Source organism: Nocardia sp. NBC_01499 (genome assembly GCF_045040275.1).
Lineage (GTDB): Bacteria > Actinomycetota > Actinomycetes > Mycobacteriales > Mycobacteriaceae > Nocardia.
This window is the reverse complement of sequence record NZ_CP109426.1, coordinates 4,024,715-4,080,683: the sequence shown is the minus strand read 5'-3', so window position 1 is coordinate 4,080,683 and position 55,969 is coordinate 4,024,715. Positions and strand designations below refer to the sequence as shown.

Below are 55,969 nucleotides of genomic sequence, written 5' to 3'. Positions count from 1 at the left end.
CCACGCGCCAGGTGAAATACGTGTAGGACTGGCTGAAGCCGCGGCGCGCGAGACCGTACAGCCTGGCCGGCCGGGTGAACGCCTCGGAAAGGAAGAGCACGTCCGGGTCGGTGCGGCGCACCGTGCCGATCAGCCACTCCCAGAAGTCGGCTGGCTTGGTGTGCGGGTTGTCCACTCGGAAGATCTTGACGCCCAACGCGATCCAATGCCGGACCACGCGCAGAACCTCGGCGTAGAGGCCGTCGGGGTCGTTGTCGAAGTTGACCGGGTAGATGTCCTGGTACTTCTTCGGCGGGTTCTCGGCGAAGGCGATGGTGCCGTCGGGCAGGGTGGTGAACCATTCCGGGTGCGCGGCGACCCACGGGTGGTCCGGCGCGCATTGCAGTGCCAGATCGAGTGCGACCTCGAGGCCGAGTTGTGCTGCGGTGTCGACGAATTCGGCGAAGTCGGCCTCGGTGCCGAGCAGCGGGTGCACGGCGTCGTGGCCGCCGTCCTTCGACCCGATGGCCCACGGCGACCCGACCTCGCCGGGCTCGGCGACCAGGGTGTTGTTGCGGCCCTTGCGATTTACCTCACCGACCGGGTGGATCGGGGGTAGGTAGACCACGTCGAAGCCCATCGCGGCGATGCGCGGCAATTCCTTTGCCGCAGTGGCGAACGTGCCGTGGATCGGCTTGCCGGTCTTGTCCCTGCCGCCGGTGGAACGCGGGAAGAACTCGTACCAGGACCCGTACAGCGCCCGCTGTCGTTCCACCAGCACGGTGTGCTGCTGGCCGCGAGTCACCATGTCGCGCAACGGTGTCGCGCGCAGGATCTCGGCGATTTCCTCGGCGAAGGCGGGGGCGACCCGCGCGGGCAACTGTTCGTCGCTGCGCAATGCGGCGGCCGCGGCTCGCAACCGCTCGAACTGCTTCTTCGGCACCGCCTGCGCGGCCCGATCGAACAGCCTGGCCCCGATCTCCAGGTCGTTGTCAAGGTCGGCGGCGTTCTGCCCGACCGCGAGCTTCGCCTCCACCGCCGACCGCCAGGTCGCGATCGGATCGCTCCACCCCTCGATGCGGTAGGTCCACGCGCCGGGCAGGTTCGGGGTGAAGGTGGCGTTGAATACGTCCGGCTCGAGATCGGGCGACATCCGGATGCGGATCGGGCGCGAGCCGTTCGGCCCGCGCACGGTCAGCGTCGCCGCGACCGCGTCGTGCCCTTCCCGCCACACCACGGTGCGCACCGGGAATACCTCCCCGACGACGGCCTTGGCAGGCCGACCGCCTGCGATGGACGGGGCAGTGTCATCGATTGCGATGCGGCCGGTCACGGGACCAACCTACCGGCAGCGTCGCGGATGCACGGGATCAGCGCGGGAACCGCCGGGCAGTGCGTCAGCGGGCGTCGGCCGCGAGACCGAGGCCGAGCGCGACGAGGATCGCGCCGAGTGCGCGTTCGATCCGCTGCCTGATGCCGGTTCGTCGCAGCCAGGAGCCCGCGCGGTCGGCGGCGAGCACGAGGCCGACGCACCACGCGGTGTCGACGACCAGCTGGATCAGCACGAGCGCGACAACCGTTGGCAGCACCGGTCCGCTGGACGGCAGGAACTGCGGCAGGATCGTCAACCCGAACACCGCCGCCTTCGGATTCGCGGCGATCGACACCAGCGACGCGCGGAACGCCGCACCTGGCGTCCGTCCCGACGGCAGCATCTTCGTCATGGAGCTGCCGAACTCGTCGTCACCGCGCGCGCCACGCCACGCCTGCACGCCGAGCCAGATCAGCACCACCGCGCCGACCACATGCATCGCGGTGTTCAGGTAGTGGTTGGCGACCAGCAGCACGGACAGCCCGGCGCCACCCGCGATATTCCAGCCGAGCACGCCGATCTCGTTTCCGGTGACCGCGGCGAGCCCCGCCTTGCGGCCATCCCGGACCGCGCGTTGCAGTAGCAGCGCGGTCGCCGGTCCCGGCAGCGCGGCCAGGATCAACGAGGCGAGCAGGAATTGGGGGAGAACGGCGACCCAGTGCGGCATCCGTCGATGCTGACACGGCGATCGCCATCCCTGCCACTGGATTTGGGGGCACCGACGCTGGTTAACAGATCTTGGTTGCCGCTCGAAAAACCGGACATGAGACTGAAAAGCAAACAGGTTCAACGGTTCTCGGCCCGGGCTTTGGCGGTCGCCACGGTGGCCGGTGCCGCCTTGGCCGGGCTCGCTGGAACAGCCACCGCCATCCCTACCGACCCGGCCATCCCGTTCAGCCCGACCTTGACCCGCGTTCCGGGTGGTAACTGCGCGGCGATCATCAACGCCGAGACCGTGCCGCAACCGGAATCCGGTGTGTTCGGCGTCCGGGTGAAGGTCACCACGACCGGACAGTTCTGCGGGGCCTACCGCGTCGAGGTGCGCTGGAAGAACCTGGATACCGGCCGCACCAACGGACAGTCGCAACGCATCGACGAGAACGGCGTCATCGACGCGCCGGGCGGCGTGATCACCGGTTTCGGCATGGGGCCTGGCCCGGGCCGGGTGGAGGCGCAGATTGTCACCACCTACGAAGACCACCGGGAGATGGAGTACATCCCGGGCCGGTTGACCTGGACCCTCGGCTGAGCACAGCGCCGGGGGGCACTGCCGAGGGCGGGCAGCCGCCCGCTCTCGGCCACCGTCGAAATATGGGCTGGATACCGGTCCGCGCGCGTGGCTGAAGCCCCTGTCACCATGCGTCGGGCTCCGCGTTCAGATCCTCATCGCGCAGTGCAATCGCGTCGACTCGGGCCTGCGCCAGCCATTCCTCGTGGTCGAGTGATCGCAGTGCGCGACGGATGACGTCGGTGGCGCTCTCGCCGTCCCCGCGAGCACGGTCGATGATCTTTTCATCGTGAGCGGTCGGACGGAAGGTAATCGTCGCCATGCGACGAGCGTATGACCCAGGCAAGACGGCTGTCGTGTGGATTATCGCTTCGCCGTACGCAGCGGAAGCACGCGGCGATCATGGGTCACGCCCGGCAGCCGGTCGGCTGTTGTGAGCCGCACCGCCGGGGCGGCCGGAATCGGCGCGGTTCGGTAGGGTTCGCGGGGTGAAGGCATTGCGTCGATTCACCGTCCGTGCCCATTTGCCTGAGCGGCTGGCCGCGCTCGGCGAGCTCGCTACGAATCTGCGGTGGTCGTGGCATCCGGCTACCCAGGATTTGTTCGCTGAGATGGATCCGCGGCGGTGGTTGGAGATGGGGCACGACCCGGTGCGGATGCTGGGGGAGGTGCCTGCGGCTCGGGTGGATGAGTTGGCGGCGGATCCGGAGTATGTGCGGCGGGTGGATGCCGCGGCGGCGGATCTGCGGGACTATCTGGCGGCGCCGAGTTGGTTCGAGCGGCGCGCGGGGGAGGAGGGTGTTCGCGGGATCGCCTACTTCTCCATGGAGTTCGGTGTTACCGAGGTGCTGCCGAACTACTCGGGTGGCCTCGGGATTCTGGCGGGGGATCATCTGAAGGCCGCTTCCGATCTGGGGCTGCCGCTGATCGGTGTCGGATTGCTGTATCGCTCCGGCTATTTCAGGCAAACGCTGTCGGCGGATGGTTGGCAGACCGAGCATTACCCGGACCTGGATCCGCAGGGTCTGCCGTTGCGGCTGCTCACCTCCGACAACGGGGGTTCGGAGACGGCGCCGGTGCTCGTTCACGTGGCGATGCCCGATCAGCGGGTGCTGCGGGCGCGGGTATGGATCGCGCAGGTCGGGCGGGTGCCGCTGCTGTTGCTGGATTCCGATATCGCGGAAAACGATCCGGAACTGCGTGCGGTCACCGACCGGCTCTACGGCGGCGATCAAGAGCATCGGATCCGGCAGGAGATCCTGGCGGGTATCGGTGGCGTCCGCGCGGTGCGTGCCTACACCAACGCGAACGGCCTGCCCGATCCTGATGTGTTCCACATGAACGAGGGCCACGCCGGTTTCCTCGGCGTCGAGCGGATTCGCGAATTCGTCTCTGCCGGACAGGATTTCGACACCGCTCTGGCCGCGGTGCGGGCCGGCACGGTGTTCACCACGCACACCCCGGTCCCCGCGGGCATCGACCGGTTCCCGATGCCGATGGTGCGCCGCTACTTCGGTGGCGCGCACGGCGAATCCGAATCCGCCATGCTCCCAGGGCTTTCCGTGGACCGGATCGTCGCACTGGGCCGCGAGGCCGATCCCTCGGTCTTCAACATGGCGCACATGGGCTTGCGACTTGCCCAGCGCGCCAACGGTGTATCGAAACTGCACGGCGAGGTCAGCCGCGAGATGTTCGCCGCGCTGTGGCCGGGATTCGACGCGGCCGAGGTGCCGATCGGTTCGGTCACCAACGGCGTGCACGCGCCGACCTGGGCCGCCCGCGAGTGGTTCGACAAGGCGCGCAAGCACATCGGCGCGGAACTCGTCGAGGAGTCGCGCGGCTGGGAGCGGCTGCGCGATGTCGACCTCGGCGAGCTGTGGTCGACGCGAAACGCGTTGCGCGCCATCCTGGTTGCCGAGGTGCGCCGCCGGGTACGCGCGTCCTGGCTTGACCGCGGTGCCGCGGAGGCCGAATTGGGTTGGGTCGACAGCGTTTTCGACCCGGACGTGCTGACCGTCGGCTTCGCCCGCCGCGTCCCGACCTACAAGCGGCTCACCCTGATGCTGCGCGACCCGCAACGGTTGCGCGCCAGACTGCTCGACCCCGAGCGACCCATGCAGCTGGTGGTCGCGGGCAAGAGCCATCCCGCCGACGACGGCGGCAAGGCGCTCATCCAGCAGGTGGTCCGCTTCGCCGACGATCCCGAGGTACGCCACCGCATCGTCTTCCTGCCCGACTACGACATGTCGATGGCCCGCTACCTGTACTGGGGCTGCGACGTCTGGCTGAACAATCCGCTGCGCCCGCTCGAGGCGTGCGGCACCTCCGGCATGAAGTCCGCGCTCAACGGCGGCCTCAACCTGTCCATCCGGGACGGCTGGTGGGACGAGATGTTCGACGGCGAGAACGGCTGGGCCATCCCGACCGCCGACGGTGTCAGCGACGAGCACCGCCGCGACGACCTCGAGGCCGCGGCGCTCTACGACCTGTTCGAGCGCACCGTCGCGCCCCGCTTCTACGACCGCGACGCCGCCGGAATGCCGGTGCGCTGGGTCGAGATGGTGCGCCACACCCTGCAGACCCTCGGCCCGAAGGTGCTCGCCTCCCGCATGGTCCGCGACTACGCCGTCGAGTACTACGCGCCCGCCGCCAACGCCTACCAGCGGGCGACCGCCGACGAGTTCGCCGTCGCCCGCGCCATCGCCGACTACCGGCGTCGCGTCGAAGGGGCGTGGCCGTCGGTAAAGGTGATCCAGGTGGACAGCGCCGGCCTGCCGGACACGCCGATCATCGGGGCCAAGCTGTCGCTGACCGCGCGCATCGACCTCGGCGGATTGCGGGTCGACGATGTCGTCGTGCAGGCGGTACTCGGCCGGGTGTCGACCGCCGACGACCTGTCCGATGTCAGCACCGTCGCGATGACGCACGCCGGATCCGATTCCGGCGTCGAGCTTTTCACCGTCGACACGCCGGTCCCGCTGTCCGGTGCCGTCGGATACACGGTGCGGGTGCTGCCACACAACGAGTTGCTCGCGGGCGACGCGGAGCTCGGATTGGTCGCCGCACCCAACGCCTGAAACGGCCGCACCAGCCCTTTCGGGTCCGCGACGGTCGGCGCGGCCATGGGTCGGCCGAATTCTCCGATTCAGTGAATCGTCGGCTAACGTGCCTGGGCACGCCCGTACCACTCCCTGACTGGAGACCGCCCATGGCCACCGCCGTACCGACCGAGCCCCGAGGTCGCATCGACGCGTTCTTCGGCATCAGCGCGACTGGTTCGACCATGAAACGCGAGCTGATGGCGGGCACGGTGACGTTCCTCGCCATGTCCTACGTGCTCGCCGTGAATCCGTCGGTGCTCGGCGACGAGGGCGCGTTGGGCGCCAAGGGCATTCCGATGCAGGCGGTATTCACCGCGACCGCCGTCGCCGCGGTGTTCGGCACGCTGGTCATGGGGCTGTGGGCCAAGTATCCGATCGCGCTCGCGCCAGGCATGGGACTCAACGCGTTCTTCGCCTACTCGGTGGTGCTCGGCATGGGCATTCCGTGGCAGGTCGCGTTGTCCGGGACCTTGCTGTCCGGCATCATCTTCTTCCTGCTCGCGGTCACCAAGGTGCGCGAGCGGATTCTCAACGCGATTCCGATGCAGATGAAGCTGGCCGTCGGCGCTGGTATCGGGTTGTTCGTGGCGTTTCTGGGGTTGAAGAACGCGGGCATCGTGGTGAACAGCGATGCCACCCTGGTCACGCTGGGCGACTTCACCAAGGGCACCACCTTGCTCGCGCTGTTCGGGCTCGTGGTGACCGTGGTCTTCCTCGTCATCGGCTGGCACGGTGCGGTGCTGTACGGGATCGTGCTCACCGCGGGCGTCGGCATCGTCAGCGGACTGGTCGATCTGCCGCATGGTGTGGTCGCGGCGCCGAAGGGGCTGGAGCACACCTTCGGTCAGGCGATCATCCACTTACCCGACGCGTTCACCGGGCAGATGGCCGTTGTCATCCTGACCATGCTGTTCGTCGACTTCTTCGACGCCTCAGGCACCCTGATCGGCGTCGCCAACCAGGCGGGCCTGCTCGACAAGGACGGCAAACTCCCGCGTGCTTCCAGCGCGCTGGCCGCCGATTCCGTCGGCACCATGGCGGGCGCCATCATCGGCACCTCCACCACCACCGCCTACGTCGAGTCCACCGCTGGCGTTTCCGCGGGCGGGCGCACCGGGTTGACCGCCGTCACCACCGCGGGCTGGTTCCTGATCGCCATGTTCTGCTACCCGATCTTCGCCGTCATCGCGGGTTCCGGTGAGGTGACCGCGCCCGCGCTGATCGTGGTCGGCGTGTTGATGGCGCGTGCGCTCGGCGAGATCGACTGGAATCGGCTCGAATACTCGATACCCGCGTTCATCACCATCGTGATGATGCCGCTGACGTATTCGATCGCGAACGGCCTGGCCATGGGAATGCTGTTCTACCCGATCGTGATGGTCGCCAAGGGCCGGATCAAGGAAGTTCATCCGGCAATGTGGGCGCTGCTGGTGATATTCCTCGGCTACTTCTTCTTCCTGGCGGAATGAACCTGGCAAGGTATGCAAACGTAGATCAAGAAGACCTGGGTCTGGAAAGTTGTGATGCCGCGTGCGAGGATCGGACCGCAGTCCGCTTCATCGCCGAGGCCATTGACCAGTTATTTGGAATCTGACTTGCAGGGACGAGGATCAGCATGACTACGAAATCTGTACTCGAACGCGCCACTGCCAACACCGAACTGGACGGCGTTTCCGCCGACATCGGACTCCTGATCGTCCGCGTAATCTTCGGCGCATTACTCGCCGCCCACGGCACCCAGAAACTATTCGGCTGGTTCTGGGGTTACGGCTGGCACGCCAATGCCGCCATGTTCGACAACATGGGCTACAACCCGGGCAAATTCTTCGGCACCCTCGCAGGGCTGAGCGAAATCACCGGCGGTGTACTCCTCGCGGTCGGCCTGTTCACTCCGCTCGCCGGTGCCATCGTGCTCGGCACCATGATCAACGCGATCAACGTGACGTGGGGACCCGGGCTTTTCGGTCAGGGTGGTTGGGAGACCCCGCTGCTGTACGCCGTCGTCGGTACGGGCGTGGCCTTCACCGGTGCCGGGCGGTACTCGCTGGACAACGGGCGGCCGTGGCAGCGACAGGGATTCGTGGTCGGGGTGGCCGCGGTGGTGCTCGGTGTGGTGGCCGCGGTGGTCACGCTTATCTTCAAGTGGGTTCTCTGAGTTACTGACGCGTCCGCGGCGCGGTGGCCCACCGGGGTCATCGCGCCGCGTCACGGGCGGGGCGGTGCGTTTCCGCACGCGACCGGACTGGAACGATCCGTTTGGATTGCTCTAGTTTGGAATGGAACCAGGGGGAGATCTTGTGCGTCTTATCCTGTGTCGGGGTGTTGGGGCCGAAGTCAGGAGAGATATGCGAACCGCGATCGTGGCGCCGAAGCTTGTTATGCGGACGGTGCTGGCCGGGATGACGGTAGCCGGGCTGGTCGCGGGGTGCTCGCCTACGAAGGACGGGAGTCCGACGACCGATGAGGTCAGTGGGAAGCCGACCAGCGGTGAGGCCACGGTCGAGTACAACCCGTGTTCAGACCTGTCTGATGAAGCGTTGCGCGCGACACAGGTGGATCCTGCCTCGAAAAGCGTCGTGACGGACGCGCCGACGGGCCCGGTTACATGGCGTATGTGCACGTGGAGATCGACCGAAGGACCCTATTCGGTGACCATTGGCTCGAGCACCCACACTCTGGACGAAACTCGAAAGAACGACACTGTCACGGGATTTCGCGACGTCAAGGTCGGTCCGCGAGCAGGCCTGATGTATCAGGACAAGAACGACGAGGACAAGCTCGGGTGCTACGTAAGTCTGCCGTCTACTCGAGGCATGTTCGTAGTGAGCGTTGGCTGGAATTACAGCCAGCGTGCCTCGCTTCCGCAGGCCCCACCGTGTGACCTCGCTTTGCGCCACGCATCCCAGCTCGAGACTTACCTGCCGAAATAGTTGGCTGCGTTACACGCGCTGATCAGTCAGCAGCAGAGTCCCGGATGCTACGGCCGGGTGCAGAGGATTTGATGTATAGGAGGGACGATGTCGGAGACCGATCAGAGCGAAATGCAGGGGATGCTGACGCGGTGGCAGACATTGAAGAAGCAGGCCGAAGACGGCGAGCTCCGGATGGACACCGATATCGGCACCGCTTTGGCAGCCCACGCCACGCGAATGCGGGACCAACTCGACACCATGGTTACCAATGCGACGAGGCTGGCGTTCCTGTCCGGCTTCGGCGAGTTGGAGTCAGCGAAAGCGCTGCAGGGCAAGTTCGCTCAGAAGGCCAATAACGGGGAAGATTCAGCGGTCAAACGACTCAAGCAGAGCATCGATATTGTCAGCCTGATGAAGGACACCTACGAACTCGCCATCGGCAAGATCGCCGAATCCGATCAATCTGCCGCCGACAAGCTCGCCGGATTGAGAATGGGGGACTCCTGATGGCCTCGTTCAACGACTGGCTCGTAGCGATCGGCGCGGGGAGTATCACCGGCTCCTCGCGGGAGGCCGATAAGAACAAGCACGACGACCAGCAGCGGGCTGCCGACGAGAAGTCGAAGTGGGATCAAGACCGCACCTACGTCAACAATGAGTGGTCGGGATTGTTGTCGGAGTACGGCAGCGGCACGTTCGACGGGCCTGCCATCAAGGCTCAGGACCCCTTCGAAACCATGTCTCATCAGGCGATTTTCAGCGCCCTAGAGGGAGTGCAAGAAGGCGAGATCAACGCGAAGGCCGATGGCTGGCGCAATCTTTCCGCCGACGCGCGAAACGCGGTCGATGAGTTCAAAAAGGGTGTCGAGCAGGACATTACGGAGCATTGGAACGGTAAATCGGGGCAGAGTGCGATCGATGCGACTCGCGAATTCTCGACGTCGTTTTCGAAGCTGGCCGCCACATTCCAGATGGTCGGGCACGGTCTTGACCTGACCCAGGGACACCTGGCGCAGGCGAAATCCAGTGTCGGGAAACCGGATAGCTACACCCTCGGCGACAAGTTCCTCGATGCGCTGCCATTGCAGAACGTCCTCAAGGGCCCCACGCACCGTGCGCAAGAGGCGGAGAGTGAGGCGCGGTATGTGATGACGGAGTACTACCGCCCGGGCGTCAACGGCGTCGACAAGATCACTCCGATCCTTCCCGAGCCCACCAGTTCGGTGGACAAGAACAATCCGGTTGGTCCGGGAAGCAATCCGGGTCCGAGCCAACCGGGTAACCCCACCAGCGACAACCCAACGGGCTCACACAATCCGACGGACCAGAAGTCCCAGGACGATTCGAAGAAGCCGGACGGCACCGACCCGCAGTCGACGCAGCCGGCGAGCACGGACCAGAGCACCTCGACGGATAAGAACCCGACGAGCACAACACCGGCCTCGACCACCTCGGCGACCACCACCGACGACCCGACCAAATCGCGCACACCGTCAACACCGTCGACCCCGACGCACACTCCGTCCACGACGTTCCCCGGCACACCGTCGCGCACTACCGGCACGCCGACCTCCGCCCCTTCCCCGGGAAAGAGCATCCCAGGCAAGGCGACAACCCCCACCACCGCCGCGGCGAACGCCGCCCGCACCGCCGCGTCCGGTAAACCGGGCATGTCCGGCGCGCCCGGTATGGGCGCTGGCGGAGCCAAGGGCAAGGGTGACGAGGATGGCGAGCACAAGATCCCGGATTACCTGATCTATGACCGTGGTTCGGAGTTGCTTGGTACGCAGCCGCCCGCGCTACCACCGGGCGGAGTTATCGGCGGATGAGTGAATCCCGCTGGCGCCTGGACGGTTTGATGTTCGAGCTGGCGCTGGAGGCGCTCGGTCGTGACCGGCTGCCGTATCCGTTGCGCTACACCCTCGACGGCGTGGAAGCCTACGAGGACTATCAGCGTCTGCGCGCGAACGCCGCGCGGCAGTTATCGGGTTTCGCGAGTCCGGACTTGTTCAACGCTCTGAATGTGTTGCTTGAACCCAGAGTTCGTGTCGAGGTGCACGGCCTTTTCGGACGTGAATTCAAACAGGTGGTACGCGTTCACGCGGGCATGACGGACCGCGAAGCGACCATCGCCGTCCAATTGCCGGGCCCGACACAGGAATACGGCCGCGATATCCTGCTCTCCCGCTGCCCGCCACAGGCTTTGCCCGCGCAGATCGCCGCGCATCTGCCGAATTGTGTCGGCGGCAAATACCCGACGATCAGCGGCCGCCGCTCGGATTTGCACACGGTCGAATACACCAAGCACCCGACGCGTCTTTCGCACACCGAGCAGCTCAACCGCATCGTCCGCCGCCCCCGCTCCGGGCTCGGCGAGGTCGGCGTCTTCGCGGGCGCCGCGATCGACAGCAGGCCGACCACCGACGGTCGCGGCTTCCACTGGATGGATTACCTACCCGCCGACGGCCGCTACCTGCTGCACAACCACGGCGCCGACGAGTTCACTCTGGCCCCTGGCCCGGTCGAGGAGATCCAGCGCCACCTGCACACGCTCATCCAAACCACCTACCGCGCGGTGGCCCACAGTCGGTAGCTGGGGCGTATCAACCGGCTCGGCTACAGACCGACCGGGGCGATCTTGCCGACGGTCGGAGCGTTCAGGATTTGGTAGCTGAGCAGGACCGCGGTGTTTTCCGCGGTCGTCGCGGCGTTGGACAGCGGGATATCGGTCCCGGCACCGCTGGCGGCCGTCGATGCGGCCGCGGCGGCCGCGCGAACCGAAGGGCCGAGGTCGCTGCCCCGCTTCCAGGAGCCGAGCGCCTCGAGCACCGCACCGGCGGCTGCGGCGGCGCTTTTCGCGGCCGCGGCGGGAGTCGTGGCGTGATCGGCGTCTTGGGCGAACTGCTCGGCCGCTGCGGCGCCCTTCTGGGGGCAGTTCGAGTGGGGCGGAACGGGATACCCGGGCCGGTGGCATCCGCTGGCGGCAATGGGCTGGCCGTCGCTGCTCGCGGCTGTCTCGATGGCCGTGGCACGTTCCGCGGCACTGTGCGCGCGCAGCTGCGTTTGCTCGAGCAGGGCGGCCGCGTTGGTTGACAAGGAGACGGCAGGGGCGGCTTGGGCTGGGATCACCATGCCGAGCGGGGCCAAAAGCACGGTGCAAGAGGCAGCGAAAATGAAGGTGGAACGGACGGCGCGCATGCGTGTTCTCCAAAGGTTGGATGGGGTCGAGCTCGTGGCCTTGCCGTGTTCGGCACTGCACAGCAGGCCAAGGCGAATCGGCCAGGCCAGATATCAACCTCGGATCAACGCTCGACCCGTACCGTCGGTGCGGGACGTCACTAGGTCTTCGGAGCCGACGCCGCTGTGGATGGGAGACATTTCAACGCCGCGCGGCTGGTAATCAGGGGCGCAGCACGAGCACGGTGTGCGCGCCGTGGTGGAATTCGTAACTTATCTCCACGAGATAGGTTCGAATGCCTTTGTCTTCCAATTCTTTTCGGAGATGGGCGACTAGTTCGTCCAGGTGATTGCCGAGATGGTCGACCAAAGGGTAGGCCCGGATCTCGCCTGCGCAGACTCGAGCCAGCTCGAGCAGGGCGGCGAGGTGGAAGTCTGGGTCGAGGCGGTCAGCGTAGGTGAACAGCAGGTGCGAGCTGAGGACCAGGTCGAAGCTGTCGTCGGGGAAGGGGAGCGACGGCAGTTCGGCGGTGATGTATCGGCCGGGGTTGGCGATCAGATCCGCGCCGAATCGGCGGGCGGCGGCGTGGCGCATCTCGCGCTGCTGGCGCGGGCTGCCGTACCAGTCCCACCGATACCTTTCCGAATGCGCGGTGGCCCAATCGCTTCCGCGATCGGTCTCGCTGAGTGCGAGACCGCACAGGTCATCGGGTGGGCGAGCGTAGATCGGATCGGTGGCGGTGACATCGGCACCGAGTGCATTCGCCTCGGCCGTGAAACTCGCTGCGCCGCCGGGGCAGTCGAGAATTCGGCCGTGTAAATCGGCGTCGGAGAGTGTGAATATCGCGCGATACTCGGCCAATGATCTTGCGCTGACCAGGAATTCGCCTAGGACATCACTGTCGGAAGGGTGCTTCATCTGGAAACGGTCTCATGCGCCGACCGGGCGCGAGGCAAGAATTGTGGTGTCCCCGCGCCGCGTGCAGGGCTTGGCGCGGGGACCGCCGATACATTCGGTGTGGGAATTGGGGTTCACCGAAGTACCACCTTTAATTTACTTCTGTTCGGAAGTAAGCGCGCCTGAATGTGTCCTATATCACAGTGCATTTTCGGTGAGTCGTTTGAGCGCTTTGAGAACAACGTCCGGGTTGGAGGTCTCCCAGTACGGCGGCAGCGAGGCGCGCAGGTATCCGCCGTAGCGGGCGGTGGCCAGTCGGGAGTCGAGAATCGCGACGACACCGCGGTCATCGACGCTGCGTAACAACCGGCCGGTGCCCTGCGCGAGCAGCAATGCCGCGTGGTTCGCCGCGATCGCCATGAACCCGTTGCCGCCGCGCGATTCGACCGCGCGCTGCCGCGCGGTGAGCAGCGGATCATCGGGGCGGGGGAACGGAATTCGATCCAGGATCACCAGACTCAGCGACGGGCCGGGCACGTCGACGCCCTGCCACAGCGACAGCGTGCCGAACAGCGAGGTCTCCGGATCGTCGGCGAACTTGCGGACCAGCGCGCCGGTCGAATCGTCGCCCTGGCACAGCACGGGTGTGTCCAGTCGCTCGCGCAATGCCTCGGTCGCCGCCTTGGCCGCGCGCATCGAGGAGAACAGCCCGAGCGTGCGACCGCCAGCGGCCTTGATGAGCCGCTCGATCTCGTCGAGGTAGGCGGGCGCGAGGCCGTCGCGGCCCGGCGCGGGCAGGTGCTTGGCGACGTACAGGATGCCCGACTTGGCATGGTCGAACGGCGAGCCGACATCGAGCGAACTCCAGCGCACCTTGTCGGCGTCGGCGGGCGCCTCGGCGCCGTTGGCCATGCCGGGATCGGCCTGGTTCGATGATTGCGCGGGCAGTCCCCAGGTGATCGCGAGCCCGTCGAACGAGCCGCCGATCTGCAGCGTCGCCGAGGTGAGCACCACGGTCGCGGTGCCGAACAGCCTGCTGCGCAACAACCCGCCCACCGAAAGCGGCGCCATCCGCAGCGAACGCCGGGTGGTGCCGCGCATCTCCTCGGCGGACAACCAGATGACGTCGTGCCGTTTCGCCGGATCGGGTTCGTCGAACGCGGTGAGCGCGCGCACCGCGCTGTCGTGCACCTCGTCGATCGCGGCCAGCGCCTGGGTGCGCGCGGCGGCGGTCTCGACGTCGCCCTGCTGGGTGGTGCCGCCCTGCGGTGCGAGTGCGGTGCGTGCGTTCCACGCGGCGTCGCGGACGAGGGCGAGGACCGAGGGGACGCCGTCGGGCAGTCGTTCCCAGCGGGCGGCGGGCAGTTCTTCCAGCACGTCGTGCCAGGCCTCGGCGGCGCCTTCGAGGCGATCCACCTCTTTTTCATCGATGAGCTTGGTGCACCGGCGCGCGGCCGCGCTGATCGCCGAGGAGGCCAGCTCGGCGGTGGCAACGCCGGTGACCCGGTCGACCAGCTCGTGCGCCTCGTCGATGACAACCACGTCGTGTTCGGGTAGCACCTGGATGCCGCTGATCGCGTCGATCGCCAGCAGCGCGTGGTTGGTGACCACCACATCGGCCTGCGCGGATTCGGCCCGTGCCTTCTCGGCGAAGCAGTCCTGACCGAACGGGCAGCGCGACTTGCCGAGGCATTCGCGCGAGGACACGCTCACCTGTTTCCAGGCGCGGTCGGTCACGCCGGGCACGATCTCGTCCCGGTCGCCGGCCTCGGTATCGGAGACCCACTCGTTGAGCCGCTTCACCTCGCGGCCGAGCCGGGAAATGGCGAACGCGTCGAACAGCTCGGCCTCGCCCGGCTCCTCCGGAATCACGCTATTGATCTTGTTCAGGCACAGATAGTTGTTGCGGCCCTTGAGGATCGCGAACTTCGCCGCACGCCCGAGTGGCTTGCTCAGCGCCTCGGACAGGCGCGGCAGATCGCGATCGACGAGCTGGCGCTGCAGCGCGATCGTCGCGGTCGACACCACCACCGTGCGCCCGGTCCGCACCGCGTGCCGCAGGCTCGGCACCAGGTACGCCAGCGACTTGCCGGTGCCCGTTCCGGCCTGCACGGCTAGGTGCTCCTTGGTGTCGATGGCGTGGTCGACCGCGGTCGCCATCGTCACCTGCCCGACGCGCTCTTTCCCGCCGAGCGCCTGCACGGCAGTGGCCAAAAGGTCGGGGACGGCGGGGAGTTCGGGCACGCGAGCAGCCTACTGCCCGGCACCGACACCAGATACGGCCGTCGTGATGATCGTTCTAAGCGGGAACGCTTCCTTCGAGGTCGACGCCCGCGGCGCGCATGCGGGCCACGGCGGCGTCGGTGGTATCGCGGGAAACCCCGGCGGTCAGGTCGAGGAGAACGCGGGTGTCGAAGCCTTCGATCCTCGCGTCCAATGCCGTGGCGCGGACGCAATGGTCGGTGGCGATGCCGACGACGTCGACCGCCTCGACGCCACGCCCGCGCAGCCAGTCGGCCAGGGTGGTGCCGTCCTCGGCGGTGCCTTCGAAGCCGGAGTAGGCGGCGGAATACGCGCCCTTGGCGAAGATCTCCTGAACGGGTGCGGTGTCCAGGTTCGGGTGGAAGTCCGCGCCCGGCGTGCCGACGCGACAGTGCGGCGGCCAGGAGTCGACGTAATCCGGATGCGCGGAGAAGTGATCGCCGGGGTCGATGTGATAGTCACGGGTCGCGACGATCACGGGGTAATCCGCGGCCGCGAGCAGCTCACTGATCCGCGCCGCGACCGCCGCGCCGCCGGTGACGGCGAGCGACCCGCCCTCGCAGAAATCGTTCTGGACATCGACGATGATCAGGGCTCGGGTCATGGTGACTTCCATCCGCGGTGTGAACTGAATACCCGTACTGCATTGTGCCGCTCGGCACGCCGGCCGACACAGCGGCCGTGCGGAAATCCCTTGCCCGCACGGCACACCGCGATCAGCTGAGGAATGTGGTCGGCACGGCGGGCTCGCCGGCGGACAGCTTCAGCCCCTCCCACGGCAGGCTGATCAGTCCGTTCGCCACATGGTCGCGGCTGTCCGCCAGGGTCGGCAGATCGTCGACGAGCTTGCCGTCGCGCACCAGCGGGACGAGCAGTTCCCGCGCCTCGAACCCGTTCACCTCGGGTGCGGGCCCGGTCGCCTGGTAGACGATCTCCTCGACGATGGTCCCGGTCGGCCGGAACAGCCGCACCGCCTTCTTCGTGCCGCCGCGCGATTCCTTGTGACTGCTGCGCTTGGCCACCGGCACCCCCTCGACCTCGACCAGCTTGTAGACCATGCCGGCGGTCGGCGCGCCGGACCCGGTGACCAGCGAGGTGCCGACGCCGTACACGTCGACCGGTTCCGCGCGCAACGCGGCGATGGCGTATTCGTCGAGGTCACCGGACACCACGATGCGAGTCTTGGTCGCGCCGAGCCCGTCCAACTGATCGCGCACCTGCCTGGCGAGCACGCCGAGATCGCCGGAATCGATGCGCACCCCACCCAGCTCCGGACCGGCCACGTCGATCGCGGTCGCCACGCCGCGGGTGATGTCGTAGGTGTCGACCAGCAGCGTGGTGCCGATGCCGAGCGCCGCGATCTGGCTGCGGAACGCCGCCGCCTCGTGCTCGCCGTCGGACCCGCTGTGCTCACCTATCCCGCCGGCCGCCAACCCGGTGTGCAGCAATGTGAACGCGTGCGCGCTGGTGCCCGCGCCAGGCACGCCATAGCGACGCACCGCCTCCAGGTTCGAGGTGGCGTCGAAGCCAGCAAGGTAGGCCGCGCGCGAGCTGTCCGGCGCGGCGAGTTCGTGGGTGCGCCGCGATCCCATCTCGATCATCCGGCGCCCGCCCGACGCGCTGACCATCCGCGCGGCGGCCGAGGCGATCGCGCTGTCGTGGTTGAGGATCGACAGGGCCAGCGTCTCCAGCACGACGCATTCGGCGAAGCTGCCGCGCACCGAAAGGATGGGGGAGCCTGGGAAATACAGCTCGCCCTCGGCGTAGCCGTCGATATCGCCGGTGAAGCGGTAGTCGCGCAGCCAGTCCACCGTCTTCGCGGGCAGGAAAGCCGCGATCACGGCGAGTTCCGGTTCGCCGAACTGGAAGCGCTCCAATGCGTCGAGCAGCCGCCCGGTGCCCGCGACCACGCCGTAGCGACGGCCGTGCGGCAGGCGGCGGGCGAACACCTCGAAGGTGCAGCGGCGATGCGCGGAGTCGTCGGCCAGCGCGGCGGCCAGCATGGTCAGTTCGTACTGGTCCGTCAGCAGTGCGGTGCTGGTGACGCCGTCGCGGTTGTCCACGCAGCCAACTGTAAGGAGCGCTTGCGAGTGCGCATGCACGAGGCCGCACTGACCGGTCGTTTTGGAGTGTTTACGCGGGGGTGCGCATCATAGGCGGGTGCCCGCCCAGCGAGCCGTGAAATGCTCGAATCGGAGCTCAGCGGGGTGTTGCTCATTCGGAGTCGAGTCGTACCCTTGACGTTATGGCCTTGTGCAACATAGTCCGAGGCGGCGTCGTGGTTGACGCTGTGGACGCGACACTGTCAGCGGCACAGGCGACCCCCGAGGCGGTCGAATACACCGAGATCTTGGAGGCAGAAGATCGCCCGTGGGTCACTGTGGTCTGGGACGACCCGGTCAACCTCATGCACTACGTCGCCTACATATTCCAGAAGCTGTTCGGCTACAGCAAGGCGAAGGCGACCGAGCTGATGCTCTGCGTGCACAACGAGGGCAAAGCGGTGGTCTCGTCGGGTTCGCGGGACAAGATGGAACATGACGTCCAGCGGCTACACGCCGCGGGACTCTGGGCGACCATGCAGCGGGACGACTGACCAGGACGACTACCCTGACGCCGTGCGGAAGTGGAGCAGGAAGAACTCGCTGAGCGGTCTCAAACTGCGATCCGAGATGGACGCACGAGAGGCCAACGTGCTGCGCTCGCTGGTCGGTGCGGTCTCCGGGCTGCTCACCGAACGCGCTGAGTCGGCGCCGGAGGACGACCTCGCCGCGCTGACCGGATTGCGCACCGGAAACACTGTGGCGCCCGACGATCCGCGGCTGCACCGCCTGCTGCCGGACTTCCATCGCAGCGAGCCCGGTTCCCCCGACGCCGATCGCGCCGACCTCAACAGCGCGCTGCGCGGGCTGCACGAACCGGAGATCATCGACGCCAAGCTCGCCGCGGGCAGCGTCATCCTGAACACCGTGCCAACCTCCGGCGGCAAGATCGTGCTCACTCCCGAACAAGCCGACGCCTGGCTGACCGCCCTCACCGATGTGCGACTGGCCTTGGGCACGGTGCTCGGCATCGACGCCGACACTCCCGACCATCTCGGCTCGGACGACCCGCGCGCACCGCACCTCGACGTGTACCACTGGCTCACCTGGATGCAGGACTCGCTGCTGCAGGCGCTCGCCCCCTGAGCATCGCGTCGGAAGCGGCGGGCAGCACAGAACCAGACCATCACCGCGACCGAAAGTCAGGAGCGTAACCGTGAAGACGCAAGCCGGACAACGCAATTCGCTCACCGATGTATCCGGCCTACTCGTCGGACACCACCACGAACTCGACGCGGACGCGACACTCGGCGCCGGCGCGGCGACGGGATCCACCGTCATCTACGCCCCGGACGGCGCGATCGCCGCGGTCGATGTGCGCGGCGGCGGGCCTGGCACCAGGGAAACCGACGTCCTCGATCTGGCCAACACCATGCGCCAGATCAACGCGATCCTGCTCACCGGCGGCAGCGCCTACGGCCTCGCGGCCGCCGACGGTGTCATGCGCTGGCTCGAGGAGAAGCGCGCGGGCATCCCGATGGACCCGGCCGACGCGAGCCGGGTCGTGCCGATCGTGCCCGCCGCGGTGATCTTCGATCTTCCGGTGGGCGCGTGGCACATTCGGCCCACCGCCGACTTCGGCTACCGGGCCGCGGCCGCCGCGTCGGTCGACTTCGCGCGCGGCGTGGTCGGCGCGGGTGTCGGCGCGCGGGCCGGTGCGATCAAGGGCGGCATCGGCACCGCGAGCGTGGTGCTCACCGAGGGACCAGCCGCCGGGGCCACCGTGTCCGCGTTGATCGTGGCCAATCCCGCCGGCTCGGTGTTCGATCCGCGCACCGGGCTGCTGTGGGGTGTCGGCACCGACGGGCCGGAACACTTCGGCTTGCGGACCGCGACCGTCGAACAGCTGACGCACGCGAACGCCCTGCCGGCGAAAGGCATGGCACTCAATACGACCATCGGCGTGGTCGCCACCGACGCGCCGCTTGACCCGGCGGGCTGTCAGCGGCTGGCGATGACAGCCCACGACGGCCTCGCCCGCGCGATCCGGCCGGCGCACTCGCCCTTCGACGGCGACACGTTGTTCGCACTGTCGACCGGCTCCTGGCAGCCACCGGCGAGCTTTCCGCTGCCGCCCGCGTTCCCGCCGGACGTGCTGCTACTCGACGAACTCTGCACCGCAGGGGCGCTCTGCGTGGAACGCGCGATCGTCGATGCGATCTTGTCCGCGCGTTCAGTCGCGGAAGTCCCTGCGTACACGGACTTATTTCCCGGCTGACCGCGGAGAATCCGGGACCAGGCGAACACACTCGGGGAATAGCCGAATATTCTGGCTCGTTGTCGACGGAAACAGGTCGGCATTTTCGGAAGGGTTTGACTGGTGCTGGTGATCAGGGCCGACCTCGTCGAGGCGATGGTGGCGCATGCGCGCGCCGACCACCCGGACGAGGCGTGCGGCGTCATCGCCGGACCGGAGGATTCGGATCGCCCCGAGCGCTTCATCGCCATGGTCAATGCCGAGCGCTCGCCGACCTTCTACCGTTTCGATTCCGGTGAACAGCTCGAGGTCTGGCGCGCCATGGACGACGCCGACGAGACTCCGGTGGTGATCTACCACTCGCACACCGCCACCGAGGCGTACCCGAGCCGCACCGACGTCTCCTACGCCTCCGAGCCGTTCGCGCACTACGTGCTGATCTCCACCCGCGACCCGGAAAAGCACGAATTGCGCAGCTACCGGATCGTCGACGGCGAGGTCACCGAGGAACCGGTGCAGATCGTCGACACGTACGAAACCGCCTGAACCGATGCTTGTTCGTGAAACCGAGGAGTTCTCATGCCGGTAACCGTGTCCATCCCGACCATCATGCGTGGCCTCACCGGAGGGGAGAAGCGTGTGCAGGCGCAGGGCGCAACGCTGAGCGCGCTGATCGATGACCTCGACGCGAACCACCCCGGCCTGGCCGAGCGGCTGCTCAAGGACGGCAAGCTGAACCGCTACGTCAACATCTACGTCGACGACGAGGACGTGCGTTTCGCCGGCGGCCTCGCGGCCGAGGTGCCCGCCGACGCGAGCGTGACCATCCTGCCCGCCGTCGCCGGCGGCTGACCGACTCGTGGCGCGTTATGAATCGCTGATCGCGACCCTCGGCAACACGCCGCTGGTCGGCCTGCGCACGCTGTCCCCGCAGTGGGACGGCGACGATCACGTGCGGCTATGGGCCAAGCTGGAGGATCGCAACCCGACCGGTTCCATCAAGGACCGTCCTGCGCTGCGGATGATCGAACAGGCCGAGGCCGATGGCCTGCTGACTCCCGGCTGCACGATCCTGGAACCCACCAGCGGCAACACCGGCATCTCGCTGGCCATGGCCGCCAAGCTCAAGGGCTACCGGCTGGTCTGTGTGATGCCGGAGAACACCTCGGTGGAGCGGCGTCAGCTGCTCACCATGTTCGGCGCGCGGATCATCGATTCCCCGGCCGCGGGCGGCTCCAATCAGGCGGTCGCGCTGGCCAAGCGGATCGCCGCCGAGAACCCGGACTGGGTGATGCTGTACCAGTACGGCAACCCCGCCAACGCGCTGGCGCATTACGAGACCACCGGCCCGGAAATCCTGGCCGACCTGCCGGAGATCACGCATTTCGTCGCTGGCCTCGGTACTACCGGAACGCTCATGGGCACCGGGCGTTTTCTGCGCGAGAAGGTGCCCGATATCGAGATCGTCGCCGCCGAGCCGCGCTATGGCGAGCTGGTCTACGGATTGCGCAATATCGATGAGGGCTTCATTCCCGAGTTGTACGACGAGTCGGTGCTGACCACCCGTTTCTCGGTCGGCCCGTTCGACGCGGTCAAACGCACCCGCGAACTGGTTTCCGAAGAGGGCATTTTCGCGGGCATTTCGACCGGCGCGATCCTGCACGCCGCGCTCGGCGTGGCCCGCAAGGTCGCGAAGGCGGGCAAGCGCGGCGACATCGCGTTCGTGGTCGCCGACGGCGGCTGGAAGTACCTGTCGACCGGCGCGTACGACGGCACCCTCGAAGAAGCCGAGGAACGCCTCGACGGCCAGCTCTGGGCATAGCGCTCGAACGCGTCCGCGCCGGTACGCTCGGAATAGCGGGATGACGGCTCGTCCCTGAACTAGCGAACCGTCGTTACCCCTGCTCGACGAGGAGGCTGCGATGACCGGCGGTTCGGGAATCGGTTCGTCATTCGACCCTGATCGGATCGCGGCGATCCGTGCCCAATTGGACAAGCCTGGCGCGTCGGCGCCGCGGCCGGCGGCGAGTGTTCCGGCGAAGACGAACAACTTCGCCGCCGTCAAACAATTGTGGTTGCGCGCCGGTGTGCTCATCGCCGGTTTCGTCGTGCTGCTCTACGGCATCGAAGGCGTCGACGTCCTCGACCACAATCAACTCGACAACGCGGGCATCCATCCGCGCGAGGCCGACGGGCTCCCCGGCATTCTGTTCGCCCCGGTCCTGCACGCGGGCTGGCCCCATCTGATCGGCAACACCCTTCCCGTCCTGGTACTCGGCTTCCTCGCGCTGCTGGCGGGTATCGGCCGTGGCCTGGCCGCCACCGCGATCGTCTGGATCGTGGCCGGTGTCGGCACCTGGCTGACCGGCGGTTCCGGCAGCGTGCACCTCGGCGCGTCGGTCCTGGTATTCGGCTGGTTGACGTTCCTGATCTCGCGCGGCTGGTTCACTCGCAACATCGGGCAGATCGTGCTCGGATTGGTGGTTTTGGCCATCTACGGGTCTGTGCTGTGGGGTGTATTACCCGGCCAACCTGGAATCTCTTGGCAGGGCCATCTTTTCGGGGCGATGGGTGGACTCCTCGCAGGCTGGGTACTCTCTGGTGATGCACGCCGAAATCGTCGCGGGGATCAGGCCGGGGTCATTGCGTCGCCACGGTGATTCTGCGGCCCGTCGAGAAATGTGGGGGACAGTTTCTTGAGCGCAAATTCGTCGTGGCAGCATGGGGGAATGCGCCTCACCGTCCTCGGGTGCTCGGGCAGCGTGTCCGGCCCGGACTCCCCAGCGTCGGGCTATCTGCTGACCGGGCCGGATATGACGCCCGTGGTCATCGATTTCGGGCCCGGCGTGCTCGGCGCGCTGCAGCGCTACGCCGATCCCGGCGAGGTCGACATCTTCCTCACCCACCTGCACGCCGATCACTGCCTCGATCTGCCCGGCCTGCTGGTCTGGCGGCGCTACCACCCGACCCCGCCGACCGGCCGGGCCATCGTGCGCGGGCCGTCGGACAGCGCGCTGCGCATCGGTAATGCCTCGGCCGAGATCGGCGGCGAATGCGACGACTGGTCCGACGTGATCGACCACCGGCCGTGGACCGTCGGCGAACAGATCGAATTCGGGCCCGGCCACACCGTGTCGGCGCGCCGGATGTTCCACCCGCCCGAGTCCTACGGCCTGCGGATCGTCACCGCCGCCGGACGAACTTTCGTCTACACCGGCGACACCGCGATGTGCGACTCGGTCCACGAACTCGCCCGGGGCGCCGACATCCTGATGGCCGAGGCGTCCTGGACCCACGATCCGGCGAATCGTCCACCGGGCATTCATCTTTCGGGCACCGAGGCGGGCATGATCGCCGCCGAGGCAGGCGCCAAGGAACTGCTGCTCACCCACATTCCGCCGTGGACCTCCCGCGAGGACGTCATCGCCGAGGCCAAGGCGCAATTCTCCGGACCCGTACACGCGGTCGCCCCTGGCGAGACCTTCGATCTCTGACCGGCACTGCTGTTCCACACCCCACCAGCCATCACGCGCGAGTTTTGCGAGCCGCGAACACGCGGCACCGCAGGTGCCGCAAATCCAACGCAGCGCGGCAGTTAAGCTCTGCGCGTGTCTAGACGAGCCGATGGCAGGGCGGACGACGAACTCCGCGAGGTAAAGATCACCCGTGGATTCACCACGCATCCAGCCGGTTCGGTGCTGGTCGAGTTCGGTCAGACGCGGGTGATGTGCACCGCGAGCGTGACCGAGGGCGTGCCGCCGTGGCGTCGCGACTCCGGACTCGGCTGGGTCACCGCCGAATACGCGATGCTGCCCGCGGCAACGCACACCCGCAGCGGACGCGAGTCGGTGAAGGGCAAGGTCGGCGGCCGCACCCAGGAGATCAGCCGGCTGATCGGCCGATCGCTGCGTGCCTGCATCGACCTGGCCGCCATCGGCGAGAACACCATCGCGATCGACTGCGACGTGCTGCAGGCCGACGGCGGCACCAGGACCGCCGCCATCACCGGCGCCTACGTAGCCCTCGTCGACGCGGTCACCTACCTGGCCGCCAAGGGCGTGCTCGCCGACCCGCAGCCGATCTCCTGCGCGATCGCCGCGGTGAGTGTCGGCGTCGTCGACGGCCGGGTGCGCCTCGACCTGCCCTACGAAGAGGATTCGCGCGCCGAGGTCGACATGAACGTGGTCGCCACCGATACCGGCACCCTGGTCGAGATCCAGGGCACCGGCGAGGGCGCCACCTTCCCGCGCTCCACCCTGGACAAGATGCTCGACTCCGCGCTGGCCGGCTGCGAGCAGATCTTCGCGATCCAGAAGGAGGCGCTGGCGCTGCCGTATCCCGGTGTGCTTCCGGAGCCGTCCGAGTCGAAGAAGAAGTAGCCGATGGCGCGTCGGGTGCTGGTGGCAAGCCGCAATGCCAAGAAGTTGAACGAGTTGCGGCGCATCCTGGCCGAGGCGGGTATCGCCGGCGTCGAGATCGTCGGGCTCGACGACGTGCCCGCCTACGACGAGGCGCCGGAGACCGGCGCGACGTTCGAGGAGAACGCGCTCGCCAAGGCCCGTGACGGTGCTGTCGCCACCGGATTGGCCTGTGTCGCAGACGATTCCGGCATCGAGGTGGACGCGCTCAACGGCATGCCCGGTGTGCTGTCCGCGCGCTGGTCTGGTCGGCACGGCGACGACGCGGCCAACAACGCGCTGCTGCTCGCGCAGCTCGGCGATGTGCCGGACGAGCGGCGCGGTGCGCGGTTCGTCTCGACCTGCGCGTTGGTCGTGCCCGATGGCGCGGAAATCGTTGTGCGGGGCGAATGGCCGGGCGCGGTCGGCCGGAAACCGTTGGGGGACGGCGGTTTCGGTTACGATCCGCTGTTCATCCCCGAGGGCGGCGACACCTCCGCCGCACAGCTGACTCCCGCCGAGAAGGACGCGGTCTCGCACCGAGGCCGCGCGCTCACTCAGCTGCTCCCAGCGCTCTCGGAGCTTGCCGAAAGCTGACCTGGCCCGCGCGTTGACCCCAGCTGTTCCTAAAAAGCAGAGCCGCACCATTTCTGATGTCCCGCACCGGGAATCGCAGGCAATTCCGGGTGCAGGAAATCAAAAATGGTGCGGCGCTTGGGACTAGACGCCGAAGTCTTCCTTGACCTTCTTCGCGTTGACGTGCTCGACGAAGAACGACAGCAGCGGGATGGTGCCTGCGAGCAGGGTGCCGACGGTGCGCAGCACCGGCCAGCGCACCTTCACCGCGAGATCGGCGGTGACCAGCAGGTACACGAAGTACACCCAGCCGTGCACGACCGCGATCCAGTTCGGGGTGTGCACGCCGAAGCCGTATTTGGCGATCATCTCGGCGGTGAGCAGCAGCAGCCAGAGGCCGGTGACCCAGGCAAGCGTGCGGTAGCGCAGCAGCGCGGATTTGATCTTGGCGGTGCTGGTTCCGCTGGTCGGCGCCGGTGCCAGGGTGCTCTCGGTGGCCGGTGCCGCAGTGCTCTCGGTGGAATTCTCGCTGGCGGTCAACCGGCGCTCCTCTCGGTGTCGCGGGCGTGCAGGCCCGCTTCGCGGACCTGATCATCAATATCTTTGGCGTGCAGTGCGGCCAGATACTGGTTGTATTCGGTGAGCGCCGGGTCTTCCTCGCGCACCGCCTTCGGCCGCTCGGGCAGCAGCCCGGCCGGAATCTCGCGCGGCGCAACAGCTTTCGGCGCGGGACGGGGCTTATCGCCGGGCTGCTCGCTGTCCTCGGCCTCTTGTTCCAGCCGGACGAACCGGAAATAGGCGAACACCGCGAACGCCGCGAACAACGGCCACTGCAGCGCGTATCCCAGATTCTGTCCGGTGCCGCTCGACGATTCGAACCGCTCCCACTGCCACCACGCCAGCGCCAGGCAGCCGAGCGCAGCGACGATCACCAGCGCGATGAGGGCCGGGCGATTGTGTGCCGAGCGGCGGGGTGAAGCGGACACGGCTACTACGGTACCCGTCTACTACACGGTCCGTAGGAGCAGGTCGACGGTCTGAACACGGCTGTGCGCGCGCTGAGTAGGGCGCGCGACGACCCGCCCGCATCGCGCGGGCGGGTCGGCAGGCTCAGAACTTGTAGGTGACGCCGGTCAGCCGCTCGGATTCCTCCCAGAGCCGCTTCCACAGTTCCTTGTTCTTGGACAGCCGGCTCGACGGCGACGACTCCACCGGACCCTGGGTCTGGAAGAACCGGCGCGGGCCCCAGTAGACCTCGGGATCGGCATCGGGCATGGTGGCGGCGAACAGCGAGGAGTGCGCGGCCTTCTTCGGCGGATGGCCGATGATCGCGACGAACGGCTTGATGATCCGGTCGATCGGTGTCTCGGTCCTGGCGAACAGATCGGTGGCCGAGACGCCGGGGTGCACCCCGTAAGACCGCTTGCTCGAACCGGATTCGGCAAGTCGGCGCTGGAGTTCCCGCGCGAACATCAGGTTCGACAGCTTGGCCTGCGCGTAGGCGAGATTGCGCTGGTAGCGACGGTTCTCGTAGTTGAGATCGTCGATCCACAGCTTCGGGGTCTGCTTGTGCGCGATGCTGGCCAGCGTCACCACCCGGTCGCGGATGCGGTCGAGCAGCAGCCCGGTCAGCGCGTAGTGGGCGAGGTGGTCGACGCCCCACTGGGTCTCGAAGCCGTCCTTGGTTCGCGAGAACGGGACGTTCATCAGCCCGGCATTGTTGATCAGCACGTCGAACTCGGCCTGCTCGTCGGCGAACTTGCGGACCGACGCAAGATCGGACAGGTCCAGCTCGGCCACGCGGACGTCGCCGCTGATGCCGTCGGCGACCGCCTTGGCCTTGGCCGCGTTGCGGCAGGCCATGATGACGGTCGCGCCGTTGGCCGCGAGGACCTCGGTGGTCACCGCGCCTAACCCGCCGTTCGCTCCGGTGATCACGAAGGTGCGTCCGGTCTGATCCGGGATTTCAGTAGGTTTCCACGCCATGAATTAACCTTACTCTGGAGTAAGTTTCTGGGGAAGCGTTTCCCCTCGGTCTGCTGACGAGTGTCTCAGACGGAGGTGATTCCTGTCACTCGGCGTCGCTGGAGATCACAACCGCGAGAGACCACAGTCGGTAGAGATCACAACAGTGCACCACGGGGAACGCTATCTGCCCGCCGCAGATCACACCGCGCGCACGCACAGTTCACTCGGCGTCCGCTGCCAGTTGGTTGCTGGAACGCGGCGAACGCCTGGTCACGGCGGCTATGGCGGCGGCGATGACCGCGATGGTCTCGGCCTATCTCGGCTCGATCGGCGCCGACCCGTATCGCGCCAAGGTCGCCTTCATCGAGGTGGTCGGCGTCAGCGACCGGATGGAGCGACACCGCCGCGAGCGACGGCACGCGTGGGCCGCGATGCTGGACACCGCGCTGGTGCCGACGGTGGCGCCAGGCGCCCGGATTCGCGGCGGAAGTGCTTGGGGCGCAAGCGCTCTCATCGGCGCGATCAACGGACTCGCCCACGAATGGGTGCTCGCCGATCCGCGCCCCCCGGTCGGCGAACTGGTGGACCTGCTGGTGCCGATCGCACTGTCGCTGGTGGAAGTTCCCGATCCGCACACGGTGTAGCCGACCAGCCGCGGCCCGGTACCCGTCCGCATAGTCGACCGGGTCGCTGCCGTGTCGCTGGACGGACAGTTCGGCGGATCAAGACCATACTGAATCAATGACCGGTGCAGTCGCTGTCGCCGAGAAAGCCCCCGAGCCGATGAGCCGGGCGAAGATCAACATAGTGTTCGCCACGATCGTGCTCGGTATGTTGCTCGCGGCACTCGATCAGACGATCGTGTCCACCGCGCTGCCGACGATCGTCGCCGATCTGGGCGAGGCCGGGCATATGGCCTGGGTGGTCACGGCCTATCTGCTCGCCGAGGCGGTGGCCACCGCGCTGGCAGGCAAGCTCGGCGATCTGTTCGGCCGCAAGCTGATCTTCCAGCTCAGCGCGTTGATCTTCATCGTCGGCTCGATGATCGCCGGCCTGGCGAACGGCATGACGCTGCTGATCGCCGCCCGCGCCATCCAGGGCTTCGGCGGCGGCGGGCTGATGGTCACCGCGATGGCGCTCATCGCCGACACCATCCCGCTGCGTCAGCGCGGTAAGTATCAGGGCGCGCTCGGCGCGGTTTTCGGCGTCACCACGGTGATCGGGCCGACGCTCGGCGGATTGTTCACCGACCACGCGAGCTGGCGCTGGTGCTTCTACGTCAACGTGCCCATCGCGATCCTGATGATCGTGATGTCGGCCCGCACCATTCCCCGGGTGCGCGCGGTGATCAAGCCGGTCATCGACTACGCGGGCATCGGGCTTGTCGCCGTCGCGGTTTCTACCCTCATCCTTGGGCTCGAGTGGGGCGGGCAGGAGTATCCGTGGGGCTCGTCGATGATCCTCGGCCTGTTCGCGGCGTCGATAGTGCTGTTCGCGGCGTTCGTGGTGATCGAGCTGCGGGCCGAGGAACCCATGCTGCCGATGGGGTTGTTCCGCAGCAGGGTGTTCACGGTCTGCTCGATCCTCAGCTTCATCTGCGGCTTCGCCATGCTCGGATCGATCACCTATCTGCCCGCGTATCTGCAATACGTGGACGGAGTTTCGGCGACCATGTCCGGCGTGCGGTCGCTGCCGCTGGTGGTCGGGCTGCTGGTCACCTCGATCCTGTCCGGCCAGGTGGTCGGCAAGACCGGCCACTACCGGTACTTCCCGATCGTCGGCACGCTGGTGATGGCGCTCGGGCTGTACCTGATGTCGACCATGGGCCGCGACACCGGCTTCTGGGAAGAATCGCTGTACATGATGGTGCTCGGCCTCGGCATCGGCCTGACCATGCAGGTGCTCACCATCGTCGTGCAGAACACCGTGCCGTACGCGCAACTCGGCACCGCGACCTCCGGCGTCACCTTCTTCCGCACCCTCGGAAGTACCTTCGGCACAGCGATTTTCGGCACGTTGTACAGCAACGAGATCGGCCCGAACCTACGCGAGGCGCTGGTTCAGGTGAAGGTGGTGCCCCCGGAGGTCGCGGCGAATCCGCAGGCCTTGCAGGCGGTGCCCGAGGAGGTGTCCGCGCCCATCGTCGACGCCTATGCCAACACCATCGACCACGTCTTCGTGTGGGTGGTGCCGGTGGCGCTCGTCGGTTTCGTGGTCGCCTGGTTCCTCAAAGAAGTGCCGCTGCGCGACAGTGCCCGAACGGGTGCGGGTGATGTGGGCGAGGGCTTTTCGGTGCCCGACTCCGCGGACCGGGTGGTGCATCTGGAGCGGGCCATCGCCGGAAGCCTGCGCAAGGAGCACGCCGAGGGCCCGATCGGTCCGCGCATCCTCGCGGACGCGGGCAGCACGCTGAGTCGCGGCGAGGCATGGGCGCTCGGTCAGGTCTACCTGCGCGACCGCGTCAAGGGCGGGGCCACGCTCGACGCGGTCGCCAGGGCGCACAAGCTGCCCGACGACGTGCTCGCGCCGATCTACCGCCGGGTGGCCGACAAGGGCTACCTCATCGACGACGGCCGTGGGCTGCGACTGACCGACCAGGGCCAGGCCGAGTTGGACCGGGTCAAGGCCGCCTGGCGCCGGTGGCTCGACAGCAGGCTCGACGACTGGAACAACGACGATCCCGCCGATCGCGCGCTGTTCGACCAGGCCTTGGACAGCCTCGCCGCCAAGCTGCTCGAGGAAGAGGCCGGCGAGCACGAACCCGCCCGCGCCTGAATCCACCCGCACTACAGTCGCGCAACACCCTTGCGCTACGAATACTCGTGCACGTATATTCGTAGACGAGTAAGGAGGTGTGATGGCGACCAAGCGCAAGGTGAACAACCTGCTCGCGCTCGCGGTGCTCTCCGCGATGATCGACCGGCCGAAGCATCGTTACGAGATCGCGCAGGCGCTGCGTCAGCGCGGCAAAGAGCACGACATGGACATCAAGTGGGGCTCGCTCTACACCGTCGTGCAGAACCTCGAGAAGGTCGGCTACCTGGAGATCGTCGGCAGCGAGCGGGACGGCGCGCGGCCGGAGCGGGTGATCTATCAGCTGACCGAAGCGGGACGAGCCGAACTCATCGACTGGACAAGGGAATTGGTCGCCGTGCCGGAACCGGAGCAACACCGGTTCATCGCGGGGCTTTCCATTGTCTCGGTGCTGCCTCCTGACGACGTCGTCGAGCTGCTCGACAAGCGCATCGACGCGTTGCGTCACATCATCGACGGTGCGCGCGCGGAAGTCGACAAGGTCACCGCCATGGGGCTACCTCGGCTGTTCATCGTCGAATCCGAATTCACGCTGGCGATGCTGAACGCCGAAGCGGCATGGGCACGTTCGTTCCGCGACGAAATCGCCGACGGCACGTTCCCGGAGGTGGACTGGTGGCGGCGGGTACACGCCGAGAACCTGTCGATCGCCGAAGTCATCGACACCGTGGAAAGGGGGATGGCCGAACCGGAACCGTCCTGATAGCGAGACCAGGCTCGGCGGGGTGCGGCAACACCGCCGCCGAGCCCGATTGAACAGTCTCGAACCGCGCCCGCATGCGCGCACCCGGCTACAAGGCTGGCAACCACAGGATAACTGGGTGCGTACTGCATGGGTTGGTTCGGGGATTCGAAAACACCCGCAACACACAAACCTGGAGACACCCATGTCACAAGTAAGAACCGCACTGGTCATCGGCGGCGGCATCGCCGGACCGGTCGCCGCGACCGCCCTGCGCAAGGCAGGCATCGACGCCAGCGTCTACGAGGCGTACCCCGGCTCGTCCTACAACATCGGCAGCGGGCTCGCGCTCGCACCGAATGGCCTTGCCGCCCTTGACGTTATCGGCGCGGGCGACGCGGTCCGCGATATCGCGCTGCCGATTCACACGATGGGCATGTCCATCAACGGCAAGCACCTGTCCCTGCCCGGCCTGCCCGGTCTGCCGCCGCTGCAACTGGTCGATCGTGGCGAGCTGCATCAGGTACTGCACGATCACGCGGTCGCCGCCGGTGTGCCGTTCGAATACAACAAGCGACTGGTCGACGTGGTCGAGGACGAATCAGGCATCACCGCCCGGTTCACCGACGGCAGCACGGCCACCGCCGACGTGCTGGTCGGCGCCGACGGCATCCGTTCGACGGTGCGTGACCTGATCGACCCGAACGCGCCGGGCCCCGACTACACCGGCATGCTCGGCTTCGGCGCGCTCATCGACTACGACGGCGACATCGAGCCGGGAACCATGACCTTCGCCTTCGGCAAGCAGGCCTACTACCTCTACGGCCAGTACGGCGCGGGCCGGGTGCTGTGGGGCGCCAACCTGCCGCACAAGGAGTACCTGTCGCTCACCGCGGCGAGGGCCGTCCCGAAGGCGCACTGGCTCGGCATCCTGCGCGAGGTCTACGCCGAGGACACGCCCGGCGGTGAATTCGCCAGGCGCACCACCGAGGCGCAGCTGGAAGTGACCGGGGCGCTGCACATCATGCCGCCGGTGCCGCACTGGTTCCGCGGCCGCATGGTGCTGGTGGGTGACTCGGTGCACGCGCCGTCCAACAGTTCGGGTCAGGGCGCCTCGCTCGCCATCGAGAGCGCCGTTCAGCTGGCCCGCTGCCTGCGCGATATGCCGTCGCCGACAGCGTCGTTCGAGACCTATGAGCGGCTGCGGCGCGGCCGGGTGGAGGCTGTCGCGGCCCGTGCCGCGAAGACCAATCACAGCAAAACGCTCGGCCCGGTGGCCCGCAAAATGATGCAGCTGCTCGCCCCGGTCGCGATGAAGATGATGAATCCGGAGAAAACCATGGGCCCCGAGCAGCGCTACCTGATCGACTGGGAATCACAGGTGCAGCGGGAACTCGCCGTGTCGGTCTGATTCCGCTCGAACCGCGCGGGCTGGTGGTCCGTACCCTTGGAGAACATTCGACGCGAAAGGACTTCGGGGGACAATGCAACCTGACCACCAGCCCGCCCTGCACCTGACCGGTCTGTGTAAACGTTTCGACGGACCGTGGGTCGTCGACAACGTGAGCCTGGCGGTACTGCCCGGCTCCTTTTTCGGCCTGGTCGGCCCCAACGGCGCGGGCAAGACGACGACGCTGTCGATGGCCTGCGGCCTGCTGCGACCCGACAGTGGCAGGGCCGAGATCTTCGGCGCCGACGTGTGGGCCGATCCGGTCCGCGCGAAGACACTCGTCGGCGTGCTGCCGGACGGTCTCGCGCTACCGGAACGCCTCACCGGCCGCGAATTGCTCACCTACACCGGTCTTTTGCGCGGTATGCCGGAGAGCACGGTCGCCGAGCGCGCCGATGAGCTGCTCGCGGTCTTCGAATTGACCAGTGCCGAAAGCACTTTGGTCGTCGACTACTCCGCGGGCATGCGCAAGAAGATCGGCCTGGCGACCGCGCTGCTGCACGGGCCGAAACTGCTCGTCCTCGACGAGCCGTTCGAGGCGGTGGATCCGGTGTCGGGCAGCACGATTCGCACCATCCTGCAGCGCTTCGTCGCGGCCGGTGGCGCGGTGGTGCTGTCGAGTCATGTGATGGCGCTGGTGGAAAACCTGTGCGACCGGGTCGCGGTGATCACCGGCGGTCGGGTGGTGGCGGCGGGCACGCTGGACGAGGTGCGCGCCGGAACCACGTTGGAGGAGGCCTTCGTTCGGCTCGTCGGTGGCCGCGTCGGTGGCGAGGAGGGGCTGTCGTGGTTGGCACCCTGATCCGGTTGCGGCTGCTGCTCACCAAGCGTTCGTTGACGGGCTGGTCGGGCGTCAGCTTCGTGATCGGCATCTTCGTCGGCGCGGTCGCCGCGGTTGTCACGGCGGCGCTGATCGGGTTCGCGGTGCGCGACGGTGACGTCGCGCAGGGAATCACCGTCGCCGCAACGATTTTCGGGATCTGGACGCTCGGCTGGCTGTCCGGCCCGGTGCTGATCGGCAGCAGTGACGAGACCATTCAACCGGAGCATCTTCGGCTGCTTCCGCTCAGCAATCGGCAGCTGGCCAGCGGGCTGCTCGCCGCCGCGTTCGCCGGGCCAGCGCCGGTGATCAACCTGATCGCCTTCGGTGGGCTGATCGTGCTCGCCGCGCAATTGGGTTGGGCGGCAACGGTGGTCGCGGTGATCGGGGTGGTGCTGCAGCTGGTGTTCGTTGTGCTGTTGTCCCGGGTGGTGCTCGCCTGGGTCGGGGCCGCGATGCGGTCTCGGCGCGGTAAAGACATCGGCGTCCTGCTGGCCGGACTGCTCGGCCTCGCCTACTACCCGATCACGTGGCTGGTGTCGCATGTGAGTGTGCTGCGCGACCTGCCGCCCGGCGTGGCATCGACACTGCGCTGGCTGCCGTCCGGTTGGGCACCTGCCGCCGTACAGGCTGCGGCCCAGGGGAATTGGCTGCTCGCGGTGCTTGCGCTGGTCGCACTCGCCGCGCTCTCGCTCGGGCTGTGGCAAGCGTGGTCGGTGCTGCTCGCTCGACGGCTTGCCGCGCCGATGAATTCGGTGGCGGGCAGCTCCGGCGGCGGACTGCTCGGCCGGGTGCGCCAGAGCGGCCCGGTCGGCGCCGTGCTGATCAAGGAGTTGCGCACCTGGTCGCGGGACAGCCGCCGCCGGGCCGCGCTGCTGCCGGTGCTGCTGGTCGGCATCCTGATGCCGGTGTTTCCCGCGTTCCAGGGCTCGGGAACAGGTGCCGTGCCGTTCGCGGGTGTCACCGCCGCCTCGTTCGCCATGCTCGCCGGTGCCAACCTCTACGGCTATGACGGCACCGCGGTGTGGCAGACCCTGGTCATCCCCGGCGCGGCGCGCGCGGACGTCCGAGGCCGCCAGCTGGCCCTGATGATCGTGATCGGGGTGCCGACCCTGCTGCTGACGCTGATCCTGCCGGGCGCGCTCGGCCGGTGGAGCCTGTACCCGATCATGCTCTCGCTCTGGCCCGCCGCGATCGGCGTCGGTGCCGGTGCGGCCATGCTGGTGTCGGTGCTCGCGCCGTATCCGGTGCCGCAGCGCACCGGGAATCCGTTCTCCGGTTCGGGAAGCAACCCGGGCTGTGCGAAGGTGCTGCTCCAGTTCACGGTGCTCCTCGGCCAGCTGTTCGCGGCGATTCCGGTGCTGATCATCCTGTTGGTGGCTCGACTGACCGACCTGACGGCACTCGAATGGCTTGCGGTCCCGGTCGGTATCGGCACCGGCATCGTCGCGGCCATGGTCGGCGCTCGCATCGCCGAACAGCGCCTGACGACCCAGGGGCCGGAATTGCTCGCCGCGGTCCGGACCAAGTGAGGCAAGGCCGGGGCGGACACGGTGTCCGCCCCGGGTCGCTGCCGAACTCAGGCCGCGATCGTTGAGACAATCCACCGGGCGGCGCGACTGTTATCGCAACCGGCGGAGTTGTCCCGCTTGAGGTCTCCGTTTTGCTGCGGATTGCCCGACAGGAAGAACTGTTCGGTTTTGCCGCCGGACTTGTCCGGGTCCTTGAAGCACACGGAGTCGTACTTCTTCTCGCCGGTGAATTCCACCGCCGCGGTGCATTCGCCGAGGGTGTAGACGGTGTCCTGGCCTGCCCCCTCGGGCGAGTAGGACATGCACTGCTTGGCTTTCACGTGGCGGAGGGTGAATCGGTCGCCACCGAGCTTCTTGCCACTCCAGCTCTGCTCGACGTTGTTGGGGTCGCAGTCCTGCAACCGCAGGGTGGCGGTGCGGGTTTTCTTGTCGACGACCCGGGTGATGCACCCGTGTTCTTCCGAATTGCGGATCGAGAACGAGCCCTTCGGGATCAGGTCCTGGTCGGCGGCACCGGCCTGTCCGACTGCGCACAATCCCATGACTCCGGCAACGGCGCCAACGGCCGCTATCCCGCGTGCGGCGATTCGAGCGCGATCAATGCGCAAAGCGTTTCCCTTCGATAGCGGGGATAGACCGGCAGTTCCGGTCACCGTATGTATTCGAAGCCGCAGGGCGCATAGATGGCGCAGCCGAGCTGCCCCATTGGTGGAGCAATAGAATGTCGTCGTGAGCGAGCGTCAGCGAGCGAACCAAAGACACAGCGCGCATCGCGCACGATGGAGTCGAGCGCCAGCGAGGCGGAGTCGTGAGCGAGCGTCAGCGAGCGAACCAAAGACACAGCGCGCATCGCGCACGACGGAGTCGAGCGCCAGTGAGGCGGAGTCGTGAGCGATAGAGATTCTGATGGCAGTCTCGATCTGAATCAGTTGCGCACTTTCTTGGCCGTGCACCGGGCCGGGTCCATCACCGGCGGGGCGCGGCTGGTCGGGCTGTCGCAACCGACCGTGACCGCGCAGCTGCAGGCGTTGGAGAAGAAGCTGGGGCAGCGGTTGTTCGAGCGGCTGCCGCGCGGGGTAGCGCCGACCGCGGCCGCCGCCGAACTCGCCGCGCGGGTCGCCGAACCGTTGGACGCGTTGAATGTGGTTGCCGGACGGTCGGTTGCCGCCGAGTTCGAACCGCAGCCGCCCGTCCGATTGGCCGGTCCGGCGGAAATGCTTGCGGTGCAAGCGCTTCCGGCCTTGGCGCCGTTGATCGCGCACGGTGTCCGGCTGACCGTGAGTGCCGGACTTTCCGAGGATCTGCTGGCCGGGCTGCGCGCGGGGCATTACGACCTGGTGGTGTCGACCGTGCGCCCGCGTGGCCGGACCGTGGTCGCCGAGGCGTTGTCCGATGAGGAATTCGTCCTGGTCGCCGCGCCCGCCGTGGCCGCACGGATCGACGCGGTGCGGCTGCGCGCCGAGGGCCCGGCTGCGCTGGTCGCGGAGCCGCTGGTCAGTTACGCCCCGGACCTGCCGATTCTGCGCCGGTACTGGCGGCACGTCTTCGGGATCCGGTTGACCGGCGAGGCGGCGGTTATCGTCTCGGATCTGCGTGCGGTCGCCGCAGCGGTCGTCGCGGGCGCGGGCATCAGCGTGCTGCCACGTTATCTCGTTGCGGCTCAACTGGATTCGGGTGCGCTGGTCACCTTGCTCGACCCGCCGGATCCGCCGATCAACACCGGATTCCTGGTCCGGCGCCCCGGCACCGTCACCCAACCCCACGTCGACCTGGTGCACGCCCACCTGCGCGCCGCCGCGCGCACCTGGTAGTCGATTTCCCGCACCCGCACCCGAAGTCGCGAGGCGCGGGAAACCACAAGGCGTGCCTCAGATGCCGATGCGGAACTTCGGACCGGGGGAGAGGCCGCGCAGCACCGCGCTGATCCAGGTTTCGGCGACGGGCACCGCGGTCACATCGCCCACCACGTGTTCCGGCAGCGGGTTGGTGAAGTAGCGCAGGTCGACGCCGTTGGCCCAGTAGGAATCCACGGTGGACTTGATCGCGGACGGGAAGGTCAGCAGCTCGTCCCAGATGGCATGCCACATCAGCACCGGCATATCGGGCAGGTGCTGCGGCTGGCCGAGGCTCTGTCCGACCAGGATCTGGTGGATACCGGGATCATCGAGGCCCTTGCCCGGCTTCAGGTAGTCGGCCACCGGGCGGTAGGCGCCCGTCAGCGCGGCCGTGTAGACACACCTGCCCGCGACATTCGACAACAGCGCCTGACCTTCCTCGGTCAGGAATTCCTTCGGGTCGAAGGACTCGGGGTAGGTCGAGGCCAGGTTCGAAAGGGCAAGCCACATAGTGAAATTCGCCGGTCCGCTGAAGTTGGCGAAGCCCTGGTCGTGGGTGATGTTCTGGCGGGCGATCGACACCATGTCGCCGGGCACGCCGCCCTGTGCCGAGCCGAGGACGAGCACATCCGGCGCATATGAGCGGTGCATCTCGGCGGCGCGCGCCGTGCCGCTGCCACCGCCGGAATAGCCGTACAGGCCCGCCGCGGAATCGGCGAGACCGAGCGAGGGTTCGTTCTTCGCGGCCCTGATCCCGTCCAGCACCATCTTTCCCTCGCCGAAGGTGAGGAATTCGTGTCCGTCGAAACCATCGAAATCGGTGACCACCACCGCGAATCCCTGCGCCAGGAATCCCGCGAGCAGGGTGATCTCCTTGAAGACGCCCGCGCGCAAGGTATACGAGGGATTGCACAGCGCCGAATTACCGTCGATCGCTTCCTGATACGACAAAATCGGGCGCGGACTACCCGTCCACGGAATTCCCGGGATCAGCACGGTGGTCGTGGTGGTCGCGGGCCGATCGCGAGAGTCGGTGGTGCGGAACAGAATCTGGCGCGTGGTCAGCGGCATCGGGATGCCGAGCACCCAGGTGCCGACGTCGCGGGTCCGGATGATCTGCCCGTTGGCCAGCGACTCCAGGTCCGCGGGCGGTTGGTACCAGGCGTCGCCCGCCGGGTCGGGCACCGGAAGCATCCGATAGATATCGGGTTCCTTGGGCAGGTCGGGTAGCTGATTCTGATCGGGCGGCATCGGTGGCAGTGGCTCGGCGGCGGCCTGCCCGAAACCGATGGTCAGCACGGCGGCAAAAACGATGGCGCGGAACACATTCTTCATTGGTTGTGTCATCCCTCACGTAGAGAACGAGCGCTCGCTTAAGATACGAGAAAGATGCCTTGTTTGTATAGACCCGGAGGTCGGTCGCGTCACCAATGGCGGCGCGCCGTACTGATTTCGATCGGGCGTTAGTCCCGCGCCGCGCGTTTGCGCAGAATTTCCGCCGTCTGCTCGTCGGCAGGAAGGAAGGCCTCCAGGTGCAGTTCGGCGAGGGTGATGTCGGTGGCCGTTGCGAACGAGGTGAGGGTGGTGATCAGCCGCAATTCCCCGTCCGCGCTGCGCAGCCGCAGCGGCACCGCGAAACCGAGGTGATCCGGGCCCGGTTCGGCCTGCGGGAGATAACCTTCCAGCTCGGTGATCAACTCGGCCAGGGCCGGATCGGGACTGCGCGACACCCGCCCGCGCAAGGCCTCGGTGACGTGCCTGCCCCACTCGGGCAGGTTCACGACCTGGCTGGCCAAGCCCTCGGGATGTAATGCGAGGCGCAGCACATTGATCGGCGACCGCAGCAGCTCGGGCGCGGCGCCCTCGGTGAGCACCTCGAACGCCGCGTTGGCGGCGAGCAGGACGCCGCGCGGCCGCACGACAATCGCCGGGTAGGGCTGATGGCCGTCCAGAATCGTCTTCAGCGCCGCTCGCACCGGAGCCAATTCCGGTGTGTCCAAGTCTGACTCGGGAAAGGCGGGCGCATACCCCGCAGCGAGCAGCAGCTCATTGCGTTCCCGCAGCGACAGATCGAGCGACTCAGCGAGCCGCACCACCATGGTGCGCCCCGGTCGCGAACGCCCCTGCTCCAGAAAACTCAGATGCCGCTGCGTGGTGTCCGCGCGGATCGCGAGGTCGAGCTGGCTGACCCGACGCAGGGTCCGCCAGTACTTCAGCTCTCGGGCGAACCCCGGTGCCGCTATCGCCGTTGTCATGTCCTCAGTCTTGTCTGAGCTGGGCGGGAGCGCGATACCGCGCAGGGTATGAGCAAACAGCTCGGACGCGATTCGGCTATTCCCTGCCGGGAATCGCGCGAAATCCTCGCGGCCGCAAAGCTCTGTTTCATGAGCAAACAACTGAACGACAGCGAACTGGCCCGCTTCGCCGAGCAGTACGCGGCGCAGTGGAACGAGCCCGACCCGGCGGCTCGGCGCAAGCAGATCAGGGAACTCTGGGCGGCCACCGGTGCGCAGACCCTGGTCGACCCGCCGGTGCCGATGCGGAAAGAGGCGCAGCGGCTGCAGTTCCCGATGCCGCCGTTGGAGGTGCGCGGCCATGATGCGTTGGACCGCAGGGTGACTCGGGCCTACGAGATGTTCATCGAATCGGGGGAGTACGAGTTCGCGGTCGAGGAGGCGCCGATCCGGTTGCCCGCCGGGCTGATCGGGGTGAGCTGGACGATGGTGGCCAAGGCCGACGGCGCGGGCGCGGGCGGCGGCTTCGAGGTCATCGGCCTCGACAACGAGGGCCGGATCCTGTCCGACCACCAGTACATCGTGGGTGTGCGATGAATGATGTTGCGTACCAACTTGATCCGATGCGTGGGCTCGAGGGTCTGACCAGCGCGGCGCAAGAGGTGCCGGTGCCGGGCCCGGATCAGGTCGTGATCCGGGTGCGGGCGGCGTCGATCAATCGACGCGATCTGATGCTGATGGACGGTGTCTATCCGCTGCCCGCCACGCCGGGGATCGTCCCGCTCTCCGACGGAGTCGGCGAGGTGATCGCCCTCGGCGACAACGTGACCCGGGCCGCGCTCGGCGATCGGATCACCGCCAGCTACTTCGTCCGGTGGATCGACGGCCCGCAGCGGCTCGCCATGGCGGCCGAGCAGTACGGCGCGAACTTCAACGGGATGCTCGCCACTTACGCGGTGGTCGAACAGGATTCGGTGGTGCACGTGCCCGCGCACCTGACCGATGTGGAGGCGGCGACCCTGACCTGCGCGGGAGTCGTTGCGTGGGCGGCACTGACGAAGCCGGTGCCGGTCGCGTCAGGTGAGACGGTGCTGACGGTCGGCAGCGGAACTGTCGCGCTGTTCGCCATACAGCACGCCAAAATGCTTGGTGCGCGGGTCTTCTCGATCACCTCCAGCCCTGGCAAGGCCGACGGGCTGCGCAAGCTCGGGGCGGACCAGGTGATCGTCTCGACCGAGACGCCGGACTGGGACCGGGCGGTGCGGGAGCTGACCGGCGGCGACGGCGTCGAGCACGTCGTCGACGCCGTCGGACTGCCGACGCTGTCGAAATCCGTTCGGTCCGGCGGATATAACACGCAGATCACCATGATCGGCGCGGCGCGGGCACCGGTGGCCGAGTCGGTCGGCGAGGTGTTCGGTTCGCAGTATGTGTCGATCCGCCGGATCGCCGTCGGCAGTCGCACCGACTTCGAGGCGATGAACCGGATGATCAGCGAGCACCGCATGCGGCCGCTCATCGATCGGGTGTTCCCGCTGGACGAGGCGGTACGGGCGTATCGCTACTTCCGTGACGACAACCCGTTCGGCAAAGTTGTCGTGAGCATGGCCTGAGCGGTTTTCAGGGGCAGGTGCTGAGTTCCCGTGTCATGGCGTCCTTCTCGGCCTGGGTCACCCAAAGCTGGTAGGCCGCTTTGACCTGGATCTGCCTGGTCAGGTAGACGCACCAGTAGCCCTTGTTCGGCGGCAGCCAGCTGGCGGCGTCGGAGTCGCTCTTGGACTGATTGGTCGGGCCGTCGACGGCCTGCAGGTTCAATGGATCGTTGGCCAGGTCTTGGCGGCGTGCCGCGGAAAGTTGTTGCGCGCCTTTCTGCCAGGCGTCCGACAGCGGGATGATGTGGTCGATCTGCACGTCGTCGGAGGTCTTCGGGCCGCGAACGAACTTGATGACCTTGCTGGTGTACGGGTCGTTCAGGGTGCCGGTGGCGACGACGCACTTGCTGTTGTCCTTGAAGGCGACCTCGGTCATGTCGCGCTGCAGGATGTCGTCGCGGGTGTCGCACTTGTTGTGGCCGCCGGGAACCGACACGTCATCGGTCCAGGCGGTGCCGAATTGCTCACGGGTGTAACCGGTTTTGGCGGCGCGACCGGCCACCCGGATGGTGTCGAGCATGGCGAGCGCGTCGCGGCTCGGCATGCTGGCCTGGGCGTTGGCGCAGGCCTGCGCGGATCCGGTGCCGCACGTCGCGTTCGCCTGCGGGGTTTCGACTCGGTTCACGTAGTAGTAGGACAGTCCGATGAATGTCGCGATGGCCAGCCCTATCAGAGCGAGCCGCTGAACTGTGAACTTCATCGAGCTTCCTAACGCCAACCACCCTGAACTATATCGGGCGCCAACGTATCCGGCGGCCGAGGGTGCGGAAGTGATTGCGGTGTATGACGTTCCGCACAGGGGATGGCAGGAGGCGAAGCTTGATATGAAACCACCCTCGAGTCGCCGTGCCGGCGCCGACTCGAGGGTGGCTGATCACGAAGGAGGTCGACCGTTGCGCGCGGTGGTGCGGATGGTTGTCCACTCCGAATGCCGCACACGACGACACCACAGGGCCGATGAGGGAGGACCCGAGGTGTCGAGCCGCGCTGGGCGAGCTCGCTCGTGATGACTAGGTGTAGCTCGTTGCTACGTATTGAGACAGTAGATAATGCGGTGTGATCTTGGCAAGTCGATGACCCTGATTCGGCGATATTCTCAGGTTCATTTCAGCCTGGTATTGGCATCTACTGGATCTCTACGGACATGCGGGTCGGTTGCGGAATCCGTTGGCAGGATGCGCCGTGACGAGCGTCACTTCAAAGCCGGTCACAGTGCACCGCTATCCCGTGTCCAAACCGGGTGAAGGCAAGAAAGCCGGACCCTGGGAAGGATAGATCATGGCTACCGTCGACGTTCTCGACTCGTTCATCACCTACCGCGACGCGGGCGCGGGCTCGGTGCCGGTGGTGTTCCTGCACGGCAACCCCACCTCCTCGCACCTGTGGCGCAACGTGATTCCGCACGTGACCGACCAAACCCGGGCGCTGGCACCCGATCTCATCGGCATGGGCGAGTCCGGCAAGCCCGATATCGGCTACCGGCTCGTCGATCACGCCCGCTACCTGGATGCCTGGTTCGACGCGCTCGACCTGGATCAGGTGGTCATCGTCGGCCACGACTGGGGCGGCGCGCTCGGCATGGACTTGGCCGCCCGTCATCCGGGCCGGGTGCGTGGCATCGCGTTGATCGAGACGTTCCTGCGGCCGATGCGCTGGGACGAGCTGCCGCCGCTGGGCGCCGAGCTGTTCCGGAAGTTCCGCAGCGCGGAGGGCGAGCGAATGGTGTTGGCGGAGAATATGTTCATCGAGTTCAACCTGCCAAGGGGCGTCGCGAACCTGTCGCCCGAGGATCACGACGTCTACCGCGCGCCCTACCCGACGCCGGAATCGCGCAAGCCGCTGCTGGTGTGGCCGCGCGAGTTCCCGCTCGACGGCGAACCCGCGGACGTGGTGGCGATCGTGGACAACTACGGGCAGTGGGCGGCGCGCACGCCCGAGGTGCCGAAGCTGGTGCTGGGACTGGAGAACGGCGTCGGGCTCGGCTCGCCCGAGGTGGTGGATTGGGCCGCAACGACTTTCGCGAATGTCGAGATCGCGTCCATCCCACCGGCCGGGCATCACGCGCCGGAGGATCGACCGGACGAGATCGGTGCGGCGGTGGCCGGGTGGCTGCGGCGGCACGCGCTCGTCGACGCGGCTGCCGCGGCGTCCTGAACGGTCGCGGTGCGGGGCCGGTCGACGCCGGTCCCGCAGCCGATCAGTCGCGCGGCGCGACGAAGGCGGCGAACCCGTCCAAGAGGCGGTGCAGGCCGAAGTCGAAGAGCTTGTCGATGTCGAACTGAAAGTCGTTGCGCTCGTTGAGACTTGTGAGAGTGGGGTACTGGCCGTTGGCCAGGAACTGTTCGAATTCCGGCTCGTGCACGTCCCACGGTTCGGCCGGTGTGCCCGCGCGCCGGACCCCCGCCTCCAGCTCGAGATTGACGGCGATCCCGCGCACGTAGCTGAACAGCGAGACGTGGGCGTAGATCACGGCGTCCGGATCGATGCCGAGATCATCGAACGCGTGCACCGCCCATTCGGTGTGCGCCAATAACTTCGCCGCCGGTTCCGGACGACTTATCGACAGGGCCGCGACCACCCATGGATGCCGGTGGTACATCGCCCACTGCAGGTGGGCGAGCACCTCCAGGCGTTCGCGCCAGCCGGCGGGCGGCGGATCGGGGAGTTCGGCCTCGCCGAAGGCCGCGTCCGCCATCAGCAACACCAGCCGATCCTTGCTGCCCACATGGCGATACAGCGACATCGTCGGCACGCTGAGTTCGGTGGCGACGCGGCGCATCGACAGCGCCGCAAGCCCTTCCGCATCGGCGATCGCCATGCCGGTGCGCACCACTAGCGCGGCGGTCAGTTCGGTATCGCGGTTGTGCTCGCGTGGGGGAGCGGCCTGTGGGGTGTCCACCACGGTGCCGACACCGGGCACCACCCGCACTACGCCCTCCTGTCGCAGCGCGGCAAGCACTTTCGTGGCGGTGGCGATGGCGACACCCCACTCCTTGGTGATCTGCCGCGCGGAGGGCACGCGATCACCGGCCCGCAGCTCGCCGGAGCTGATCCGTTCCTGGATCTCCCCGGCGATGCGCAGGTAGGGCGGGATGGGGTCCGCCGCGTCAGCTGTACTAGTACGCATGTAGTAGATAGTAGCTAATTACCCAGCAAGTAGTCGTCTAGTACGGCTTGTACGACGTACATGGTGTCCTGTACGTTGTATCTGAACAGCACAACGCGCAGAGAAGTGGGCACGCTATGACCAACACGAACATCCTGATTTCCGGCGCCGGAGTCGCTGGCCCGGCGCTGGCGTACTGGCTGCGCAGGCGCGGCTACACCCCGACGGTGGTGGAGCGGGCGGCGGCGCCGCGACCAGGCGGATACGCGGTCGACTTCCGCGGCGCGGCCATGACGGTGCTCGAGCGGATGGGCATCCTGGACGATATTCGCAAGTGCGGCACCACGATTCGCGACAGCGAGGTGGTCGACACCGACGGCCGCCACCTCGTGACGATGCCCTCGGCGATCTTCGCCGGTGAGCTGGAGGTGCTCAAGAGCGATCTCACCGACATCCTCTACGCGCTGACGAAAGACGAGACCGAGTACGTCTTCGACAACTCGATCACCGCGATCGACGAGGACGCGGACGGTGTTCTGGTGAGTTTCGAACGGGGCGAGCCGCGCCGCTTCGACCTGGTGGTCGGTGCCGACGGGATGTACTCGAAGGTGCGCGCCATCGCCTTCGGTGACCACGCGAAGTACCTCCACCACCTGGGCATCTACAACGCGATCTTCGCCACCGACAACTTCCTGAACCTCGACTACGAGGGCATCGGCTGCCAGCTCGGTCCCGGCAGAACGGCGAATGTGTTCAGCACCAGGGACAACACCGAGGCACGCGCGTCGCTGTACTTCGGCTCCGACCCGCTCGACTACGACCGCAGCGACGTCGAGGAGCAGAAGCGGATCATCGCGGCACAGTTCGCCGGTGACGGCTGGGTGATCCCGCGCCTGCTGCGGGACCTGGCCGCGTCGTCGGACCTGTACTTCACGCCGATCAGTCAGGTCACGATGGACTCCTGGTCGACGGGCCGGGTGGTGCTGCTCGGGGACGCGTGCGCGTGCGCCTCGCCGCTGTCCGGCCGCGGCACCTCGCAGGCGCTGATCGGCGCGTACCTCCTGGCGGGCGAACTGGCCACTGCCGCAGGCGATTACGAAGCCGCGTTCGCCAGTTACGAGAACCAGCTGCGCGACTACGTGAAAACCAACCAGGAAGGTGCCGCCGAGGTGGTCGCCATGCTGTTCGCCGAGCCGCCCCCGCAGGAGGTCTTCGATGCCATGGCCGCCAATCCGCCGGAGGCCGACCCGGAATTCCTTACGCTGAAGGATTACTGACACGCACCGCTCGGCGACCCGTATTCGGCTTGCGCCGACGCCTCCGTCCGCCGAAAGATGGCTGGATGAGTACGGAGGCGCGAGACGGCGAGTTGGTCAGGGCCGAGGAGCGCGAACTGGTCGGGCGCGCGGTGGCGGGGGATCGTGACGCGATCGCCGATGTGGTGCGCCTGCTGCGGGATCCGCTGTACCGGCTCGCGCTGCGGATGGTGTGGCGGCCCGCCGAGGCCGAGGACGCGACGCAGGAAATCCTGCTTCGCGTGCTCGGCAATCTCGGTACCTGGCGTGCCGAGGCGAAACTCCTGACCTGGGCTTACCGGATCGGCGTCAACTACCTGTTGAACCTGAAACGGCAGACACCGCAGGAGGCCGCCCAACTCAGCCTGGACGCCTATCGGGAAGGCTTGGCCGACGGGCTCGCCGAAGCGGATTACCGCGGCCCGGAGGCGACACTGCTCACCGCGGAGGTCCGGCTCAACTGCAGCCAGGCCATGCTGCAGTGCCTGGCCCGCGACGAACGAGTCGCCTTCGTCCTCGGCGAGGTCTTCGAACTCAACTCCACCGACGCCGCCTGGATCCTCGACATCACCCCGGCCGCCTACCGAAAACGCTTGGCGCGCGCCAAGAAACGCCTCGGCAACTTCCTCACCGCCACCTGCGGACTGGCCAACCCCGAGGCGTTCTGCCGCTGCGCACGCCGAGTGGACAAGGCCGTCGCACTAGGGCGAGTCGACCCGCGCAAACCCAACTTCGCCCGTCATCCGATCAGTCCCGGCGGCCGCACCGTCGCCCAAGCCGAGCAGCAGATGGTCAGCCTGCACGATGCCGCCGCCGTCCTGCGCGCCCACCCGGATTACGCAGCGCCACAAGCGAAGATGGACGCCATCGCGGGCCTGCTGCACTCCGGTCGTTTCCCGATGCTGGACTAGGTGGTCGCGGGTCGGAGTAGCGCACCGCTCAGTACGCCGCGGACGGTGCGCATCGCTACGGCCGACCATGCGGCGACCAGCACCACATACAAGGCGATCGCGGTGGCGGCGAAAAGGTTTGCGCCGGTGTGGGTATAGAGAACGGTGCTGCCGGTAACACAGGTGCCGAGCGGGAAAGTGAAGCCCCACCAGGTCAGGTTGAAGGTCAATTCGCCTGCGCGATAGGTCTTTACGGTGATCGCGGCGGCCAGAGCCAGCCACAGCATGGCGAAGCCCCAGGCAGCGATGCCGAAGATGACCGAGAAGACCATCAAGCCCTTGGCATAGAGGTCGGGCAGGGCGGCGGGGGCGGCATTGGCGAGAAGTCCTGCGGCGGTGACCGATTGGCCGAGCGGCCCGAGCACGATCCACAGGGTGGGCACCATGCCCGCGTGGGGTGTGCCGTGATGCACCAGGCGCGACCAGATCATGGTGATGACGACCAGGGCGGCGAGCAAGCTCAGCCCGAACATGGCGACGCAGAGCAGGATCATGGTTAAACGCAGCTGGCCAGCGGGCGTATGCGGGATGAGCAGTGCACCCATCGCGGCCGAAACCATTGGGGGCACAACGGGCATCAACCAGCCACCGAACGCGGCGTCGGCGTCGGCGCGGTGCCTGGTGAACATCCGGTAGGGGATGGCGAAGGCGGTCAGCAGGCCGAGCACGGTGCCGACGGTCCACAGCACCCAGTCGATCGCCACCGCGGCCGACATGCCGATCACCTCGGAGCCGAGCAGCAGGGTCCCGCCGCCGACGGTCAGCAGCGCCATCGGAGGGGCACCGAAGAACTGCGACATCACCGGGTGGTTGCGGTGGTCGCGGGCGGTATCGGGGAAACGCACCCAATGCGCGATCCACGCGACGCTCAGTGCGACAAGAACCACGGCGGCCAGCGCCCATACGACGGTCGCGGCACCGCGCAGCCCGGGGAACCGCAGCGGCAGCGTTGCCGCGGCATTGGCGACAATGCCCGTGCCCATCACCGCGGCGAACCAGTTCGGGCCGAGTTGGCGCAGCGAGCCGGGGTGGCGCTCGGCGCGATGGTCGACCGGACGCCGCCGAGGTGCGGGGCGGAAAGTCACTGTGGCGGTCATGTCTCCAGCGTCGCCGGAGGTGGTCGGGTCAGGTAGCGGGCACGTTCCTATGCATGCATAGACTCGTTCTATGCCCCTGTCGCCCCGTGTGCCCGACCTGGCCGCGCTCGACCTGCTGCTTTCGGTCATCGAACTGGGCAGCCTCGGCCGCGCGGCGGCGGCGCACGGCATCAGCCAGCCCTCCGCGTCCTCGCGCATCCGCTACCTGGAGAAGCTCGTCGGCGTGCCGGTGCTGGAGCGAACCACCCTCGGTTCCCGGCCGACCCCGGCCGGATCGCTGATCGCGGAGTGGGCGCGCGGTGTGGTCCGGGCGGCCGAACAACTCGACGCCGGTATCGGCACCCTGCGCGCCGAGCGCGACTCGCACCTGCGCGTCGCGGCCAGCCAAACCATTGCCGAGTACCTCTTCCCCGTCTGGCTCATGAAGCTGCGAGCCACCGCGCCGGGCACCGCCATCGCGCTGGAATCCGGTAATTCCGTCGAGGTCGCGCAGGCGGTTCTCGACAACAAGGCTGCCATCGGTTTCATCGAAAGCCCGCAGAACTTCCGTGGTCTGGAGTCGCACGTCGTCGCCGACGACCGCCTGGTCGTGGTGGTGGCACCGACGCACCGCTGGGCGCGCCGCGGCTCGGTCACCCTTGCCGAACTCGCCGAAACTCCGCTGATCCAACGGGAAACCGGCTCGGGCACCCGAAACTGGTTCGAGCACGCGGTCTCTCGGGAAATCCCCGGCTGGAAACCCGAGCTCGCGCTCGAACTGTCCGCCACCACCGCCATCAAGACCGCGGTCGCGTCGGATGTCGGCCCGGCGGTACTGAGCACGCTGGCGGTTGCCGCCGAACTTGCCGCGGGCACCCTGGTATCGCCGAAAGTCACTGGCCTCGAACTGAATCGCACGTTGCGCGCTGTCTGGCCGGCGGGGCAGCGACTGACCGGCCCCGCCCGTGACCTCTACACGATCGCTCGCGCCCGATAAGTCCTACGCGTTGTCGGCGGGCTGGGCGGTTGGGGGAACGCCGGTGTCGAGGAATCGGATCAGCCGGTCGATGCGCGCGGTGTGCTCGACGCACCGTTCCAGGTGATTGGCGAGCAGGGCGATGGTGATGGCGGCGGCGGTCGGCTGCGCCGACACGGGGGCGGCGAGGGTCGAATGCAGTTGCTTGTGCAGCAGTTCCATGGCGTGCAGGCCGGGATCGTGCTCGGCGGGCGGTTCCTGATGGCCGGTGGCGACGGCCTGCCCGCTGAGCGCGGTGCGGGTCGCGGCGAGCCTGCCCATATCGGCGAGAATATCGATAATCGACTGGGGTGCAACATGTTCCGGATAGCTTTGATATACCTGATCGGCGACCTGGCTGACGAGTCCGCCGATCCGTGACAACTCGGTCGCGATTTGAATGGCGGTCACCACGTGCCGTAGATCGCGGGCGACCGGCGCCTGCAACGCGAGCAGCACCACCGTTCTCGCCTCGCACGCGCCGTACATCTTCTGTAGCTGCTCATCGAGTGCGAACACCTCATAGGTTGCGGTGAGATCGGCGCCGACGAGTGCGTCGGTCGCCCGTTCGGCCGCGTCATGGGTGAGTCGGCACATCAGCGTCAAATCATTGGTCAACGCGACGAGCTCGCGAGTGAACTGGGTCCGCACGGGCAAATTCTCGCCCATATCCGCGCGGCCGGGCACACTAATCCCCTCCTGGCCATGAATTGACAGTGCAGATGATGCCAACTCGGCGCTATCTGGCCGAAAAGTGGAAGGGCTCTTGACCGCGACTGACAGAATTATGGTGTGAAGCGCGATGTCTCGGCCCATCTCGAGGTGGCGATCACCGCACCGACCACCCTTGAATTCCAGATCGCCGTCGCACGGCAGACGAACCTCGAGCTGAACGAGTCGCTGGTGTTCGAGCTCGATGGCTGGGCCATCACGCCGTGGGAGATCCTCGGCCCGCACGGCACCCGCATCCACAAATTCGCCGTCGGCCCGGGCAACTTGCGCGCGAACTACAGCGCGACCGTGCTCGGCACCGCGACACCGGAACCCGTCTCCGACTACGACCGCGCGCTGTATCTGCGGCCGAGCCGGTTCGCCGAGTCGGACAAGCTGCTCGGCTTCGCCACCACCGAATTCGGTTCCGGCACACCGGATGCCCAGCTCGCGGTGCAGGTGTCGGAGTGGGTCGGGCGCCGGATCCGCTACGTCGCTGGCAGCAGCGACCCCATCGACGGTGCGGTGGAGACGCTGCTGTCCGGCGCCGGGGTGTGCCGCGACTTCGCGCATTTGGTCGTCGCGCTGTTGCGCGCGGTGAAGGTACCGGCACGGGTGGTGTCGGTGTACGCGCCCGGCTGTTCGCCGATGGACTTCCACGCGGTAGCCGAGGCCTATATCGACGGCACCTGGCGGGCACTCGACGCCACCGGCCTCGCCCCGCGCTCGACGCTGGTCCGGATCGCCACCGGCCGCGACGCCTCCGACGTCGCGTTCCTGGACAACCACGGCGGCGAGATCATCGTGAACAGCATGCGGATCACCGCCCTGGTGGACGGCTTCCTGCCCTTCGACGACAACATCACGCCGACCTCGGTGTGCTGAAGGATCAGGAGATGTTCTTCAGGAACGACACCGCGTTCGCGCTGCCTGCCACCACGATGTCGAGCTTGCCGTCACCGTCATAGTCGGCGACGACGGGCGTCTGTGGCTGTGGGGTGACGTCGAAATCGCCTGTCTTGCTGATGGTTCCACCGTTGCCGGTGAAGATCACGATCTTGGAGTTCAGCACCGCCGACATCGCGGCGTCGAGCCTGCCGTCCTTGTTGAAGTCACCGGCCGCGATGCTGGTCGGGCCGAGGCCGGACACGTTCACCCGGTCGGTCTTCTTGAATCCGCCCTGCCCGTCGGACAGCAGCAGCGTGGTGCTGAAGGAGAACGAGTCGGCGGTGATCACGTCGTCGATGCCGTCGCCGTCGAAATCGGCGGCGCGGACGTCTTCGGTGATCAAGCCGCTCGTGCTCGCGCCGCGCCTGGTGAAGCTGCCGTCGCCGTTGCCGGTGAAGACGTGCACCTGTTGCAGCGCGTCGTTGTTCACCGCGATATCGATCGTGTTGTCCGAGTTGAACTTTCCGACCGTGAAGGCGGCGGCGACGCCGGGAATCAGGCTGGTCGGGCCGGCGTCGAGGGTGCCGTCGCCCTTACCGAGCCAGGTCTGTACACCGGCGGGCGCCAGGCTGAGCACGTCGGCCTTGCCATCGCCGTTGGCGTCGGCGACGATCACTTCCTGTTGCGCGCCTTCGAGTGTCGTGTACTTGTTGGCCGGGCGGAAGGTGCCGTCGCCGTTGTTCATGAAGGTCGCGATGGTCGTCCACGCCTGCGCGACGACATCGGGTTTGCCGTCGCCGTTCAGGTCGCCGACCCCCACCGCGCCGAAGCCGTTGCCGACATCGCCGACCCTGGTTCCGGTGTTGAACCGGCCATCACCCTTGCCGGTCATCAGAATCGGGCCCGCCCCTTGGAAATCGGCCGCGACGATATCGGGTTTGCCGTCGCCGTTGAAGTCGGCGGTGACGGTGCCGATCGGGGACGGACCCGGTCCCCACGATGGAAACTGGCCGCCGGACGGCGAATCCACCTTCGGCGCGAAAGCGATCGCCCCCGCGGCGTGCGCGGGGGCGGGGGCGATCAGGCCGGAGCCGATCAGGGACAGTGCCGCGGTGGTCGCGGCGAGCACTAGGCCGCGCGAATGCGGGAATGAAGCGTCCATGAATTGTCCTGGTGTGCGCAGAGTTATTGCAGAGCCCGGACTTTATGACGTACGTCACATCGAGACCATGAAATTCCCGGCAATTCGTCGGATTGCCCACCGCATCGGTATTCGGCTGTGGCACTGTGCCAAACGCGCTTTCGGCACCGTGCCCATACGCTCTGGTGCTACGGTCGCCGCATGCCGAGCAAGCGCGATATTCAACATCGACTGGTGACGACATTGCAGCGCCGTATCGTCAATCCGTTGCAGCGCAAGGTGCCTGCGCAGCAACTTCTGGAGACCGTGGGGCGGGTGAGCGGGCAGCCACGCATCACCCCGATCGGTGGCCGCAAGATCGACAACGAGTTCTGGCTGGTCTCCGAATTCGGCGACCGCTCCCAGTACATCCGAAACATCAAGGCGAACAACCGTGTTCGACTGCGCCTGGATGGCAACTGGTACACCGGCACGGCGCACCTGCTGCCCGAGGACGACGCGCACGCCAGGCTGCGTGCGCTGCCGCGCGGCAACAGCGCGGTGGTCCAGCTGGTCGGCACCGACCTGCTGACGGTCCGCGTCGACCTGGACGGCTAACCGCGCGTTACTCTCTGGCGCACTTCGACCAGAATTCGAAGGGGCCAGGGACATTCCAGTCGCCCTGCGCCCTGGCCTGTGCCTTGTCCTGTGCTTCGGCGAGGGTGATACCCCAGGCAGAGCCCCAGCCGTTGTTGCGGCCGAAGGCGAACGCGACACAGGCGTCCTTCGACCAGATCGGTTCCTGGCACAGGACGCCGCAGGCGATCTGTGCCTGGGTGATCGCGGCTTCCTGGCCGAGTGAGCTTGTGGCCCAATGCACTTCGTTGGTCTTGTCGTTGTAGGCCGCCGCGATCCACACCGCCGCGGCCGTTGTCGGCGCGGTGCTCGGAGGTGTCGTTGGTGCAGGGGGGACCTTGGCGCTTGGCCAGGTGGTCGGCGCGCTGGATGTGCTGGCGGTGAGGCTGGTGGTGTCGGTCCCGTTCGCGTCGTCGCGGTGGTGCTTGGCGTTGTTCTTCCACACCTTCAGCCCGATGATTCCGGCGATCACGACCACGGTGAGCAGGATCGAACCGATCACCGCGAGGACCTTGCCGCCGCCACCTGACCCGGATCCGTTGGGCCCATACTGCGGTGGATATCCCTGGCCGGGCGGCCCGGGTGGGAAGGCACCGCCCTGTGGCGGATATTGCTGCGGCGCTTGCTGATACAGCGGCTGCTGATACCGCGGTGCCTGCTGGTACTGCGGGACCGAGGGGTACTGCTGCGGACTGTAGGGCTGACCCTGCTGGTAGGCCGGATCTGGTTGGCTCAGTGGGTTGAACACGGTCGGATCCGAGTGCTGGTAGTCGGAAGCCTGCTGTCCCCCCTCCCGTGCGTGTGGATCGTAAGGCTGCCCGGGATATTGGCCGGGTGGGTATGACATGCGCCCCCGCTGTTGTTCGTCTCGATCAAGGCCGGGCCAGACTATCGGCTCGGCGCGCTGCGATCTGCCCCCGCATGTGGGGGCAGCCGCTGTGCCCGATCCGGTCGCCGTGCCGGAAAACGCCGCGCGACGGGTACTTTCGTTCCTGCGCGCAGCGCACATATCGACTGGAGGATGTATGACGATCGAGATTCCCGAGAAGGTGCGGGACCTGCTGGAGCGGCCCATCTACGCGAGCCTCGGCACCACGCGGCCGGACGGGGCGCCGCAGGTGAACCCGATGTGGTTCGTGTGGGACGGCGAGTTCATCTGGTTCACGCACACCAACTACCGGCAGAAGTTCAAGAATCTCGCGCACGAGCCGCGCGTCTCGATCTCGATCTACGACCCGGACAATCCGTACCGGTACATCGAGGTCCGCGGGGTGCTCGACCACCTCGATGCCGACCCCGATGGCGCGCTCTACTCCCGCCTGTCCGAGCGCTACGGCAACGGCCCGGTGGTGCCGCCGGACGCGAAGGATCGGGTGGCGATCGCGATCCGGCCCACCGGCGTCACCGGATACGCCGTACAGCGCGACTGATTTGCGATGGTCCCGGCCGCGGCGTGATCGCGCGGCCGGGACGAACGAAACAGGGACCGCCGTCGCGGGTAAACCGGGCAAATCGCCCTACGGCAACGCTCTGACCAGTGTGCGGAGGGTTAGCTGCAACGATGGATCCCATGATCCGTGTGTTGACCGACCGCTGGACCGTGTTCGTACCTGTCCTCGCCGCCCTCGCGCTGGCCGCCACCTGGGGGCGAAGCCTGTCCGGGGTGGCGGTGGTCGTGGTGGCCGCCGCGCTGATCGGCGCCGTGCTCGCGGCGGTCTATCACGCGGAGGTGGTCGCGCACCGGGTCGGCGAGCCGTTCGGGTCGCTGGTGCTCGCGGTCGCGGTGACCATCATCGAGGTCGCGCTCATCGTCACACTGATGATCTCCGGCGGCGACAAGGCCGCCTCGCTGGCCCGCGATACCGTCTTCGCCGCCGTCATGATCACCTGCAACGGCATCTTCGGCCTGTCCCTGCTGGTCGGCGCGTTGCGCAGGCGGGTGGCGGTGTTCAACGCCGAGGGCACCGGCGCCGCGCTTGCCACGGTCGCGACCCTGGCCACGCTCAGCCTCGTGCTGCCGACCTTCACCACCAGCCAGTCGGGACCGGAGTTCTCCGCCGGGCAGCTGGCTTTCGCCGCGGTTGCCTCGCTGGCGCTGTACGGCCTGTTCGTCATGGTTCAGACGGTCCGTCATCCGGACGATTTTCTGCCCGTCGAGGGCAACGGCGTGGTCACCGACGACGACGAGCACAGCGATTCGCCCACCGCCAAAGCCGCGCTGCTCAGCCTCGCGATGCTGTTCGTCGCCCTGGTCTGTGTGGTCGGGCTGGCCAAGGTGGTCTCGCCGTCGATCGAGTCGGCCGTCGCCGACGCCGGGCTGCCGCCGTCCGCGGTCGGCGTGGTGATCGCCCTGCTGGTGCTGCTGCCGGAAACTCTCGCCGCCGTGCGCGCCGCGCGCCGCGATCAAGTGCAGATCAGCCTCAACCTCGCGCTCGGCTCGGCCATGGCGAGCATCGGCCTGACCATCCCGGCGATCGCGGTGGCGACCATTTGGCTGGACGGACCGCTGGTGCTCGGGCTCGGTGCCACGCAGATGGTGTTGCTCGCACTGACGATCGTCGTCGGCGTTCTCACGGTCGTTCCCGGCCGGGCGACGCTGCTGCAGGGCGGCGTCCATTTGGCCCTGTTCTCGGCATTCGTGTTTCTCGCCGCTAGTCCGTAGCGGTCGTGATCCAGCTCACGTTGCGTAGCTTCCCCGCCGCTGACCTCGCGGTGTGCTGACTGTTGTCCCAACATCGGCCGTGTTGCTGCGCGATAGCGTCCGTGTTGTCCTTTTTGCTGATTTAGCCCGTCCCGCGATCCGTTCACGATCTTGCTCGAAGTTAGCTATATCTTGCTCAGTGTTAGCGAGATTGAGTGACGCGCATCATATTGATAGTCGAAATGCGCTGATAACTTGTTTCAGAATGGCGAATTACTTCCATCCTGAGCCTTTGACCAGCGCAGGGAGCTAGTCGTCGGCAACAGGATGGGAGGCGATGATCACACCGTGATCAGCTTTACTGTTACCAATTGTCACCGATAGCTTCGTGGTGGCAGTGACGCCCATCATGGAGAGACTTACTTTGAAACTTGAGACACACCGGACTGGCTGGCGCACCGCGTGGCGCCGGTGACCCGGGCTCGCTCGAGCGCCACCGCCGTCCGCATCGTCCGCAAGAACTTCTCCGACACGGTCGTCTCGTCATTGCGGACCTTCGGTCGCGCCGTCGACATCGCGCGCGAATCGGTGACCGGCACGGTCACCGGGATCGCGCGCGGCCAGTTCGAGTGGCGCGAGGCGACTACGCAGGCCTGGCGACTGGTGACGGTCACGGCGATCCCCGCGATCCTCATCGCGATCCCGTTCGGCGTCATCGTCTCGATTCAAGTCGGCAACCTCATCCACACGCTCGGCGCGGACTCGCTGCTCGGCGCGACCGGCGGCCTCGGCGTGATCAAGCAGGGCGCCCCGCTGGCCACCGGATTCCTGCTTGGCGGCGCGGGTGCCGCCGCCATTGCCGCCGACCTTGGCGCGCGCACGATCCGCGAGGAGATCGACGCGCTCAACACCATGGGCATCAGCCCGATACCTCGCCTGGTGATCCCGCGGCTGGTCGCGATGATCGTCGTGGCGCCGCTGCTGAACATCCTCATCATCTTCGTCGGCATCGTCGCCGGTTACGCGGTCGCGGTCGGCGGCCAGAACGTCACGCCCGGTAGCTACTGGGCCACCTTCGGCTCCTTCACCACCGTCGCCGATGTGTGGGTGTCGCTGCTCAAGGCGGCCCTGTTCGGCTTCCTGGTTGTGGTCATCGCCTGCCAGCGCGGGCTGGAGGCCAAGGGCGGCCCGCGCGGTGTCGCCGACGCGGTGAACGCGGCGGTTGTGCTGTCGGTGGTGTCGATCGCGATCGTCAACCTCGGCGTCACCCAGGTGGTCGAGATGTTCCTGCCGACCAGGTTGGTCTGACATGGCGTCAACCTATGTGCCCAAGGGGCTGGGCTGGATCTACCGCCGACGCGGTCTGGTCTTTGCGCGGTTCGAGTCGCTCGGCTTCGTGCTCGCCTTCGTCTGGCAGGTGCTGTCGTCGATTCCCTCGACGCTCAAGCACTATCGCGACGAGACGTTGCGCATCATCTCCGATATGACCTGGGGCCGCGGCTCGGTCATCGTCGGCGGCGGCACGGTCCCGATGATGATCGTGCTCGGCCTGGTCATGGGCGCGTCGGTGGCCGTCGAATCGTTCACCATGCTGAACATGCTCGGCATGGGCCCGGTCACCGGCATCGTCTCCGCCTACGCGACCACCCGCGAGCTCGCGCCCATCGCCGCTGCCATCGGTTTCGCCGCGCAGGCCGGGTGCCGCATCACCGCCGAGATCGGCTCCATGCGCATCTCCGAGGAGATCGACGCGCTGGAGGCGATGGGGCTGCGCTCGGTGCCCTTCGTGGTGACCACCCGGGTGATCGCGGGCGCGATCTCGATCGTGCCGACCTTCCTGATCGGGCTGATCCTGGCCTACCTGTCGTGCCGCGGGCTGATCACGCTGGTGCACGGCCAATCCGGCGGCGTGTACGACCACTACTTCTTCCAATTCGTGTCCGGGTTCGACGTGGTCGCCGCGGTGATCAAGGTGGCCATCTTCGCCACCGTCGTGATCCTCATCCACAGCTACTACGGCTTCTTCGCCACCGGCGGCCCCGAGGGCGTCGGCATTGCCTCCGGCCGTGCGGTGCGCGCCTCGTCGGTGGCGATCGTGGCCATCGACATGGTCCTCACCATCGTGCTGTGGGGCTTCAACGCGACGATCAGTTTTACGGGGTAACTGCGATGCCGAAGTACGGAATGCCCGGAGTGGCCATCGACAAGCGGCAGACCCGGCTCGTCGGTGTTGTCGCGGTCGGGGTGATCGTCGCGGTGCTGGCGGCGACGGTGTTGTATCGAGAGTTGCGCTCCGACAACGGATTACAGGTTACGTTGCACACCGAGCAGATCGGTGACGGCGTGCTGGCCGGTACGCCGGTGCGGATGGATGGTGTGCAGGTCGGCACGGTCGCCGCGATCGCGCCGGACGAGCGCGGCACCCAGCGCATCACCCTGCGGCTCAATCCCGCGCAGCTGCACGGCCTCGACGACAGCATGCTGGTCGACTACGCGCCTGCCAACCTCTTCGGCATCAGCGAGATCGGGCTGCGCCGCGGCTCCGGCGGGTCCGCGCTGCGCGACGACAGTGTCATCGACCTGACCGGCAGCCATACCGACGCGGTGTTCGACGCCACCATGGGCAGCATGCTGCGCAGCCTGTCGCAGACCGGCGACTCGGTGCTCACCCCGCAGATGGCCACGGTGATCAACCAGGTCTCACACAACATGAAGGCGTTCACCCCGCTGGCGCAGTCGATCATCCAGGTGGCCCAGATCGTCACCGACAACCAGCGGATGCCGCCCTCGGAGCTGGCCGGTCGGCTCGGACCCGCGTTCTACGGCGCTGGCGATTTCTCGGGCGCCAACGAGCTGATGGTCTACATCCTGCGCAATATCCCACGGCTGCAGAACAATCGGGACTCCTTCGACGCGGGCGTGCGGATGCACACCGAAAGGCTGCTACCTGGCATCGCGAATCTCGGCGGTGCGCTCGGCGGCGGCCTCTCCGGCGTCACCGACATGCTCGTTCCGGTGCTGACGCTGCTCGCGCAGATGGTGCCGCAGCCGCAGCAGTCCGGTGCCGACCTCACCGAACTGCTGCGCCGCCTGCGCGCGTCGATGCCCGACACCCCGAACGGTCCGGTGCTGAACGCCGAGATCGATCTGAGCGGAGTGCCGGTGCTTGCGCCGCTGTTGGGTGGTGTCCGATGAAGGTGCGTTCCTCCGCATGGCGGCTCGCTCTGTTCGCGGCGGTGATGATCGGCGTGCTGTTCATCGTCTGCACGGCGATCAAGCGGCCGGTCTCCGGCCCGACCGAACAGCATGCCGCGCTGTTCACCGATGCCAACGGCCTCAAGGT

59 protein-coding genes (2 of these 59 cut by a window edge) are annotated in these 55,969 nt (G+C 67.1%); 39 read left to right on the top strand and 20 right to left on the bottom strand.

Annotation, left to right across the window (positions count from 1 at the left end):
* Both OG203_RS18825 and OG203_RS18820 read right to left on the bottom strand, forming a co-directional pair.
* A protein-coding gene (locus OG203_RS18825) for a maltotransferase domain-containing protein (RefSeq protein ID WP_405166964.1) crosses the window boundary here: on the bottom strand, positions 1-1,312 show its 5' portion. Its footprint begins 689 nt before the window's first position; 1,312 of the gene's 2,001 nt are visible here — the first part of the coding sequence; its start codon is at positions 1,310-1,312; its stop codon lies off the left edge, out of view.
* A 64-nt stretch (positions 1,313-1,376) separates the two neighbouring features.
* A complete protein-coding gene (locus OG203_RS18820; protein ID WP_405166963.1) occupies positions 1,377-2,018 on the bottom strand; it encodes a LysE family translocator in 642 nt (213 codons plus the stop codon).
* A 96-nt stretch (positions 2,019-2,114) separates the two neighbouring features.
* Between OG203_RS18820 and OG203_RS18815 the strand changes: the two genes are divergently transcribed.
* On the top strand, positions 2,115-2,600 hold the full coding sequence (locus OG203_RS18815) for a hypothetical protein (RefSeq protein WP_405166962.1): 486 nt from the start codon (positions 2,115-2,117) through the stop codon (positions 2,598-2,600).
* A gap of 103 nt (positions 2,601-2,703) precedes the next feature.
* Here the strand turns inward: OG203_RS18815 and OG203_RS18810 are convergent, their stop codons facing one another.
* A complete protein-coding gene (locus OG203_RS18810) occupies positions 2,704-2,901 on the bottom strand; it encodes a hypothetical protein (protein WP_405166961.1) in 198 nt (65 codons plus the stop codon).
* A 166-nt stretch (positions 2,902-3,067) separates the two neighbouring features.
* On the opposite strand from OG203_RS18810, the gene glgP reads away from it, so the two are divergent.
* The 7 genes from glgP (at position 3,068) to OG203_RS18775 (ending at position 11,185) form a co-directional block, all read left to right on the top strand.
* Positions 3,068-5,656: an alpha-glucan family phosphorylase gene (glgP, locus tag OG203_RS18805; RefSeq protein ID WP_405166960.1), complete on the top strand. Its 2,589-nt coding sequence runs from the start codon at positions 3,068-3,070 to the stop codon at positions 5,654-5,656.
* A 167-nt stretch (positions 5,657-5,823) separates the two neighbouring features.
* The gene (locus OG203_RS18800; protein WP_405167909.1) at positions 5,824-7,149 is read left to right on the top strand and encodes an NCS2 family permease; all 1,326 of its coding nucleotides are present in this window, start codon (positions 5,824-5,826) and stop codon (positions 7,147-7,149) included.
* 146 nt (positions 7,150-7,295) lie between these two features.
* Positions 7,296-7,835 carry a DoxX family protein gene (locus OG203_RS18795; RefSeq protein WP_405166959.1) on the top strand — a complete coding sequence of 180 codons (540 nt, stop codon included), beginning with the start codon at positions 7,296-7,298 and terminating at the stop codon, positions 7,833-7,835.
* A 190-nt stretch (positions 7,836-8,025) separates the two neighbouring features.
* A complete protein-coding gene (locus OG203_RS18790; protein ID WP_405166958.1) occupies positions 8,026-8,610 on the top strand; it encodes a DUF3558 domain-containing protein in 585 nt (194 codons plus the stop codon).
* Between the two features lie 87 nt (positions 8,611-8,697).
* The gene (locus OG203_RS18785; protein ID WP_405166957.1) at positions 8,698-9,099 is read left to right on the top strand and encodes a hypothetical protein; all 402 of its coding nucleotides are present in this window, start codon (positions 8,698-8,700) and stop codon (positions 9,097-9,099) included.
* The gene (locus tag OG203_RS18780; RefSeq protein ID WP_405166956.1) at positions 9,099-10,421 is read left to right on the top strand and encodes a hypothetical protein; all 1,323 of its coding nucleotides are present in this window, start codon (positions 9,099-9,101) and stop codon (positions 10,419-10,421) included. Before OG203_RS18785 ends, OG203_RS18780 begins: the two co-directional genes overlap by 1 nt.
* Entirely contained in the window at positions 10,418-11,185 is a 768-nt protein-coding gene (locus tag OG203_RS18775; RefSeq protein ID WP_405166955.1) for an ESX secretion-associated protein EspG, read from the top strand. The genes OG203_RS18780 and OG203_RS18775 overlap by 4 nt, the downstream gene beginning before the upstream one ends.
* 23 nt (positions 11,186-11,208) lie before the next feature.
* On the opposite strand, the gene OG203_RS18770 is transcribed toward OG203_RS18775, so the two are convergent.
* From OG203_RS18770 to OG203_RS18750, 5 genes are all read right to left on the bottom strand, one after another.
* Entirely contained in the window at positions 11,209-11,790 is a 582-nt protein-coding gene (locus OG203_RS18770; RefSeq protein ID WP_405166954.1) for a hypothetical protein, read from the bottom strand.
* Positions 11,791-11,992: 202 nt separating this feature from the next.
* Complete coding sequence (locus tag OG203_RS18765; protein ID WP_405166953.1) at positions 11,993-12,688, bottom strand: class I SAM-dependent methyltransferase; 696 nt, start codon at positions 12,686-12,688, stop codon at positions 11,993-11,995.
* A 177-nt stretch (positions 12,689-12,865) separates the two neighbouring features.
* The gene (locus tag OG203_RS18760) at positions 12,866-14,911 is read right to left on the bottom strand and encodes an ATP-dependent DNA helicase (RefSeq protein WP_405166952.1); all 2,046 of its coding nucleotides are present in this window, start codon (positions 14,909-14,911) and stop codon (positions 12,866-12,868) included.
* Positions 14,912-14,966: 55 nt separating this feature from the next.
* Positions 14,967-15,533 (bottom strand): pyrazinamidase PncA, encoded by a 567-nt coding sequence (gene pncA / locus OG203_RS18755; RefSeq protein WP_405166951.1) that lies wholly within the window; start codon positions 15,531-15,533, stop codon positions 14,967-14,969.
* A gap of 112 nt (positions 15,534-15,645) precedes the next feature.
* A complete protein-coding gene (locus tag OG203_RS18750; protein WP_405166950.1) occupies positions 15,646-16,992 on the bottom strand; it encodes a nicotinate phosphoribosyltransferase in 1,347 nt (448 codons plus the stop codon).
* 182 nt (positions 16,993-17,174) lie between these two features.
* Between OG203_RS18750 and clpS the strand changes: the two genes are divergently transcribed.
* The 10 genes from clpS (at position 17,175) to rdgB (ending at position 24,222) form a co-directional block, all read left to right on the top strand.
* Complete coding sequence (gene clpS / locus OG203_RS18745; protein ID WP_405166949.1) at positions 17,175-17,525, top strand: ATP-dependent Clp protease adapter ClpS; 351 nt, start codon at positions 17,175-17,177, stop codon at positions 17,523-17,525.
* 22 nt (positions 17,526-17,547) lie between these two features.
* The gene (locus OG203_RS18740) at positions 17,548-18,117 is read left to right on the top strand and encodes a DUF2017 domain-containing protein (protein WP_405166948.1); all 570 of its coding nucleotides are present in this window, start codon (positions 17,548-17,550) and stop codon (positions 18,115-18,117) included.
* Between the two features lie 70 nt (positions 18,118-18,187).
* On the top strand, positions 18,188-19,249 hold the full coding sequence (locus OG203_RS18735; protein ID WP_405166947.1) for a P1 family peptidase: 1,062 nt from the start codon (positions 18,188-18,190) through the stop codon (positions 19,247-19,249).
* A 102-nt stretch (positions 19,250-19,351) separates the two neighbouring features.
* Positions 19,352-19,774 (top strand): Mov34/MPN/PAD-1 family protein, encoded by a 423-nt coding sequence (locus OG203_RS18730; protein ID WP_405166946.1) that lies wholly within the window; start codon positions 19,352-19,354, stop codon positions 19,772-19,774.
* A 33-nt stretch (positions 19,775-19,807) separates the two neighbouring features.
* Positions 19,808-20,080 (top strand): MoaD/ThiS family protein, encoded by a 273-nt coding sequence (locus tag OG203_RS18725; protein ID WP_014982113.1) that lies wholly within the window; start codon positions 19,808-19,810, stop codon positions 20,078-20,080.
* Between the two features lie 7 nt (positions 20,081-20,087).
* Positions 20,088-21,050 carry a PLP-dependent cysteine synthase family protein gene (locus OG203_RS18720; RefSeq protein ID WP_405166945.1) on the top strand — a complete coding sequence of 321 codons (963 nt, stop codon included), beginning with the start codon at positions 20,088-20,090 and terminating at the stop codon, positions 21,048-21,050.
* A gap of 100 nt (positions 21,051-21,150) precedes the next feature.
* Positions 21,151-21,888 (top strand): rhomboid family intramembrane serine protease, encoded by a 738-nt coding sequence (locus OG203_RS18715; RefSeq protein WP_405166944.1) that lies wholly within the window; start codon positions 21,151-21,153, stop codon positions 21,886-21,888.
* A gap of 69 nt (positions 21,889-21,957) precedes the next feature.
* Positions 21,958-22,722 (top strand): cyclic nucleotide-degrading phosphodiesterase, encoded by a 765-nt coding sequence (locus OG203_RS18710; protein ID WP_405166943.1) that lies wholly within the window; start codon positions 21,958-21,960, stop codon positions 22,720-22,722.
* A 114-nt stretch (positions 22,723-22,836) separates the two neighbouring features.
* Positions 22,837-23,607, top strand: a complete 771-nt coding sequence (gene rph / locus OG203_RS18705; RefSeq protein ID WP_405166942.1) for a ribonuclease PH — start codon at positions 22,837-22,839, stop codon at positions 23,605-23,607.
* Between the two features lie 3 nt (positions 23,608-23,610).
* Positions 23,611-24,222 (top strand): RdgB/HAM1 family non-canonical purine NTP pyrophosphatase, encoded by a 612-nt coding sequence (rdgB, locus tag OG203_RS18700; RefSeq protein ID WP_405166941.1) that lies wholly within the window; start codon positions 23,611-23,613, stop codon positions 24,220-24,222.
* A gap of 123 nt (positions 24,223-24,345) precedes the next feature.
* On the opposite strand, the gene OG203_RS18695 is transcribed toward rdgB, so the two are convergent.
* The 3 genes from OG203_RS18695 to OG203_RS18685 all read right to left on the bottom strand — a co-directional run bounded on the left by OG203_RS18695 (position 24,346) and on the right by OG203_RS18685 (position 26,187).
* Positions 24,346-24,684, bottom strand: coding sequence for a DUF3817 domain-containing protein (locus tag OG203_RS18695; protein WP_405167908.1), 339 nt, complete (start codon positions 24,682-24,684; stop codon positions 24,346-24,348).
* 53 nt (positions 24,685-24,737) lie between these two features.
* Complete coding sequence (locus tag OG203_RS18690; RefSeq protein ID WP_405166940.1) at positions 24,738-25,187, bottom strand: transcriptional regulator; 450 nt, start codon at positions 25,185-25,187, stop codon at positions 24,738-24,740.
* Between the two features lie 124 nt (positions 25,188-25,311).
* Entirely contained in the window at positions 25,312-26,187 is an 876-nt protein-coding gene (locus OG203_RS18685; protein WP_405166939.1) for an oxidoreductase, read from the bottom strand.
* 275 nt (positions 26,188-26,462) lie between these two features.
* On the opposite strand from OG203_RS18685, the gene OG203_RS18680 reads away from it, so the two are divergent.
* The 6 genes from OG203_RS18680 (at position 26,463) to OG203_RS18655 (ending at position 33,467) form a co-directional block, all read left to right on the top strand.
* Entirely contained in the window at positions 26,463-26,813 is a 351-nt protein-coding gene (locus OG203_RS18680) for a TetR family transcriptional regulator C-terminal domain-containing protein (RefSeq protein ID WP_405166938.1), read from the top strand.
* Positions 26,814-26,910: 97 nt separating this feature from the next.
* A complete protein-coding gene (locus OG203_RS18675) occupies positions 26,911-28,944 on the top strand; it encodes a DHA2 family efflux MFS transporter permease subunit (RefSeq protein WP_405166937.1) in 2,034 nt (677 codons plus the stop codon).
* A gap of 82 nt (positions 28,945-29,026) precedes the next feature.
* Positions 29,027-29,686 carry a PadR family transcriptional regulator gene (locus tag OG203_RS18670; protein ID WP_405166936.1) on the top strand — a complete coding sequence of 220 codons (660 nt, stop codon included), beginning with the start codon at positions 29,027-29,029 and terminating at the stop codon, positions 29,684-29,686.
* A gap of 184 nt (positions 29,687-29,870) precedes the next feature.
* Entirely contained in the window at positions 29,871-31,076 is a 1,206-nt protein-coding gene (locus OG203_RS18665; protein ID WP_405166935.1) for an FAD-dependent monooxygenase, read from the top strand.
* A gap of 73 nt (positions 31,077-31,149) precedes the next feature.
* Positions 31,150-31,917, top strand: a complete 768-nt coding sequence (locus OG203_RS18660) for an ABC transporter ATP-binding protein (protein ID WP_405166934.1) — start codon at positions 31,150-31,152, stop codon at positions 31,915-31,917.
* Entirely contained in the window at positions 31,902-33,467 is a 1,566-nt protein-coding gene (locus OG203_RS18655) for a hypothetical protein (RefSeq protein ID WP_405166933.1), read from the top strand. The genes OG203_RS18660 and OG203_RS18655 overlap by 16 nt, the downstream gene beginning before the upstream one ends.
* Positions 33,468-33,514: 47 nt before the next feature.
* On the opposite strand, the gene OG203_RS18650 is transcribed toward OG203_RS18655, so the two are convergent.
* Positions 33,515-34,075, bottom strand: a complete 561-nt coding sequence (locus tag OG203_RS18650; RefSeq protein WP_405166932.1) for a hypothetical protein — start codon at positions 34,073-34,075, stop codon at positions 33,515-33,517.
* A gap of 279 nt (positions 34,076-34,354) precedes the next feature.
* On the opposite strand from OG203_RS18650, the gene OG203_RS18645 reads away from it, so the two are divergent.
* Entirely contained in the window at positions 34,355-35,278 is a 924-nt protein-coding gene (locus OG203_RS18645) for a LysR family transcriptional regulator (RefSeq protein ID WP_405166931.1), read from the top strand.
* 57 nt (positions 35,279-35,335) lie between these two features.
* Here OG203_RS18645 and OG203_RS18640 read toward each other — a convergent pair whose 3' ends face one another.
* Positions 35,336-36,637, bottom strand: coding sequence for a lipase family protein (locus OG203_RS18640; RefSeq protein WP_405166930.1), 1,302 nt, complete (start codon positions 36,635-36,637; stop codon positions 35,336-35,338).
* 128 nt (positions 36,638-36,765) lie between these two features.
* On the bottom strand, positions 36,766-37,557 hold the full coding sequence (locus OG203_RS18635) for a helix-turn-helix domain-containing protein (protein WP_405166929.1): 792 nt from the start codon (positions 37,555-37,557) through the stop codon (positions 36,766-36,768).
* A 129-nt stretch (positions 37,558-37,686) separates the two neighbouring features.
* Here OG203_RS18635 and OG203_RS18630 point away from each other — a divergent pair, with 129 nt between their 5' ends.
* Together OG203_RS18630 and OG203_RS18625 are read left to right on the top strand one after the other, a co-directional pair.
* A complete protein-coding gene (locus OG203_RS18630; protein ID WP_405166928.1) occupies positions 37,687-38,133 on the top strand; it encodes a hypothetical protein in 447 nt (148 codons plus the stop codon).
* Positions 38,130-39,149, top strand: coding sequence for an NAD(P)-dependent alcohol dehydrogenase (locus tag OG203_RS18625; protein WP_405166927.1), 1,020 nt, complete (start codon positions 38,130-38,132; stop codon positions 39,147-39,149). Before OG203_RS18630 ends, OG203_RS18625 begins: the two co-directional genes overlap by 4 nt.
* A 7-nt stretch (positions 39,150-39,156) precedes the next feature.
* Here OG203_RS18625 and OG203_RS18620 read toward each other — a convergent pair whose 3' ends face one another.
* Positions 39,157-39,888, bottom strand: coding sequence for an HNH endonuclease family protein (locus OG203_RS18620; RefSeq protein WP_405166926.1), 732 nt, complete (start codon positions 39,886-39,888; stop codon positions 39,157-39,159).
* Between the two features lie 578 nt (positions 39,889-40,466).
* Between OG203_RS18620 and OG203_RS18615 the strand changes: the two genes are divergently transcribed.
* The gene (locus OG203_RS18615) at positions 40,467-41,342 is read left to right on the top strand and encodes a haloalkane dehalogenase (protein ID WP_405166925.1); all 876 of its coding nucleotides are present in this window, start codon (positions 40,467-40,469) and stop codon (positions 41,340-41,342) included.
* A gap of 43 nt (positions 41,343-41,385) precedes the next feature.
* Here OG203_RS18615 and OG203_RS18610 read toward each other — a convergent pair whose 3' ends face one another.
* Entirely contained in the window at positions 41,386-42,315 is a 930-nt protein-coding gene (locus OG203_RS18610; protein ID WP_405166924.1) for a TetR/AcrR family transcriptional regulator C-terminal domain-containing protein, read from the bottom strand.
* A gap of 116 nt (positions 42,316-42,431) precedes the next feature.
* Between OG203_RS18610 and OG203_RS18605 the strand changes: the two genes are divergently transcribed.
* On the top strand, positions 42,432-43,571 hold the full coding sequence (locus OG203_RS18605; protein WP_405166923.1) for an FAD-dependent monooxygenase: 1,140 nt from the start codon (positions 42,432-42,434) through the stop codon (positions 43,569-43,571).
* A gap of 65 nt (positions 43,572-43,636) precedes the next feature.
* Complete coding sequence (locus tag OG203_RS18600; RefSeq protein ID WP_405166922.1) at positions 43,637-44,500, top strand: RNA polymerase sigma factor; 864 nt, start codon at positions 43,637-43,639, stop codon at positions 44,498-44,500.
* On the opposite strand, the gene OG203_RS18595 is transcribed toward OG203_RS18600, so the two are convergent.
* Entirely contained in the window at positions 44,497-45,636 is a 1,140-nt protein-coding gene (locus OG203_RS18595; protein WP_405166921.1) for a TDT family transporter, read from the bottom strand. The genes OG203_RS18600 and OG203_RS18595 overlap by 4 nt on opposite strands.
* 70 nt (positions 45,637-45,706) lie before the next feature.
* Here OG203_RS18595 and OG203_RS18590 point away from each other — a divergent pair, with 70 nt between their 5' ends.
* On the top strand, positions 45,707-46,612 hold the full coding sequence (locus OG203_RS18590) for a LysR family transcriptional regulator (protein ID WP_405166920.1): 906 nt from the start codon (positions 45,707-45,709) through the stop codon (positions 46,610-46,612).
* Between the two features lie 3 nt (positions 46,613-46,615).
* On the opposite strand, the gene OG203_RS18585 is transcribed toward OG203_RS18590, so the two are convergent.
* A complete protein-coding gene (locus OG203_RS18585) occupies positions 46,616-47,281 on the bottom strand; it encodes a phosphate signaling complex PhoU family protein (protein ID WP_405166919.1) in 666 nt (221 codons plus the stop codon).
* Positions 47,282-47,422: 141 nt separating this feature from the next.
* Here OG203_RS18585 and OG203_RS18580 point away from each other — a divergent pair, with 141 nt between their 5' ends.
* Entirely contained in the window at positions 47,423-48,226 is an 804-nt protein-coding gene (locus tag OG203_RS18580; RefSeq protein ID WP_405166918.1) for a transglutaminase family protein, read from the top strand.
* Positions 48,227-48,230: 4 nt separating this feature from the next.
* On the opposite strand, the gene OG203_RS18575 is transcribed toward OG203_RS18580, so the two are convergent.
* Complete coding sequence (locus OG203_RS18575) at positions 48,231-49,391, bottom strand: FG-GAP repeat domain-containing protein (protein ID WP_405166917.1); 1,161 nt, start codon at positions 49,389-49,391, stop codon at positions 48,231-48,233.
* A gap of 180 nt (positions 49,392-49,571) precedes the next feature.
* Here OG203_RS18575 and OG203_RS18570 point away from each other — a divergent pair, with 180 nt between their 5' ends.
* Positions 49,572-49,967: a nitroreductase/quinone reductase family protein gene (locus OG203_RS18570; RefSeq protein WP_405166916.1), complete on the top strand. Its 396-nt coding sequence runs from the start codon at positions 49,572-49,574 to the stop codon at positions 49,965-49,967.
* 7 nt (positions 49,968-49,974) lie between these two features.
* On the opposite strand, the gene OG203_RS18565 is transcribed toward OG203_RS18570, so the two are convergent.
* Positions 49,975-50,733, bottom strand: a complete 759-nt coding sequence (locus OG203_RS18565; protein ID WP_405166915.1) for a DUF4189 domain-containing protein — start codon at positions 50,731-50,733, stop codon at positions 49,975-49,977.
* Between the two features lie 277 nt (positions 50,734-51,010).
* On the opposite strand from OG203_RS18565, the gene OG203_RS18560 reads away from it, so the two are divergent.
* The 6 genes from OG203_RS18560 to OG203_RS18535 form a co-directional block, all read left to right on the top strand.
* On the top strand, positions 51,011-51,415 hold the full coding sequence (locus OG203_RS18560; protein ID WP_405166914.1) for a PPOX class F420-dependent oxidoreductase: 405 nt from the start codon (positions 51,011-51,013) through the stop codon (positions 51,413-51,415).
* 140 nt (positions 51,416-51,555) lie between these two features.
* The gene (locus OG203_RS18555) at positions 51,556-52,647 is read left to right on the top strand and encodes a calcium:proton antiporter (protein ID WP_405166913.1); all 1,092 of its coding nucleotides are present in this window, start codon (positions 51,556-51,558) and stop codon (positions 52,645-52,647) included.
* Between the two features lie 441 nt (positions 52,648-53,088).
* Positions 53,089-53,934, top strand: a complete 846-nt coding sequence (locus OG203_RS18550; protein WP_405166912.1) for an ABC transporter permease — start codon at positions 53,089-53,091, stop codon at positions 53,932-53,934.
* Position 53,935: 1 nt separating this feature from the next.
* Positions 53,936-54,790: an ABC transporter permease gene (locus OG203_RS18545; RefSeq protein WP_405166911.1), complete on the top strand. Its 855-nt coding sequence runs from the start codon at positions 53,936-53,938 to the stop codon at positions 54,788-54,790.
* A gap of 5 nt (positions 54,791-54,795) precedes the next feature.
* Positions 54,796-55,821 carry an MlaD family protein gene (locus OG203_RS18540; RefSeq protein ID WP_405166910.1) on the top strand — a complete coding sequence of 342 codons (1,026 nt, stop codon included), beginning with the start codon at positions 54,796-54,798 and terminating at the stop codon, positions 55,819-55,821.
* Positions 55,818-55,969: the 5' portion of an MlaD family protein gene (locus OG203_RS18535; RefSeq protein WP_405166909.1), read on the top strand. It continues 850 nt past the right edge of the window; the window shows 152 of its 1,002 coding nt (coding positions 1-152); it begins with the start codon at positions 55,818-55,820; the stop codon falls past the right edge of the window. The genes OG203_RS18540 and OG203_RS18535 overlap by 4 nt, the downstream gene beginning before the upstream one ends.

What these genes read in the sequence shown, in the direction of transcription:
- OG203_RS18675 (WP_405166937.1), top strand. Translation starts at nt 26,911, where the DNA reads ATGACCGGTGCAGTCGCTGTCGCCGAGAAAGCCCCCGAGCCGATGAGC.
- OG203_RS18570 (WP_405166916.1), top strand. Translation starts at nt 49,572, where the DNA reads ATGCCGAGCAAGCGCGATATTCAACATCGACTGGTGACGACATTGCAG.
- OG203_RS18680 (WP_405166938.1), top strand. Translation starts at nt 26,463, where the DNA reads ATGACCGCGATGGTCTCGGCCTATCTCGGCTCGATCGGCGCCGACCCG.
- OG203_RS18725 (WP_014982113.1), top strand. Translation starts at nt 19,808, where the DNA reads ATGCCGGTAACCGTGTCCATCCCGACCATCATGCGTGGCCTCACCGGA.
- OG203_RS18765 (WP_405166953.1), bottom strand. Translation starts at nt 12,688, where the DNA reads ATGAAGCACCCTTCCGACAGTGATGTCCTAGGCGAATTCCTGGTCAGC.
- OG203_RS18610 (WP_405166924.1), bottom strand. Translation starts at nt 42,315, where the DNA reads ATGCGTACTAGTACAGCTGACGCGGCGGACCCCATCCCGCCCTACCTG.
- OG203_RS18625 (WP_405166927.1), top strand. Translation starts at nt 38,130, where the DNA reads ATGAATGATGTTGCGTACCAACTTGATCCGATGCGTGGGCTCGAGGGT.
- OG203_RS18630 (WP_405166928.1), top strand. Translation starts at nt 37,687, where the DNA reads ATGAGCAAACAACTGAACGACAGCGAACTGGCCCGCTTCGCCGAGCAG.
- OG203_RS18590 (WP_405166920.1), top strand. Translation starts at nt 45,707, where the DNA reads ATGCCCCTGTCGCCCCGTGTGCCCGACCTGGCCGCGCTCGACCTGCTG.
- OG203_RS18640 (WP_405166930.1), bottom strand. Translation starts at nt 36,637, where the DNA reads ATGAAGAATGTGTTCCGCGCCATCGTTTTTGCCGCCGTGCTGACCATC.
- OG203_RS18685 (WP_405166939.1), bottom strand. Translation starts at nt 26,187, where the DNA reads ATGGCGTGGAAACCTACTGAAATCCCGGATCAGACCGGACGCACCTTC.
- OG203_RS18790 (WP_405166958.1), top strand. Translation starts at nt 8,026, where the DNA reads ATGCGAACCGCGATCGTGGCGCCGAAGCTTGTTATGCGGACGGTGCTG.
- OG203_RS18715 (WP_405166944.1), top strand. Translation starts at nt 21,151, where the DNA reads ATGACCGGCGGTTCGGGAATCGGTTCGTCATTCGACCCTGATCGGATC.
- OG203_RS18545 (WP_405166911.1), top strand. Translation starts at nt 53,936, where the DNA reads ATGGCGTCAACCTATGTGCCCAAGGGGCTGGGCTGGATCTACCGCCGA.
- OG203_RS18615 (WP_405166925.1), top strand. Translation starts at nt 40,467, where the DNA reads ATGGCTACCGTCGACGTTCTCGACTCGTTCATCACCTACCGCGACGCG.
- OG203_RS18670 (WP_405166936.1), top strand. Translation starts at nt 29,027, where the DNA reads ATGGCGACCAAGCGCAAGGTGAACAACCTGCTCGCGCTCGCGGTGCTC.
- clpS (WP_405166949.1), top strand. Translation starts at nt 17,175, where the DNA reads ATGGCCTTGTGCAACATAGTCCGAGGCGGCGTCGTGGTTGACGCTGTG.
- OG203_RS18575 (WP_405166917.1), bottom strand. Translation starts at nt 49,391, where the DNA reads ATGGACGCTTCATTCCCGCATTCGCGCGGCCTAGTGCTCGCCGCGACC.
- OG203_RS18595 (WP_405166921.1), bottom strand. Translation starts at nt 45,636, where the DNA reads ATGACCGCCACAGTGACTTTCCGCCCCGCACCTCGGCGGCGTCCGGTC.
- OG203_RS18780 (WP_405166956.1), top strand. Translation starts at nt 9,099, where the DNA reads ATGGCCTCGTTCAACGACTGGCTCGTAGCGATCGGCGCGGGGAGTATC.
- pncA (WP_405166951.1), bottom strand. Translation starts at nt 15,533, where the DNA reads ATGACCCGAGCCCTGATCATCGTCGATGTCCAGAACGATTTCTGCGAG.
- rdgB (WP_405166941.1), top strand. Translation starts at nt 23,611, where the DNA reads ATGGCGCGTCGGGTGCTGGTGGCAAGCCGCAATGCCAAGAAGTTGAAC.
- OG203_RS18795 (WP_405166959.1), top strand. Translation starts at nt 7,296, where the DNA reads ATGACTACGAAATCTGTACTCGAACGCGCCACTGCCAACACCGAACTG.
- OG203_RS18815 (WP_405166962.1), top strand. Translation starts at nt 2,115, where the DNA reads ATGAGACTGAAAAGCAAACAGGTTCAACGGTTCTCGGCCCGGGCTTTG.
- OG203_RS18710 (WP_405166943.1), top strand. Translation starts at nt 21,958, where the DNA reads ATGCGCCTCACCGTCCTCGGGTGCTCGGGCAGCGTGTCCGGCCCGGAC.
- OG203_RS18785 (WP_405166957.1), top strand. Translation starts at nt 8,698, where the DNA reads ATGTCGGAGACCGATCAGAGCGAAATGCAGGGGATGCTGACGCGGTGG.
- OG203_RS18770 (WP_405166954.1), bottom strand. Translation starts at nt 11,790, where the DNA reads ATGCGCGCCGTCCGTTCCACCTTCATTTTCGCTGCCTCTTGCACCGTG.
- OG203_RS18605 (WP_405166923.1), top strand. Translation starts at nt 42,432, where the DNA reads ATGACCAACACGAACATCCTGATTTCCGGCGCCGGAGTCGCTGGCCCG.
- OG203_RS18555 (WP_405166913.1), top strand. Translation starts at nt 51,556, where the DNA reads ATGATCCGTGTGTTGACCGACCGCTGGACCGTGTTCGTACCTGTCCTC.
- OG203_RS18660 (WP_405166934.1), top strand. Translation starts at nt 31,150, where the DNA reads ATGCAACCTGACCACCAGCCCGCCCTGCACCTGACCGGTCTGTGTAAA.
- OG203_RS18560 (WP_405166914.1), top strand. Translation starts at nt 51,011, where the DNA reads ATGACGATCGAGATTCCCGAGAAGGTGCGGGACCTGCTGGAGCGGCCC.
- OG203_RS18635 (WP_405166929.1), bottom strand. Translation starts at nt 37,557, where the DNA reads ATGACAACGGCGATAGCGGCACCGGGGTTCGCCCGAGAGCTGAAGTAC.
- OG203_RS18620 (WP_405166926.1), bottom strand. Translation starts at nt 39,888, where the DNA reads ATGAAGTTCACAGTTCAGCGGCTCGCTCTGATAGGGCTGGCCATCGCG.
- OG203_RS18775 (WP_405166955.1), top strand. Translation starts at nt 10,418, where the DNA reads ATGAGTGAATCCCGCTGGCGCCTGGACGGTTTGATGTTCGAGCTGGCG.
- OG203_RS18820 (WP_405166963.1), bottom strand. Translation starts at nt 2,018, where the DNA reads ATGCCGCACTGGGTCGCCGTTCTCCCCCAATTCCTGCTCGCCTCGTTG.
- OG203_RS18540 (WP_405166910.1), top strand. Translation starts at nt 54,796, where the DNA reads ATGCCGAAGTACGGAATGCCCGGAGTGGCCATCGACAAGCGGCAGACC.
- OG203_RS18600 (WP_405166922.1), top strand. Translation starts at nt 43,637, where the DNA reads ATGAGTACGGAGGCGCGAGACGGCGAGTTGGTCAGGGCCGAGGAGCGC.
- OG203_RS18665 (WP_405166935.1), top strand. Translation starts at nt 29,871, where the DNA reads ATGTCACAAGTAAGAACCGCACTGGTCATCGGCGGCGGCATCGCCGGA.
- OG203_RS18810 (WP_405166961.1), bottom strand. Translation starts at nt 2,901, where the DNA reads ATGGCGACGATTACCTTCCGTCCGACCGCTCACGATGAAAAGATCATC.